The 57,671-nt window shown below is 71.4% G+C and carries 40 protein-coding genes, 1 tRNA gene and 1 pseudogene; 19 read left to right on the top strand and 23 right to left on the bottom strand.

What is annotated here, in order from left to right; all coding sequences use genetic code 11:
- Positions 1-300: 300 nt before the first annotated feature.
- Positions 301-2,070, bottom strand: coding sequence for a ThuA domain-containing protein (locus tag ACIP79_RS34475; protein WP_401229811.1), 1,770 nt, complete (start codon positions 2,068-2,070; stop codon positions 301-303).
- Positions 2,071-2,087: 17 nt separating this feature from the next.
- Complete coding sequence (locus ACIP79_RS34470) at positions 2,088-4,937, bottom strand: PQQ-dependent sugar dehydrogenase (protein WP_401229808.1); 2,850 nt, start codon at positions 4,935-4,937, stop codon at positions 2,088-2,090.
- A gap of 518 nt (positions 4,938-5,455) precedes the next feature.
- On the opposite strand from ACIP79_RS34470, the gene ACIP79_RS34465 reads away from it, so the two are divergent.
- Positions 5,456-8,728: a LamG-like jellyroll fold domain-containing protein gene (locus ACIP79_RS34465; RefSeq protein WP_401229805.1), complete on the top strand. Its 3,273-nt coding sequence runs from the start codon at positions 5,456-5,458 to the stop codon at positions 8,726-8,728.
- Positions 8,729-9,199: 471 nt separating this feature from the next.
- Here ACIP79_RS34465 and ACIP79_RS34460 read toward each other — a convergent pair whose 3' ends face one another.
- The 6 genes from ACIP79_RS34460 to ACIP79_RS34435 form a co-directional block, all read right to left on the bottom strand.
- Positions 9,200-10,213: an ABC transporter permease gene (locus tag ACIP79_RS34460; protein ID WP_401230073.1), complete on the bottom strand. Its 1,014-nt coding sequence runs from the start codon at positions 10,211-10,213 to the stop codon at positions 9,200-9,202.
- Between the two features lie 17 nt (positions 10,214-10,230).
- A complete protein-coding gene (locus tag ACIP79_RS34455; RefSeq protein ID WP_383688612.1) occupies positions 10,231-11,193 on the bottom strand; it encodes an ABC transporter permease in 963 nt (320 codons plus the stop codon).
- On the bottom strand, positions 11,186-12,745 hold the full coding sequence (locus ACIP79_RS34450; protein ID WP_401229802.1) for a sugar ABC transporter ATP-binding protein: 1,560 nt from the start codon (positions 12,743-12,745) through the stop codon (positions 11,186-11,188). The genes ACIP79_RS34455 and ACIP79_RS34450 overlap by 8 nt, the downstream gene beginning before the upstream one ends.
- Before the next feature lie 140 nt (positions 12,746-12,885).
- Positions 12,886-13,977 (bottom strand): ABC transporter substrate-binding protein, encoded by a 1,092-nt coding sequence (locus ACIP79_RS34445; protein WP_401229800.1) that lies wholly within the window; start codon positions 13,975-13,977, stop codon positions 12,886-12,888.
- A 518-nt stretch (positions 13,978-14,495) separates the two neighbouring features.
- Positions 14,496-15,527, bottom strand: a complete 1,032-nt coding sequence (locus ACIP79_RS34440) for a LacI family DNA-binding transcriptional regulator (protein WP_387179767.1) — start codon at positions 15,525-15,527, stop codon at positions 14,496-14,498.
- A 498-nt stretch (positions 15,528-16,025) separates the two neighbouring features.
- Positions 16,026-17,828 (bottom strand): coagulation factor 5/8 type domain-containing protein, encoded by a 1,803-nt coding sequence (locus ACIP79_RS34435; protein ID WP_401229797.1) that lies wholly within the window; start codon positions 17,826-17,828, stop codon positions 16,026-16,028.
- A 396-nt stretch (positions 17,829-18,224) separates the two neighbouring features.
- Here ACIP79_RS34435 and ACIP79_RS34430 point away from each other — a divergent pair, with 396 nt between their 5' ends.
- The 5 genes from ACIP79_RS34430 to ACIP79_RS34410 all read left to right on the top strand — a co-directional run bounded on the left by ACIP79_RS34430 (position 18,225) and on the right by ACIP79_RS34410 (position 25,970).
- Complete coding sequence (locus tag ACIP79_RS34430) at positions 18,225-19,316, top strand: DUF1996 domain-containing protein (protein WP_401229794.1); 1,092 nt, start codon at positions 18,225-18,227, stop codon at positions 19,314-19,316.
- A gap of 73 nt (positions 19,317-19,389) precedes the next feature.
- The gene (locus tag ACIP79_RS34425; protein WP_401229792.1) at positions 19,390-21,138 is read left to right on the top strand and encodes a discoidin domain-containing protein; all 1,749 of its coding nucleotides are present in this window, start codon (positions 19,390-19,392) and stop codon (positions 21,136-21,138) included.
- Positions 21,139-21,206: 68 nt separating this feature from the next.
- Positions 21,207-23,771 carry a glycoside hydrolase family 3 C-terminal domain-containing protein gene (locus ACIP79_RS34420; protein ID WP_401229789.1) on the top strand — a complete coding sequence of 855 codons (2,565 nt, stop codon included), beginning with the start codon at positions 21,207-21,209 and terminating at the stop codon, positions 23,769-23,771.
- A gap of 59 nt (positions 23,772-23,830) precedes the next feature.
- A complete protein-coding gene (locus tag ACIP79_RS34415) occupies positions 23,831-24,874 on the top strand; it encodes a LacI family DNA-binding transcriptional regulator (RefSeq protein ID WP_401229786.1) in 1,044 nt (347 codons plus the stop codon).
- A 187-nt stretch (positions 24,875-25,061) separates the two neighbouring features.
- On the top strand, positions 25,062-25,970 hold the full coding sequence (locus ACIP79_RS34410; protein WP_401229783.1) for a glycoside hydrolase family 16 protein: 909 nt from the start codon (positions 25,062-25,064) through the stop codon (positions 25,968-25,970).
- An 83-nt stretch (positions 25,971-26,053) separates the two neighbouring features.
- Here the strand turns inward: ACIP79_RS34410 and ACIP79_RS34405 are convergent, their stop codons facing one another.
- The 3 genes from ACIP79_RS34405 to ACIP79_RS34395 all read right to left on the bottom strand — a co-directional run bounded on the left by ACIP79_RS34405 (position 26,054) and on the right by ACIP79_RS34395 (position 31,580).
- Positions 26,054-27,058, bottom strand: a complete 1,005-nt coding sequence (locus ACIP79_RS34405) for a helix-turn-helix domain-containing protein (RefSeq protein WP_401229781.1) — start codon at positions 27,056-27,058, stop codon at positions 26,054-26,056.
- Positions 27,059-27,179: 121 nt separating this feature from the next.
- Positions 27,180-30,989, bottom strand: a complete 3,810-nt coding sequence (locus tag ACIP79_RS34400) for a S8 family peptidase (RefSeq protein ID WP_401230070.1) — start codon at positions 30,987-30,989, stop codon at positions 27,180-27,182.
- A 213-nt stretch (positions 30,990-31,202) separates the two neighbouring features.
- Positions 31,203-31,580: a MerR family DNA-binding transcriptional regulator gene (locus ACIP79_RS34395; protein WP_401229778.1), complete on the bottom strand. Its 378-nt coding sequence runs from the start codon at positions 31,578-31,580 to the stop codon at positions 31,203-31,205.
- A 76-nt stretch (positions 31,581-31,656) separates the two neighbouring features.
- On the opposite strand from ACIP79_RS34395, the gene ACIP79_RS34390 reads away from it, so the two are divergent.
- The 3 genes from ACIP79_RS34390 to ACIP79_RS34380 all read left to right on the top strand — a co-directional run bounded on the left by ACIP79_RS34390 (position 31,657) and on the right by ACIP79_RS34380 (position 34,475).
- Complete coding sequence (locus tag ACIP79_RS34390) at positions 31,657-32,385, top strand: SDR family oxidoreductase (protein WP_401229776.1); 729 nt, start codon at positions 31,657-31,659, stop codon at positions 32,383-32,385.
- 208 nt (positions 32,386-32,593) lie between these two features.
- The gene (locus tag ACIP79_RS34385; RefSeq protein ID WP_401229774.1) at positions 32,594-33,391 is read left to right on the top strand and encodes a VOC family protein; all 798 of its coding nucleotides are present in this window, start codon (positions 32,594-32,596) and stop codon (positions 33,389-33,391) included.
- 88 nt (positions 33,392-33,479) lie between these two features.
- The gene (locus ACIP79_RS34380) at positions 33,480-34,475 is read left to right on the top strand and encodes an NAD-dependent epimerase/dehydratase family protein (RefSeq protein WP_401229771.1); all 996 of its coding nucleotides are present in this window, start codon (positions 33,480-33,482) and stop codon (positions 34,473-34,475) included.
- 306 nt (positions 34,476-34,781) lie between these two features.
- Here ACIP79_RS34380 and ACIP79_RS34375 read toward each other — a convergent pair whose 3' ends face one another.
- Both ACIP79_RS34375 and ACIP79_RS34370 read right to left on the bottom strand, forming a co-directional pair.
- Positions 34,782-35,894 (bottom strand): sensor histidine kinase, encoded by a 1,113-nt coding sequence (locus tag ACIP79_RS34375; RefSeq protein ID WP_401229768.1) that lies wholly within the window; start codon positions 35,892-35,894, stop codon positions 34,782-34,784.
- A gap of 2 nt (positions 35,895-35,896) precedes the next feature.
- A complete protein-coding gene (locus tag ACIP79_RS34370) occupies positions 35,897-36,670 on the bottom strand; it encodes a response regulator transcription factor (protein WP_401229765.1) in 774 nt (257 codons plus the stop codon).
- A gap of 103 nt (positions 36,671-36,773) precedes the next feature.
- Here ACIP79_RS34370 and ACIP79_RS34365 point away from each other — a divergent pair, with 103 nt between their 5' ends.
- The 3 genes and pseudogenes from ACIP79_RS34365 to ACIP79_RS34355 all read left to right on the top strand — a co-directional run.
- Positions 36,774-37,523 (top strand): glycosyltransferase family 2 protein, encoded by a 750-nt coding sequence (locus ACIP79_RS34365; protein WP_383687210.1) that lies wholly within the window; start codon positions 36,774-36,776, stop codon positions 37,521-37,523.
- Positions 37,520-38,137 carry a DUF2064 domain-containing protein gene (locus ACIP79_RS34360; protein WP_401229762.1) on the top strand — a complete coding sequence of 206 codons (618 nt, stop codon included), beginning with the start codon at positions 37,520-37,522 and terminating at the stop codon, positions 38,135-38,137. The genes ACIP79_RS34365 and ACIP79_RS34360 overlap by 4 nt, the downstream gene beginning before the upstream one ends.
- Positions 38,134-39,321: pseudogene (locus ACIP79_RS34355) on the top strand (hypothetical protein); the annotation flags it as partial. The gene ACIP79_RS34360 and the pseudogene ACIP79_RS34355, both read left to right, overlap by 4 nt.
- A 194-nt stretch (positions 39,322-39,515) precedes the next feature.
- Here ACIP79_RS34355 and ACIP79_RS34350 read toward each other — a convergent pair.
- Together ACIP79_RS34350 and ACIP79_RS34345 are read right to left on the bottom strand one after the other, a co-directional pair.
- Positions 39,516-39,983: a hypothetical protein gene (locus ACIP79_RS34350; protein WP_387179802.1), complete on the bottom strand. Its 468-nt coding sequence runs from the start codon at positions 39,981-39,983 to the stop codon at positions 39,516-39,518.
- A gap of 29 nt (positions 39,984-40,012) precedes the next feature.
- Positions 40,013-41,245 carry a molybdopterin-dependent oxidoreductase gene (locus ACIP79_RS34345; protein WP_401229759.1) on the bottom strand — a complete coding sequence of 411 codons (1,233 nt, stop codon included), beginning with the start codon at positions 41,243-41,245 and terminating at the stop codon, positions 40,013-40,015.
- A 113-nt stretch (positions 41,246-41,358) separates the two neighbouring features.
- Between ACIP79_RS34345 and ACIP79_RS34340 the strand changes: the two genes are divergently transcribed.
- Both ACIP79_RS34340 and ACIP79_RS34335 read left to right on the top strand, forming a co-directional pair.
- Positions 41,359-42,696 (top strand): hypothetical protein, encoded by a 1,338-nt coding sequence (locus tag ACIP79_RS34340; RefSeq protein WP_401229756.1) that lies wholly within the window; start codon positions 41,359-41,361, stop codon positions 42,694-42,696.
- Positions 42,697-42,860: 164 nt separating this feature from the next.
- Positions 42,861-44,675: an ABC transporter ATP-binding protein gene (locus ACIP79_RS34335; protein ID WP_401229754.1), complete on the top strand. Its 1,815-nt coding sequence runs from the start codon at positions 42,861-42,863 to the stop codon at positions 44,673-44,675.
- Between the two features lie 33 nt (positions 44,676-44,708).
- On the opposite strand, the gene ACIP79_RS34330 is transcribed toward ACIP79_RS34335, so the two are convergent.
- Positions 44,709-45,245, bottom strand: a complete 537-nt coding sequence (locus ACIP79_RS34330; RefSeq protein WP_383688100.1) for an NUDIX hydrolase family protein — start codon at positions 45,243-45,245, stop codon at positions 44,709-44,711.
- A 116-nt stretch (positions 45,246-45,361) separates the two neighbouring features.
- Positions 45,362-45,913, bottom strand: coding sequence for a YceI family protein (locus tag ACIP79_RS34325; RefSeq protein ID WP_401229751.1), 552 nt, complete (start codon positions 45,911-45,913; stop codon positions 45,362-45,364).
- 144 nt (positions 45,914-46,057) lie between these two features.
- Here ACIP79_RS34325 and ACIP79_RS34320 point away from each other — a divergent pair, with 144 nt between their 5' ends.
- The 4 genes from ACIP79_RS34320 to ACIP79_RS34305 all read left to right on the top strand — a co-directional run bounded on the left by ACIP79_RS34320 (position 46,058) and on the right by ACIP79_RS34305 (position 48,535).
- Positions 46,058-46,642: a MarR family winged helix-turn-helix transcriptional regulator gene (locus ACIP79_RS34320; RefSeq protein ID WP_401229748.1), complete on the top strand. Its 585-nt coding sequence runs from the start codon at positions 46,058-46,060 to the stop codon at positions 46,640-46,642.
- A gap of 93 nt (positions 46,643-46,735) precedes the next feature.
- Positions 46,736-47,509 carry a sulfite exporter TauE/SafE family protein gene (locus ACIP79_RS34315; protein ID WP_387179819.1) on the top strand — a complete coding sequence of 258 codons (774 nt, stop codon included), beginning with the start codon at positions 46,736-46,738 and terminating at the stop codon, positions 47,507-47,509.
- Between the two features lie 44 nt (positions 47,510-47,553).
- Positions 47,554-48,297, top strand: a complete 744-nt coding sequence (locus tag ACIP79_RS34310; protein WP_401229745.1) for a cobalt-precorrin-6A reductase — start codon at positions 47,554-47,556, stop codon at positions 48,295-48,297.
- A 61-nt stretch (positions 48,298-48,358) separates the two neighbouring features.
- The gene (locus tag ACIP79_RS34305) at positions 48,359-48,535 is read left to right on the top strand and encodes a hypothetical protein (protein ID WP_401229743.1); all 177 of its coding nucleotides are present in this window, start codon (positions 48,359-48,361) and stop codon (positions 48,533-48,535) included.
- An 81-nt stretch (positions 48,536-48,616) separates the two neighbouring features.
- On the opposite strand, the gene ACIP79_RS34300 is transcribed toward ACIP79_RS34305, so the two are convergent.
- The 3 genes from ACIP79_RS34300 to ACIP79_RS34290 all read right to left on the bottom strand — a co-directional run bounded on the left by ACIP79_RS34300 (position 48,617) and on the right by ACIP79_RS34290 (position 52,175).
- Positions 48,617-50,734, bottom strand: coding sequence for an MDR family MFS transporter (locus tag ACIP79_RS34300; RefSeq protein ID WP_401230068.1), 2,118 nt, complete (start codon positions 50,732-50,734; stop codon positions 48,617-48,619).
- A 52-nt stretch (positions 50,735-50,786) separates the two neighbouring features.
- Positions 50,787-51,557 carry a precorrin-6A synthase (deacetylating) gene (gene cobF, locus ACIP79_RS34295; RefSeq protein WP_401229740.1) on the bottom strand — a complete coding sequence of 257 codons (771 nt, stop codon included), beginning with the start codon at positions 51,555-51,557 and terminating at the stop codon, positions 50,787-50,789.
- A gap of 93 nt (positions 51,558-51,650) precedes the next feature.
- The gene (locus ACIP79_RS34290; protein WP_401229737.1) at positions 51,651-52,175 is read right to left on the bottom strand and encodes a DUF309 domain-containing protein; all 525 of its coding nucleotides are present in this window, start codon (positions 52,173-52,175) and stop codon (positions 51,651-51,653) included.
- A 100-nt stretch (positions 52,176-52,275) separates the two neighbouring features.
- Here ACIP79_RS34290 and ACIP79_RS34285 point away from each other — a divergent pair.
- Positions 52,276-52,349: transfer RNA gene (locus tag ACIP79_RS34285), tRNA-Pro, on the top strand.
- A gap of 114 nt (positions 52,350-52,463) precedes the next feature.
- Here ACIP79_RS34285 and ACIP79_RS34280 read toward each other — a convergent pair.
- The 3 genes from ACIP79_RS34280 to ACIP79_RS34270 all read right to left on the bottom strand — a co-directional run.
- Positions 52,464-52,775, bottom strand: coding sequence for a hypothetical protein (locus ACIP79_RS34280; protein WP_401229735.1), 312 nt, complete (start codon positions 52,773-52,775; stop codon positions 52,464-52,466).
- 256 nt (positions 52,776-53,031) lie between these two features.
- On the bottom strand, positions 53,032-54,591 hold the full coding sequence (locus ACIP79_RS34275; RefSeq protein WP_401229732.1) for an FAD-dependent oxidoreductase: 1,560 nt from the start codon (positions 54,589-54,591) through the stop codon (positions 53,032-53,034).
- On the bottom strand, positions 54,584-57,671 hold a 3,088-nt coding region (locus ACIP79_RS34270; RefSeq protein WP_401229729.1), incomplete at its 5' end, for a KR domain-containing protein. The genes ACIP79_RS34275 and ACIP79_RS34270, both read right to left, overlap by 8 nt.

The following is a 57,671-nucleotide window of genomic DNA, read 5'->3' as shown; positions in this document are numbered from 1 at the left end:
GATCCAGCCGCCCGTCATCACCCTCCAGCGGGTGGGAAGCGATTTCTGTGAGGCTGCCACGACGCCGCGCGGCCGGACCAGTGACGCGGCCGGAACACCCCTGCCCGCGCGCCGCGGCGCACAGGACTGGCCGGTTTCCGCGAGGCCCGCGCGGGAACCGGTGCGGGCCACGGGCAGCGGTTCGCCCGTGGCCCGTGGCCCGCGGTGGAGCAGGTGGGTCGGCAGGAGGGTATGCGTCGGCCCGCGGGGACCCCCTCAGCTCCTCAGTTGCTCAGGAGAGGGTCCCCGCCCGGCCTCAGCTCACGGCAGGGTCCATTTCTGGTTGGCCCCCGTGTGGCAGGTCCACAGGTGGACGGCCGTACCGTCGTTCCACGTACCGCCGGACGCGTCCAGGCACTTGCCCGACTGCGGGTTGCGAACGGTGCCGTCGGCCTGGGCGGTCCAGGCCTGGGCGCCGGTGCCGTTGCAGGTCCAGAGCTGGATCTTCGTGCCGTCGGCGGTGGCTCCGCCCGACACGTCCAGGCACTTGCCCAGCGCCCGCAGCGTGCCGTCGCCGGGAAGCGTCCACTTCTGGGCGGCGGACTGGTTGCAGGTCCAGATCTGCACCTTGGTGCCGTCGGCGGTCTGGGCGTTGTCGATGTCCAGGCACTTGCCGTTGACGCCCTTCACCTCACCCGAGCGGGTCCCCGGGTTCTGCCCCCCGCCGCCCTTGACGCGGATGTTGCGGAAGGAGACGTCGTCCCCGTCCCCGTGGTTCTGGAGCCCGACGTATCCCTGCCGGAGACTCCGTACGGGATCGGTGTTGGTGAAGTCGTTGATCTTCCGCCCGTTGAGGAAGATCTCCAACCGCTCTCCGGTGACCCGGAGTTCGTACGTGTTCCACTCACCCGGCGGGTTCAGCGCGGCATCCCGCGCGGCCAGGTCGGCGGACTTGAAGCCGTACACGGCGCCCGTGGTGCGGTCGACGGCGTCCGTGGAGTCGATCTGGATCTCGTAGCCGTTGTTCACCGCCGACCACGGGTCGTCGGAGGACGGGAAGCCGATGAAGACACCGGAGTTGTCGTCCCCGGCCATCCGCCAGTCCAGCTTGAGGGAGTAGTCACCGGTGAACTCCCGGGCGTTGTACCAGAACAGCCCCATCCCGCCCACGGAGGTGAGCGTGCCGTCCGCGAGGCTGAACTGCCCCGGACCCGCCTGCTTCCAGCCGTTGGTGGACGAGCCGTCGAACAGCGGTGTGTAACCGGTCTCCGGGCGGCAGTCCGCGTCGGTCATCCCGGCCGCCCAGCGGATACCGCCGAGAAGGTGCCGCCGGAAAGCGGGATCGGTGTACGACTCGTCGGTGTGCCCGCCGCCGGTGTAGAAGGCCCGGCCGCCCTGGTAGTCCTTGCACCAGGCGATCGGGTGGTCGCCGGACATGTTCCCGCCCGAATAGCTCGACTCGTCGAGCGAGGCCAGGACATGGGCGGTGGTGCGCGGGTTGGTGCGGTAGTTGTACCACTCGTCGGTGCGCTGCCAGGCGGAACCCAGGTGCGCGGTGGCGTCGTGCGCCCGGTCCTCCACCTTGACGGTGGCGGACTGGATGGCCGGGTGCGAGTGGAACAGCGCACCGGCCAGGCCCTCGTAGAAGGGCCAGTCGTACTCGGTGTCGGCGGCGGCGTGGATGCCGACGTACCCGCCGCCGCCCGTGACGTACTGCTCGAAGGCCGTCTGCTGGGCGGCGTTGAGCACGTCGCCCGTCGTCGACAGGAAGACGACGCTCTTGTACTGGGCGAGGTTGCCCGTCGTGAAGGCCGCCGAGTCCTCGGTCGCGTCCACGGTGAAGTTGTTCGCGGTGCCCAGGGCGCGCAGGGCGGCGATACCGTCGTCGATCGAGTCGTGGCGGAAGCCCGCCGTCTTGGAGAAGACGAGGATCCGGTACGCCGGGTCGGCCGCCGCGAGCGGCCGTGCCTCAGCGGTCACGGAACCGGTGGCCGCCTGGCTCACCGCGCCCGGGAGCGCGGTGGCCTGCGGGGACAGACAGAGCGTGGCACCGACGAACAGGCCGAGGGCCGCTTTCAGATAAGTACGCATGGTCGGTCTCCTCCCTCCTACGGCAGGGTCCATTTCTGGTTGGCGTTGGTGTGGCAGGTCCACAGGTGGACCGCGGTTCCGTCGTTCCAGGTGCCGCCGGACGCGTCGAGGCACTTGCCCGACTGCGGGTTGCGGACGGTGCCGTCGGCCTGGGCGGTCCAGGTCTGGGCGCCGGTGCCGTTGCAGGTCCACAGCTGGATCTTCGTGCCGTCGGCGGTGGCTCCGCCGGAGATGTCGAGGCACTTGCCCAGCGCCCGCAGCGTGCCGTCGCCGGGAAGCGTCCACTTCTGGGCGGTGGACTGGTTGCAGGTCCAGATCTGCGCCTTGGTGCCGTCGGCGGTCTGGGCGTTGTCGATGTCCAGGCACTTGCCGTTGACGCCCTTCACCTCACCCGAGCGGGTGACGCCGCCCGAGGTGGTGAAGGAGAACTCGTCCACGTCGAAGAGCGCGCCGCTGCCGCCCTTGAAGACGAGGTGGAGGGAGGTGGAGGCGGTGGGCTGGTTGCTCAGGGCCGCCGTCACGTCCTGGAAGGTCTCCCACCCGCCGGTCACCGGCACGGTCGCCGTGCCGAGCAGGGTGCCGGTCGTGGATCCGGCCCGGACCTCGATGGTGCCGCCCGCGCCCGCCGAGGAGACCCTGGCGGTGAACCGCGTCGCGTTGCCGAGGGCGTACGGCTGGAAGGAGATCCAGTCGCCGTTCTCGATGTTGCCGACGGTCTTCCCGCCGTGTGCGGGAGCGTGGGAGACGACCTCGACGCCGGCGGAGGCGCCGTAGTGCTCGCCCTGCCGGTGGCTGGGCTGGATGACGTTCTGGTCGTGCGCGGTCAGCGCGGGCTGACCGGCGGCACCCTTGTCGGTGTACTCGGCGTCGAGCACGCCGAAGATGTTGGCGTTCGGGTCGTGTTCGCCGTCCGCCAGGGTCTGGAGCGTGCCGCTGCATCCGGTGGTCGAGGTCTGCGGATGGCCGTGGCTGTCATGTCCGACGATGAAGGTGACCTTCACCTTCGAGCAGTCGATCGTGCCGTCCTCTGGGTCGGTCACCGTCACCCTGAACGGGATGGCGGCGCCGAAGTCGTAGATGCTTCCGTCCAGGGGCAGTTCCAGCCTCACCGTGGGCGCGGTGTTGCCCACCGTGATCTGCACGGAGGCCGTGGCGGACTTGCCGGTGGTGTCCGTGACCTTCAGCGTGGCCGTGTACTGGCCGTTGGTCGTGTAGGTGTGCGGGGGGTTGGCGGCGGTGGAGGTGGCGCCGTCGCCGAAGTTCCAGGCGTAGGTGAGGGCGTCGCCGTCCGGGTCGGTGCTGCCGGCCGAGGAGAACGCGACGGTCAGGGGTGTCTTGCCCGAGGTCACGTCGGCCTTGGCCTGCGCGGTCGGGGCGAGCCCGTCGACGACGTGCTCGATGCGGTACAGGGCGGAGTTCTCGTCGCCGCTGAAGTAGCCGGTGCCGTAGTCGAGGACGTACAGGGCGCCGTCGGGGCCGAAGGTCATGTCCATCACCTGGGTGCCGGTCCAGGGGAAGGAGTTGATGGACTGCACGGTGCCGTCGCCGCCCGACTCGATGCGCTTGATCCAGCGGCGGCCGAACTCCCCGGCGAAGAAGTCGCCGTCGAACTCCTGCGGGAACTTCACCTGGGAGGCCGACCCGGCGTCGTAACGGTAGACCGGGCCGCCCATCGGGGACTCCGAGCCGTTGCCGAACTCCGGGACGGACCCGCCGTCGTAGGGGATCCACGCGGGCTGGACGGGAGGCAGGGCGGTGAGGCCGGTGTTGCGCGGCGAATTGTTCGTGGGCGCGGCGCAGTTGAAGGCGGATCCGGAGGCGCCGGTGGCGAAGTTGTAGTCCACGTAGGCGTCGTTGTCACCGGTGCAGTACGGCCAGCCGAAGTTGCCGGCCTTGGTGATCCGGTTGAACTCCACCTGACCGCCGGGTCCGCGGGTGGGGCTGGCGGTGCCGGCGTCGGGGCCGTAGTCGCCGAGGTAGACGATGCCGGTGGGTTTGTCGACGCTCATACGGAAGGGGTTGCGGAAGCCCATCGCGTAGATCTCGGGGCGGGTCTTCGCCGTACCGGGCGCGAAGAGGTTGCCGCTCGGGATCGCATACGATCCGTCGGCGTTCACCTTGATCCGCAGGACCTTGCCCCGCAGGTCGTTGGTGTTGCCCGCCGAACGCTGCGCGTCGAAGGCGGGGTTGCGGGAGGCGCGCTCGTCGATCGGGGTGTAGCTGTCCGAGGCGAACGGATTGGTGTCGTCGCCCGTGGACAGGTACAGGTTTCCGGCCGCGTCGAAGTCGATGTCGCCGCCGACGTGGCAGCAGATGCCGCGGGAGGCCGGGACGTCGAGGATCGTCTTCTCGGTGGCGAGGTCCAGGGTGCCGTCGGTCCGCAGGGCGAACCGTGACAGGCGGTTGACCCCGTCGAAGTGGGCGAAGTCGGCGGCCGTGCCGTCCGCCGGGGCGTCACCGGCCGGGGTGCTGAGCTTGGGCGCGTAGTAGAGGTAGACGAACCGGTTGGACGCGAAACCGGGGTCCACGGCGACGCCCTGCAGACCTTCCTCGTCATGGCTGTAGACGTCCAGCCTGCCCGCGACGGAGGTGGTCCCCGCTGCGTTCGTCAGCCGGACCGTGCCGTCCCGGGCGGTGTGCAGGACCGAGCGGTCCGGCAGTACCGCGAGGGTCATCGGCTCGCCCGTCTCGGCCACGCCCTTGGCCAGCGTGACCTGTTGGTACTCGACGGCGGCGGCGTTCGGCCCGTCGGCCGGACCCGCCTGCCGCGCGGCGGCCGGGCCCATCGGCAGCAGACAGCCGAGGGCGCAGGCCACGGCGGTCAGCAGGTGACGGACACGTCTGTGTCCGAGCGGTTTCGTGCGCACAGAGGTCTCCCGAAGGGGGGTGGGATGACGGCAGCCCTCATCGGACTGCCAAGCGGTGCACAGGCGCGCGCCGTCGCGCCGTCATACCGGCCCCAGCAGCGCTGTGACCGGTTCATTTCAAGGAAGTTAGCGACCTTTGTAAATCTCCGTAACCCATTGAGCACAACTTCCCAAGACTTTTTCCCCACTGAAGACAAAGTGGCGTTCCCGCTGGCCAACTCGCGTCCTGGCGAACCGACTTGACGGGCGCAACGAGCCCGCTACACCACTTTCGTCGCATCCGGCAGATTTTGGGGCTTGCCGACACCGTCAGGAAACAAAGTGCTGCGCGAGATCTGGACACCCTCCTGAGGGCGTGCTGTCATACCGCTGGCAGAGGGTTTCCAACGTTGAAAAGGCCGCTAGTCGAACGAGTCCCAGCCGGTGCGCAGCTTCTCCCTACGGCCTTCCTCACCGAAGCCCGTAACCCTGCCCCGGCGGTCGGACGCGGTCACGGCCTCTGGACGAGGAAAGGTTCAATGACAGGACACAACACCCGCCCCAGAGCCAGAGTGCTGGCGCTGCTCGCCACGGCGGCGCTGGTACTTCCCCCGAGCGGGCTGCTGCCCGTCGCGGCGGCCGCCGAGTCCACGAGCAGCGCGTCGGCCGACGCCGCCGGACAGGCAGCCGTCAAGACGCACGGCCTCAAGGGCGAGTACTTCAGCATGTCGGCACCCGGCGCCCGGGACTTCGCCGAACTCGGTGGTACGACGCTCGACCCGCAGATCAACTTCTCCGGACTGACCGACACCTTCAAGGAGTTGACCGGGAAGACGGAGCACACCACCGCCCGCTGGACGGGCCTGATCGAGGCGCCGGCGACGGGTGACTACACCTTCTACGCCATCGGCGACAACGGCTTCCGGCTCTACATCGACGACCAGCCCGTCATCGACCACTGGGAAGGCGACTGGGACCGGGAGCAGACCAGCCAGGCCGTCAGGCTGACCGCGGGCGAGCAGCACACGTTCCGGCTGGAGCTGTTCCAGGACACCGGCGGCGCCAACATGTTCCTGCGCTGGTCGACGCCGACGCTGGCCAAGCAGATCGTGCCGATGTCGGCGTTCACCCCGCCCGCCGACTTCGAGGTCTTCCCGGTGGAGCACACCGTCGCCGCGAGCGGGACGCGGCTGCGCACCCGCTTCGAGGGCAGGGTGGGCGGCCTCCAGGCCGTCAAGGACCATCTGAAGATCGAGGCCGACACGACCGCGATGCCGATCAGGTCGGTCACGTCCGTCCCCGGCGACTCCTCCTCCCTCTACGTCAACCTCTCGGAGCCGATCCAGAAGAACCAGCTGGTCCGGGTCTCCTACGACGGCGCGGGCGGTCTGACGGCCGGCGGCAAGGCCGTGCCGAAGGTCATCCGATACGCGGAGAACGCCTCCACCCATCGCCTCACCACCAAGTGGGGCGACGAGGTCGACACCAAGCACCCGCTGCCCGAGTACCCGCGTCCGCAGCAGAAGCGGTCCAAGTGGGAGAACCTCAACGGGCCTTGGCAGTTCAGCGGCGCCGACGCGGGGGAGCAGCCGGTCTTCGGCAAGAACCTCGACGAGAAGATCATCGTGCCGTACCCGGTCGAGTCGCAGCTGTCAGGGCTCGAACGGCACGAGGACCACATGTTCTACCGCCGGACCATCGACGTGCCCAAGAGCTGGAAGGTGGGCAAGGACAACCGCTCGAACCGGCTCAAGCTCAACTTCGGCGCCGTCGACTACCAGTCCCGCGTCTACGTCAACGGCACGCAGGTCGCCGAACACACCGGCGGATACAACGCGTTCAGCGCCGACATCACCGACGCGCTGAAGGGGACGGGCAAGCAGGAGATCGTGGTGGCCGTCACCGACACCGGCGGCGCGGACCAGCCCATGGGCAAGCAGTCCACGAACCCGGGCGGCATCTTCTACACGCAGTCCTCCGGTATCTGGCAGACCGTGTGGATGGAGCCCGTCGCTCCCGCCTCGGTCGAGAACATCGTCACCACGCCCGACATCGACACCGGCACCCTCGCGGTGACGGTCGACGCCGTGGGCGCCTCCTCCGCCGCCCGGGTCGAGGCGGTCGCCCGCGACTCCAGGGGCAAGGTCGTCGGCAAGGTCAGCGGAGCGGCCGGCCGGCAACTCACCCTGCCCGTGGCGAAGCAGCATCTGTGGAGCCCCGACGACCCCTACCTCTACGACCTCGACGTCACCCTGACCGACGGCAGGTCGAGCGACAAGGTCCGCAGCTACTTCGGCATGCGGAAAATAGGCGTCGAGAAGGTGGGCGGCTTCAACAAGCTGGTCCTCAACGGCAAGCCGATCTTCTCCCTCGCCACCCTCGACCAGGGCTTCTGGCCCGACGGTCTCTACACCGCGCCCAGCGACGACGCCCTCGCCTTCGACCTGGAGGCGCACAAGAAGCTCGGTTTCAACGCGGTGCGCAAGCACATCAAGGTGGAGCCGGCGCGGTGGTTCTACCACGCCGACAGGCTCGGCCTGCTCGTCTGGCAGGACTTCGTCTCGGGGAACCTCACCAACGAGACGGGTCAGAAGGCGTTCGTAGACCAGGGCCGGGAGACGATGCGCCAGCATCACAACTCCCCGTCCGTGATCGGCTGGATCGTCTTCAACGAGGGCTGGGGCGAGTGGAACCGCGAGGAGACCGGCCGTATCACCGAGGCAGTCCAGGCCGCCGACCCGTCCCGTGTCGTCAACGCCCACAGCGGTGTCAACTGCTGCAACTCCAAGGGTGATTCGGGCAAGGGCGACATCATCGACCACCACGACTACAACAACGACGACCCGCCCTTCCCCGACGACAACCGCGCCGCCATGGACGGCGAGCACGGCGGGTTCACCCTGCGCTCCCCGGGCCACATGTGGCCGGGCGCCCCGACGGTGATCTACAGCGGCGTCACCACCAAGGCGGAGCTGACCCGCAAGTACGTCGAGAACACCGAGAAGTTCTACGTCGAGCAGGCGGGCGCCGAGCTGTCCGGCTCGGTGTACACACAGATCACCGACCTGGAGAACGAGCTCAACGGCCTTTACACGTACGACCGTCGGGACATCAAGATGGACCCGGCCGAGGTACGGAAGGTCAACCTCAAGGTGATCGCGGCCGGCGCGGCGGCGGGCGGCAAGGAGCTGAAGGGCGGCGGGCACTGGACCCTCGATGAGGGCACCGGGACCACCGCTGAGGACACCGGCCCCAACAAGGCGCCCCTGACGCTGCGTGAGGGCGCCACCTGGACCGACGGTGTCAGCGGCAGCGCCCTCAAGTTCGACGGGCAGAAGCAGTACGCGGAGACCTCCGGGCCGGTGCTCGACACCAGCGGCAGCTACTCGGTGTCGGCCTGGGTCCGGCTCGACGCGATCCCCGGAAACTACGGCACGGCCGTCAGCCAGGACACCCGCGCCACCGCCAACTCGTTCTACCTCCAGTACGGACACGGCAACTTCGCCTTCAGCACCCCGGGTGAACGCCGTGCCCAGGTCGCGGTCGCCGCGGAGACGGGCCGCTGGTACCACCTGGTCGGTGTCCGTGACGCCGCCACCGACGAGATCAGGCTGTACCTCGACGGAAAGCTCGCGGCGACGACCACCGGCGGCCCCGCCTACGGAAGCACCGGCCCGCTGACCGTCGGCCGCGCCCACTGGGACGGCTCGAACGTCGACTTCTGGAACGGCGCGGTCGACGAGGTCCGAGCCGTCGACCGGGCGCTCACCGCCGAGGAGGTGAGCGGCCTCTACAGCGAGGAGAAGCCGTAGCCGGCAGCGCCCTTGAACGACGTGGTCCCGGTGGCAGGAGGAAGCCCTCCCGCCACCGGGACCACTGCTGTGCGGGGCCCTCGTACGCCCTCGTACGCCCCCGTACGGAACCGCGCTGTCCGTGCCGTCACGCCGGTCGTACGCGGCCACTTCGGCGCCGTACGGAGGGACCTCGGCGGTCGTAGACGGTGACTTCGGCGGTCGTGCGCGGCGACTTCGGCGGTCGTACGCCAGGCCCTCGGTGGGCACGCGGGCACGGTGGTACCGGCTCGGCCCGGCCCTGGTTCGGGTGCCGGAGTCCGGTTCGACCCCGGTCCTCGCTCGGGTGCGGGGCTCGGTCCGACCCCGGTCCGCGTTCCGGCACCCCTCACCGGACGGGTGGTGAGCCGCGGCGCCGGTCGGTGGATGGGCGTACGCATGCAGAAGCGGCCGGGCTCCCATGGGAGCCCGGCCACCGTGATCAGGGGCTTGTCACATCAGTTGTCGGCGGCGGCCCAGCCAGGTCTGGGCGATGACGACCACCGCGAGGAAGGCGCCGCTGACGACCTGCTGATAGGAGGAGTCGAGCGAACCGATCTGGTTGATGACGTTCTGGATCACCTTGAGGAGCAGCACGCCGACGAGTGAGCCGCTCACGTAGCCGAGCCCGCCGGTCAGCAGGGTGCCGCCGATGACGACGGCGGAGATGGCGTCCAGTTCCATACCGCTGCCGAGGATGGTGATCCCGGAGGCGAGCCACGCGGCGTTGAGGGCGCCGGCCAGTCCGGCGAGCAGCCCGGACAGGGCGTAGACGAGGATCTTGGTACGGGCCACGGGGGCGCCCATCAGCGCGGCGGCGTCCTCGCTGCCGCCGACGGCGTAGACGTGCTGTCCGAAGCGGGTCCGGCGCAGCACCAGCGCTCCGCCCGCGAACAGGGCGAGCGCGATCCACACCGGGTTGCCGAGCCCCAGGGTCGTGCCCTGGCCGAGTTCGGCGAGGAAGGAGCCCTTGCCGATGAGGTAGGTGTCGGCGCCCTCGTCGGTGATCGCCAGCATCAGTCCGCGCGCGCCCAGCATGGCCGCGAGCGTGACGATGAAGGGCGCGAGGCGGGAGCGTGCCACCAGCAGGCCGTTGACGACGCCGATCAGCCCGCACACGGCGAGTGGCAGCAGCAGGGCCACCAGGGTGCCGTGTCGCGATCCCCAGGCCGCCAGGACGCCGCCGAGGGCGAACAGTGACCCGACGGACAGGTCGATCCCGCCGGTGATGATCACGAAGGTCATGCCGAGGGCGACGATCGCCAGGAAGGCCGAACTGGTCGCCATGTTGCTGACGTTGTCGCCGGTGGCGAAGGAGTCGAAGGACAGCGACGCCACCAGGGAGACGATCAGCAGGACGGCCAGGGCTCCGTGCTGCTGGACGAGGGCGCTCAGCCGTTCGGAGCGGGCGGAGCCCACCGGGTGGGCGTCCTGCGGCGGTTCCGTGCTCGCGGTGGTCACGGGCACGTCCGTTCTCGTGGTGCTCAACGCTTCCCCCGTCCTCGTGCCGCGTAGACGGCGGCGACGATCACGATGGCCTGGGCGATCTGGGTCCAGGAGGGCGGCAGATCGTGCTTGATGAGGGTGGCGGTGAGGAGCTGGATGAGGACGGCTCCGGCCACGGTGCCGGCGATGTTGACCCGGCCGCCGGTCAGCGGGGTGCCGCCGACCACGACCGCGGTGATCGCGGAGAGTTCCATCAGGTTGCCCAGCGAGGTGGGGTCGCTGGCCTGGAGTCGGGCGGTGGCGAGCACGCCCGCGACGGCGGCGAGGAGCGCGCTGATGACGTAGACGATGATCAGTACCCGGCGGACCGGCAGACCCGCGAGCTGCGCGGCGGGGCGGCTGTCGCCGATCGCCAGGAGCTGCCGTCCGAAGGTGGTGCGGCGCATCACGAAGGCCAGCAGCAGGGCAAGCGCCGCCGCGATGAGGATCAGGTAGGGGAAACCGAGGAGGTCGCCCGAGCCCAGGGAGGCGAGCGCGGGGTTCTGCAGATCCTTGAGCTGCGGCAGGAGTACCAGGGCGAGTCCTCGGCCGCCGACCATGAGGGCGAGGGTGGCGACGATCGGCTGCACTCCGACGATCGCGACCAGGGCTCCGTTGGCCACCCCCACGGCGGCGGCGAACAGGGCGACCGCCAGCAGCGCGGGCAGCAGTCCGTAGCCGAGGTAGAGGGCGGTCACGGAGGCGCCGAGCGCCATCACCGCGCCGACCGACAGGTCCACGCCCTCGGTGCCGATGACCAGGGCCATGCCGAGGGCGACGATGATGACGGGGGCGACCTGGACGGCCTGGGTGCGGAAGTTCTCCACGGTCAGGAAGTACGGGGTGATGACGGTGTTGACGACGAGCAACGCCGCCACACCCGCGTAGACGCCGTATTTCTGGAGCCAGTTGAGGACGCGGGCCTTGTCCAGCGGGAGGCTGCGGAGGGTGGCTTCAGCCATCGACGGCCGCCTTTTCGGCCGTGCCCGGCGCGGGGCCGTCGCCGGCGATGGTGCGCATGAGCTTCTCTTCCGTGACGTCGTCGCCCGCCAGCTCGCCGACGACGGAACCGTCCTTCAGTACGACCACGCGGTCGGACCCTTCGATGAGTTCCTCCAGGTCGGAGGAGATGAGCAGGACGCCCAGGCCGTCGGCGGCCAGTTCGTCGATGAGCTTCTGCACCTCGGCCTTGGCGCCGACGTCGATTCCCCGGGTGGGCTCGTCGAGCAGCAGCACCTTGGGGTTCATCGCGAGCCACCGGGCGAGCAGCACCTTCTGCTGGTTTCCGCCGGAGAGTTCGCCGACCTTCTGGTGCGGCGAGGAGGCCTTGATGCGCAGTCGTTCGATGAAGGTGTCCACGACGCTGTCGACGCGGGACTCGGAGACCAGTCCGAAGCGGGAGAGCCGGGGCAGCACGGCCAGCGCGATGTTCTCGCGCACCGACAGGCCGGGGATGATGCCCTCGCTCTTGCGGTCCTCGGGCAGCAGGCTGATGCCCGCGCGCAGGGCCGCCGGGGTCGAGCCCGTGCGCAGCGGCACCCCGGCCACCGTGACACGGCCCGAGCGCACGGGCAGGGCTCCGGCGATGGCCTTCGCGGTCTCGGTCCGCCCGGAGCCGAGCAGCCCGCCCAGGCCGACGACCTCGCCGGGGCGCACGGTCAGGGAGACTCCGTGCAGTTTGTGAGACACCGTCAGATCGGTTGCGGTGAGGACGGGTTCGGCGTCGGCCGCGTCGTGGTCGCCGGCGAACTTGGTGAGGCCCTCTTCGCGGACCTCCCCCAGATCCCGGCCGAGCATGGTCGACACCAGGGAGAGCCGGTCGAGGTCGGCGAGGCGGCCGTGGTGCACGCGCCGGCCGTCGCGCAGCACGGTGACCGTGCTGCACACGGCGTACAGCTCGTCCAGCCGGTGGCTGACGTAGACGACGGCGATGCCCGCGTCCCGCAGCCGCCGGATCACCGAGAACAGGGTTTCGACCTCGCGGGGTTCGAGTGAGGAGGTCGGCTCGTCCATGATGACGATCCGCGCGTCGGTGGCGACGGCACGGGCCAGGGCGACCATCTGCTGGGCGCCGACCCCGAGGGTGCGCAGCGGGCGGCGGACGTCCACGCGCACGCCGTAGGTGTTCAGGGTCTCCTCGGCCTCGCGGTTCATGCGGGCCATGTCCAGCACGCCGAACCGGTTGCGTGGCTCGCGGCCCAGGAAGAGGTTGCGGGCCACGCTGAGCAGCGGGATCAGGTTGACCTCTTGGTAGATGGTCGAGATCCCGGCCTTCTGGGCCTCCAGCGGGGTCGCGAAGGAGACCGTACGGCCCTGGAACACGACCTCGCCGGCGTCGGGCCGGTACACGCCGGTGAGGAGCTTGATGAGGGTCGACTTGCCGGCGCCGTTCTCGCCGATCAGGGCATGGACCTCACCCGCGTGCAGGGTCAGGTCCACGTCGTCCAGGGCCCGGACGCCGGGGAAGGTCTTGCTCAGTCCGCGGACGGCGAGCACTTCGGCGGGGGGTGCCACCTGTTCCTCCAGGGTGCGATGCGAGGAGTGGGGAGGACGGAGGGGGCCCGTGGGAACGGGCCCCCGAGGCCCTGTCGCCGCATTCCCGTCGACGCCCGGAGCGCGGCGGGACGGGAATGCGACGACAGGGCCCGAGAGGATCAGTAGGCCTTGCCGATGTCGGTCTTCGCGTTGTCCGGGTCGTAGGCGCCGTCCTCGATGATGATGTCCTGAGCCACTTCCTCGCCCTTGGTGAAGCTGTCCAGCGTCTGGAAGGCCAGCGGGCCGAAGCGGGGGTTGGACTCGATGACGCCGCTGATCCAGCCGTCCACGATTCCCTTGACGGCGTTGCGGGTGCCGTCCACCGTGACGATCTTGACGTCGCCCGGCTTCTTCCCGGCGCCCTTCAGAGCGGCGACCGCGCCCAGGCCCATCTCGTCGTTCTCGGCGTAGATCCCCTTGATGCCGGGCTTCGACTGGATGAGCTGCTCGGTGACCTGCTGGCCCTTCTCGCGGGCGAAGTCACCGGTCTGCTCGAAGACCACCTTCAGGCCGGGCGCCTTCTTGGCGATCTGGTCCTTGAAGCCCTTGGTGCGCTCGGTGGTGACGTTGTTGCCCGCAGAGCCGAGCAGGATCGCGACCTCGCCCTCGCCACCGGTCTGCGCGATCATCTGGTCGGCGGCGCGGGCGCCCTGCTCGACGAAGTCGGAGGCGATGAAGGAGACGTAGTCCTTGCAGGGCGCGGCGTTGATCTTGCGGTCGATCGTGACGATGGGAACCTTCTTGGCCGCGGCGGCCTTGAACACCGGTTCCCAGCCGTCGGAGTTGAGCGGGGCTATGACCAACAGGTCGGCGCCCTTGGCCAGGAGGTCCTGTACGTCGCTGATCTGCTTGGAGAACTGCGACTGGGCGTTGGCCGTCAGCAGCTTGACGCCCCGGCTCTTCGCCTCGTCCTCGATGGACTGCGTCTCGGCGATACGGAAGGGGTTGGCTTCCTTCTCCGACTGGGAGAAGCCCACGGTGGCGTTCTTGAGGTCCAGCTTCTTCCCGCCGAACGTGTCGATGGTGCAGGTCTTGCTGCCCGGCTTGGGCTCGGCGACCTTCTGCCCGGAGTCGGCGGAGGTGGAGGAAGAGGTGTCGTTCGCCGCGTCGTCTTCCGACTTTGCGCAGGAGGTGGCGGTCAACGCCACGGCCGCTGCCAGGGAGACGACCACGGGACGGGCGAGGAAACGACGGTGTGTAGTGCGCTGCATGGTGACCCCGATCCGGGTGGCGCTGGAAGGACACAAGGAGACGGTGAGTAGGCAGAGGTCGAGCATGGTGGCTGAGCGGTGCTTCTCCCTTGGCGGGAAAGGACGTTCGGCCCGCCGTACAGAGTTTTTACATCGTTGAAAGGACGCTGTAAACCCCCTGTGTGCGCAGCGTGCGAGGCATGCCGTGAACTGCCCTGTCCCCCCAGTGCGACTGACGGAACGGTGATCGGCGCGAGCCGGGCAATGGAACGCGCGTCGGCAAACGTGGCCAGGACCCGGCGATCGCGCGGACGGGGCGCACCTGGTGCGCGGGCCGGGGCCAGGGGCGTACCGGGCCTTAACTCTGCTGTTCAGAAAGGAATGTGATTGGCCGTCATGTTTGACGGGCCACGATTATGTGCCGCACTGACGGGCCAGGTGGGGTCGGAAATGGCCGGACATGCGTGCGTGTCGGGGCTACCGGGGAGGCTTGAACGGCCCTACGGATTGCACTCACGGGGTCCGCGGAGCCCGCGGGATCAGCGGGGGCCGGATCCGGCCGCTGCGCGCCCCAGGGTGCTTTCGCGCTCCACGAGGCGGTAGTCCGCCCAGACGCGGCGCGGTTCGGACATCTCGTTGCCGCCCAGCCGGGCCAGTACGGACTCGACGGCGAGCCGGCCGATGGCGTCCTTGTCCGGCGACACGGAGGTGAGCGTCACCGCGCCGAAACGGCCCTCGACCACGTCGTCGAAACCGACGACCGCGATGTCCTCGGGAACGCGGAGTCCCTGTTCGAAGAGCACCCGCATCGCGCCGATGGCCATGGGGTCGTTGTAGGCGAAGACGGCGTCGGGACGCCGTCCGGAATCCAGGATGCGGCGCATGGCGTCGGCGCCGTCCGCGTGGCCCCACCCGTCGGTGGCCGCGACCAGCCCGTCGTCTGCCGGGAATCCGGCGGCCGTCAACTCCTCGCGCCAGCCGCGGACACGGAGTTGAGCGGGCTCGCTGCGACCGCGCCGAGCGCCGATGAACGCCACCTCCCGGCGCCCGAGTCCGATCAGATGCCGGACGGCGGCACGGGCGGCGGCGACGTTGTCGATGGCGATGTGGTCGTACGCCAGGTCGTAGTCGCGTTCGCCGAGCAGCACCAGCGGCACGTTCTCCGGCCGGTCGCGCAGGTCCTCGGCCTCCAGCTCGATGGGGCTGAGAATGAGACCGTCGATGACCCGGGCGCGGAAACCCTGGCTGACCAGGACCTCCTGCTCGCGATGCCCTCCGGTGTGGTCCAGCAGCACGATGTACTCGTGCGCGGCGGCGGCGTCGATGACGGCGGCCGCGAGCTCGGCGAAGTAGGGGTTGCCGAGTTCGGGCAGTGCGAGCGCGATGATCCCCGTACGGCCCTTGCGCAGATGCCGGGCGGCCAGGTTGGGGCGGTATCCGAGCACGTCGATGGATCGCTGGACACGCTCGCGCATGGCGGGCGTGACGTGCTGGTACTTGTTCACCACGTTGGAGACGGTCTTGATGGAGACCCCCGCGTGCGCGGCGACGTCCTTGAGGCTGACCCGCACGGCATTCCCCTTTTCGGCGTCCCGACCGGTCCGGTCGGGTGCGGGTACGGGGTCGTACGTCATTGTGGTGGACTGTGCCGCGACTCCCCATACGTGATCTTTCCAACGTTATACAGCCGCCCACGCTGCACTGACAAGGTGAGCGAACGGCGGTGCTTGCGAGGAGATCGATCGGCGGCGGTTCGGCTGCCGGCCGGCGGCTGTCCGGCGATCGTTCGGCCGCTGTCCGGCGGTCGTTCGGCCTGCCGTCCGGGCGCGGGAGGCGTATCCGGACCGGCGAGCGGGCGCGGTTTTGGGGGTCCGCCCAGGTTGCCGGCGTATTCCGTGCCGCCGCGACGGGACCGGCAGACGGGCGGGTACGCCGACGTGTGACCGTCCCTGCTCTCCTGCACGCCTCAGTCCGTGCCTCGGTCCCCGCCTCCGTGCACGCCTCGGTCCCCGCCGACCGAGGACGGGGACCGAGGCGTTGTGGCGCGTGAGCGAGGGGCGGATTCCCGTTCAGGGATACGAGACCACGGTGGACGGAACCGTGGACGTGCCCGAGGTGGGTGCCCCGATGTCGTTGATGACGTGGGCGTACTGGCCCGCGCCGCCGAGCGAGACGACGAGGAGGCCGTGGAACTTCACGCCGGGTGTGTTCGGTGCGGCGAAGCCGTGGTGCTGGACGATCGTCGGATCGACGTTGTAGTAGCAGTAACTGCCCAGGCCCCAGCCCTCGTGGGAGGTGACGGAGTCGGCCACCTTGTACGCGGCGTAGCCCCGCAGGGAGCCGTTCTGGATGGCGGCCTGGTTCGGGGCGTCGTAGGCCTTCTCGTTCTGGAAGAAGATGGTGCGGCCCCGCTGGCCGGACCACTGCACGTCGTACTTGTTGAAGTGCTCCACGAACAGCCCGGTGGCGAGGACGTCGTCGCCGTTCACGACGACGCCGTAGTCGGCCCGGTTGGTCTCCCAGCCGACGCCGGTTCCGTGGTCGGCGCGCCACACCCAGGTGTGGTCGACGATGGTGTGCCGACTGTTGATCACCATGCTGGTGGTGGCCTTGCCCGCGCCCGCTCCGCCGATGCGGATGAAGACGTCCTGCACGGTGGTCGGGTTGGCGGAGTGGTCCTGCGCCGCGCCCTGGGGGCCGACTTCGAGCAGCGTGGCGGAGTTGACCGGGCCGGCGTCGATGAGGAAGCCCGCCAGGCGCACCCCGTCGACGTCGGCGACCTTGAGCGCGGTGACTCCGTTGTCCGGGATCAGCGTGGCGTAACCGAGCCCGAGGACGACCGTGTTGGCCCGGTCGACCTGGACGGGCTGGTCCACGTGGTAGATGCCGGGCGTGAAGAGGAGGTGGAGTCCCTCGGTGAGGGCCTGGTTGAGGGTGGCCGCGGACACGCCGGGCCTGGCGACGTAGAACTGCGACAGCGGCAGGGACGTACCCCTCGGGGTGCCGTTGCCCCAGGTGACACCGCGTGCGTCGGTGCGCTTCTCCGGGAGGAAGACGCGGTACTCGCTGCCGTCCAGGTACAGGAAGGGCTTCTCGCGGGACACGGGGGTCGTGGCCAGCGTCGTGTAGGGCGGGTCGGGGAAGCTCTGCGCGGGCGCGCCCTCGACTCCGGAGAACACCATGTTCCACACCGCGTTGGTCCAGCCGCCGACGGAACTGTCGCGCGTGTACCACTGCTGCTGCGAGTACGGTCCGACCTGGCCGTCGATACGGCTGTCGGCGATGTAGCCGCCGCTGGCCCACCCGTAGCCGTCCGGGGCGAGGTTGAGGCCCCCGCGGATGTGCATACGGCGGAAGGGGGCCGCCTGTGAAACGGCCCATCGGTTGGTGCCGCTGACCGGGACCAGCGCCAGGTTCTCCGCCGAACGCCAGAAGTTCTGGGTGGCGTTGCCGTTGAACCAGCCCGCGTCGACGGTGACGTCGCCGTTGATGGTCGTGTCGTCGGGCGACAGACCGAGGCCCGCGATGGAGGTGTAGAAGCCGAGTTGGGCGTTGAGGCCGCTGTACGTGCCGGGTTTGAAGAACAGCGCGTAGCGGCCCTCGCCGAACTGCGCCGACTCCTGCTGCCGGAACACCTCGTCCAGCCTGGCCTGGATCCCGGCGGTGGACGGGTCGAAGACGATGACGTTCGGGCCGAGGTCGCCGCCGCCGGGAAGGGCGTTCGCGGCCTCAGGTGTGGCGGGGGCGGCCGACGCGGGGGAGGACAGGCCGGACAGGGCCGAACCCGCCGCAACCGCGGCAGCGGCACCGAGAACGGTCCGACGGCCGACGGCGGGGCGGGAGTTGGGGGATTTCATGGGGGAAGAGGGCATGGGGGCGACTCTCCTGTTCAGGAAACGAACGGTGGGGGGATGGGGGAGCGCTCTCTCGCCGTTGCATGCTTCATCCGTGTGAACCGCGCGTCAAGAGTTGCGACCGGAGTCACGACGGTCACCGCTCACCAACCGGTAAGTCGTGCTGGTGCGTGCGCATTTGACGGCCTTTCACCCGCTTGACAGCCGATCTTCCGATCGAGGGCGTGTTCAAGAGGTATTCGGGAGCAACCGGTCGCTCCTTCAGTCAGATCCCTTGACACCCTTGCGCCGCCGCCTCAACACTCCGTCATGGGAGAGCGCTCTCCCATAGATCTCCCGCTTCCGCGGTCCGTCTCCCGGGCCGCCCCCACCACACCCAGTCAGTTCCCCCCTCGACGTCTTCAGGAGGTCTCCATGCCACGGAGATCGCGGATCGTCTCAGGAACCCTGATCGCAGGCGCCCTACTGCTGACCTCGCTCGGTCTCGGCGGTGTCGCGGCCACCGCCGGCACTTCCCAGCCGCCGAGCGACGCGGCGGCGTCCACCGCCCAGCACGCGGGCCACACCATGGCGGTGTCGACCGCCGCCTCCCCGGACGACCCCGACGGTGACGGCTACATCCCCGCGAACCCGCCGGTGACCGGCGTCCAGCCGTCCACGCAGGAACCGCCCCACCGCTACTTCCACGAGTTCCAGGCCAACTGTTCGGTGAGCCACACCAAACCGGACGACCCGATCGTCTACCCGCAGCAGCCGGGCAAGTCCCACGACCACACCTTCATGGGCAACCGGTCGACGGACGCGAACAGCACGACGGACTCGCTCGGCGGGTCCACCACCACCTGCAACGCACCCGGTGACAGGTCGGGCTACTGGATGCCCACCCTCTTCAAGGGCGACCAGCCCGTACGGCCCGTCGGTCCGCAGGTCATCTACTACAAGGCGGGCGTCACCGACTACACGAGCGTGCGCCCCTTCCCCAAGGGTCTGCGCTTCCTCGTGGGCAGCCCGACCCAGACCCGGGAGGAGTTCCGCGCGCACCGCGGCTTCGTCGAGGGCTGGGAGTGCGGCGACAGCTTCTTCAACGTCGACTTCCCGGCGAACTGCCCCAGCCGGCCGGACGTCCAGCTCAACATCCGTTTCCAGGCGCCCAGTTGCTGGGACGGCAGGTACCTGGACACACCGGACCACAAGAGCCACATGGCCTATCCCGTGGTCAATCCCGGAACGAACAACAACATCTGCCCCACGAGCCACCCGGTCGCCCTGCCGATGGTCGAGTTCAAGATGGCCTTCCCGGTCAACGGCGATCTCTCCCAGGTGAGGCTGGCCAGCGGACCGAGCTGGTCGTTCCACTACGACTTCTTCAACGCCTGGGACGCGCCCACCCTCAACGCGCTGGTCGGCCACTGCCTCGTCGGCGGCCTGCAGTGCGACGCGCGCGGCTACGACCAGACACACCCCGAAGCCGGGGCGGCGCTCGACGAGAACTACGAGCTTCCCTGAACCGGGGCGGCCGGACCGGAACAACCCCGCCACGGTCCGGCCGCCTCCTCCACCCCCACAACGGAGAACCCGCATGCGCCAACCACTCACCCGCACGCGCCGTATCGCGGCGCCTCTCACCGCAGGACTGCTGGCCGCCGGCGCCCTCACGCTGCCTGCGCAGCAGGCGCACGCCGCCGGCAGCGTCGTCAGGGTCACCGGCTCCCAGGGCAACTGGCAACTGACCGTGGACGGCAGCCCGTACCAGGTCAAGGGCCTGACCTGGGGCCCGGCCGTGGCCGACGCCGGCCGGTACATGCCCGATGTCAGATCCATGGGGGTCAACACCATCCGCACCTGGGGGACCGACGCCTCCAGCAGGGCCCTCTTCGACTCCGCGGCCGCCAACGGCATCAAGGTCGTCGCCGGGTTCTGGCTCCAGCCCGGCGGTGGTCCGGGCAGCGGCGGCTGTGTGAACTACCTGACGGACACCACGTACAAGAACCAGATGCTCGACGAGTTCCCCAGGTGGGTCCAGGAGTACAAGGACCATCCCGGCGTGCTGATGTGGAACGTCGGCAACGAGTCGGTGCTCGGCCTCCAGAACTGCTACGGCGGCGACGAACTCGAACGGCAGCGCGACGCCTACACCACCTTCGTCAACGACGTCACGAAGAGGATCCACGCGGTCGACACCAACCATCCGGTCACCTCGACCGACGCGTGGGTCGGCGCCTGGCCCTACTACAAGAGGAACGCACCCGACCTCGACCTCTACGCGGTCAACGCCTACAACGCCGTGTGCGACATCAAGTCGGCCTGGGAGCAGGGCGGTTACACCAAGCCGTACATCGTCACCGAGAGCGGTCCCGCGGGTGAGTGGGAGGTGCCCGACGACGCCAACGGCGTCCCCCAGGAGCCCACCGACCAGGCCAAGGCCGAGGGATACACCAGGGCATGGGGCTGTGTCACCGGACACCGGGGGGTCGCGCTCGGCGCCACGATGTTCCACTACGGCACCGAGTACGACTTCGGCGGCATCTGGTTCAACCTGCTGCCGGCCGGAGAGAAGCGGCTGTCGTACTACGCGGTGAAGCGGGCGTACGGCGCGGACACCTCACGTGACAACACTCCGCCGGTCGTCTCCGACCTGTCCGTCGAGGGCGACGCGGGCAAGGTGCAGGCGGGGCGCGACCTGACGCTGTCGGTCCGGGCGAGCGACCCCGACGGGGACGCGATCTCCTACCAGGTCCTGGAGAACAGCAACTACGTCGACCAGGGCAAGCAGCTGACCCCGCGTCCGCACACCGACCTTGGCGGCGGCCGGCTGAGGATCACCGCCCCCGACCGGCCCGGTGTCTGGAAGATCTACGTCAAGGCCACGGACGGCCGGGGCAACGTCGGCGTCGAGACGCGCTCCGTCCGGGTGGTGCCGCCGATCGTCGACGGGACCAACCTCGCACTGGGCAAGCCGGCGACGGCCTCCTCGTACCAGACGGGCGGAGGCGACTGCCCCTGCACCGCAGCGGGGGCCGTGGACGGGAGGAACGAGACCCGCTGGGCCAGTGACTGGAGCGACCCGCAGTGGCTGAGGGTCGATCTCGGCACCGGCAGCACCTTCAGGCATGTGCAACTGGTCTGGGAGGCCTCGTACGCCAGGGCGTACACGATCCAGACGTCCGACGACGGTCAGAACTGGCGGACCGTGCGCGAGGTGACCGACGGCAATGGCGGGGTCGACGACTTCGACGTCTCGGGCACCGGACGCTACGTCCGCGTCAACGGCACCGCCCGCGGCACCGGATGGGGCTACTCCCTCTACGAGTTCGGCGTCTACAACTGACCCGCGGGGCGGCCGGCGCAGGCAGCCGGCCGCCGCCGTGGGCCCCGAGAAAGGACGAACGGGCGAGGATGACCGAGGACGAACTCGACCGGCTGCTCGACAAACTGACACTACGGGCCAGGGTACGGCTGCTCAGCGGCGCGACGACCTGGCGCACCCCGGCCGAACCGGCTATCGGGCTGCGGGAGTTGGTGATGTCGGACGGCCCGGCGGGCGTACGCGGCGAGTCGTGGGACGAGCGGCGGACCGCACTGCTGCTGCCGTCGGCATCGGCGCTGGCCGCCACGTGGGACGACGAACTGGTCGAGCGGCTCGGGACACTCCTCGCCGCCGAGGCGCGGCGCAAGGGCGTGGACGTGGTTCTCGCGCCGAACCTCAATCTGCACCGCAGCCCCCTCGGCGGCCGGCACTTCGAGTGCTTCTCCGAGGATCCCGAGCTCACCGGCCGTGTCGGCGCCGCGCTGATCCGCGGTGTCCAGGCGCGGGGTGTCGCCGCCGTGGCCAAGCACTACGTGGCCAACGACTCCGAGACCGAGCGGCTCACCGTCGACGTGCGGGTCGGCGAGCGGGCCCTGCGGGAGGTGTATCTCGCCCCCTTCGAACACGCCGTCGCCGCCGGGGTGATGGCCGTCATGGCCGGCTACAACGCGGTCAACGGCCGCACGATGACGGCGAGTCCGCTGCTGTCGGACCCGCTCAGGAGCGAGTGGGGCTTCGACGGGGTGGTGATCTCCGACTGGGGCGCCGTGCGCGGCACTCTCGACACCGCGCGCGCCGGTCTCGACCTCGCGATGCCGGGGCCCGAGAGTCTCTGGGGCGAGGCCCTCGTACGGGCCGTCGAGGACGGCGAGGTGCCGGAATCGGCTGTCGACGACAAGGTGCGGCACCTGCTTCGGTTCGCGGCGCGGGTTGGGGCACTTGGGGAGTTGGGTGACGGGGGACCGGCTGCCCGTGATCCGGGGGACCGTGGTTCGGCTGCCCGCGATTCGGGTGTCCGTGATCCGGCTGCCCGCGCTCTGGACGACCGTGGTCCGGATCACCGGGGTCCGGGTGAACGGTGGCGTCGCCACGCGCCGACGGGGGTGCGCTCTCGCGAGGCGCGGGCTCAACTGCGTGGCGCAGCCGCCGCGGGGGCGGTTCTGCTCGCCAACCGGGGCACCCTCCCCCTGGGGCGGGAGGTGCGGAGACTGGCTGTCATCGGGCCGCACGCCGCACGCACGCGCTCGCAGGGCGGGGGGAGTGCCGGTGTCTTCCCGCAGCACGAGGTGTCCGTCCTGGAGGGCCTGCGGGCTCTGTTGCGCGGGCGGGCCGAGGTGGTCCACGTGCCCGGTCCGGCACCCGGCGAGTCCGGCCGGGCGCTGGGCGTCGACCTGTGCACGGATCCGCGGTCGGGCCTGCCCGGGGTGCTGCTGCGGGTGCTCGACCCGTCGGGATCCGAGCTGTACGCCGAACGGCGCGCCGGCGCACGCCAGTTGGAGCCGACCCTTGTCCCCGGCGCGCACACCGTCGAGATCAGTGCCCGGCTGCGCCCGCGCGTCACGGGCCGCTGGACACTGGGCATCGCGGGCTTCGGGCGCATGCGGCTGAGCCTGGACGAACAGGTCCTGCTGGACGGCGAGTTCGCCAGGCGGACGGACGACCCCGCGCTCGTGCACGTGACTCCACCGGTGCACCACGCCGTCGCGCAACTGACCGCGGGACAGGACGTGTTGGTCGTGGCCCGGCGTCAACTCGCGCCCGGCACCGGCAGAGCGACGATCGTGAGCGCGGCCCCGCCGCCTCCCGACGTGCCGCGGTCGATCGCCGAAGCGGCCCGTGCCGCCGGTTCGGCGGACGCGGCCGTCGTGGTGGTGGGGACCACGGAGCACAGCGAGTCGGAAGGGTACGACCGCTCCGGCCTCGCGTTGGGGGACGCGCAGAACGCCCTGGTCCGTGCGGTGGCCGCCGCCAACCCTCGTACGGTCGCCGTCGTCAACAGCGGCGGCCCGGTCGAACTCCCTTGGCGCGACGAGGTCGGCGCCGTCCTGCTGGCCTGGTTCCCGGGGCAGGAGGGCGGCGGCGGCCTGGCCGACGTGCTCCTGGGACGGGCCGAGCCGGGCGGACGCCTGCCCACCACCTGGCCGGTCGCACTCTCCGACGCCCCGGTCAGCCGTACGCGGCCGGTCGGAGGCCGGCTCGACTACGACGAGGGCCTCCACACCGGCTACCGCGCCTGGCTGCGCCACCATCGCACCCCCGCCTACTGGTTCGGCCACGGACTCGGGTACACGACCTGGGTGTACGAGGAGCTGACCGGGCCGCGCGAGGTCGCCGCCGGGGAGCCGTTCACCGTGCACGTCCGGGTGCGCAACACGGGTCCGCGGACAGGGCGTGAGGTCGTTCAGGTGTACCTGGCGCGGGCCGGGGGCGAGGTGGAGTACCCACACCGGTGGCTCGCGGGATACACCGCCGTACACGCGGGGCCCGGTGAGACGGTGACCGCGGCGGTGCGCGTACCGGCCAGGGCGTTGCGTCACTGGTCCACCGGAGACAAGGCGTGGCGTACGGAACCGGGGCCGTGCGAGGTGCTCGCGGGGTGCTCGGCGGGGAACCTTCCGCTGGCACTGGACGTGGAGGTACGGGGGAACGGGTGATCCGGCGCTCCGGGAGAGCGCTCTATGCCGTCGCCGACCCGTGCCGTTAGGGTGCGGGGATGAGCAGCAGACTGGCCCCGACCCTGGAGGATGTGGCCCGGGAGGCGGGTGTCTCTCGCGCCACCGTCTCCCGTGTCATCAACGGCGTCCGCAACGTCGATCCCGCCATCCAGGAAGCAGTGCGCCAGGCGATCAGCAGGACGGGTTACACGCCCAACCAGGCCGCCAGATCGCTGGTGACCCGGCGCACCGAGACGGTGGCACTCGTGGTGTCCGGTGCCGGTGACGTCTCGGACGAGGAGCAGAACGCCTTCGCCGCAAGGGCGTTGGGCGACCCGTTCTTCGGCCGGGTGGTGAGCGGGGTCGTCGGCCATCTGCGTCCGCGCTCGATGCATCCGGTGCTCATGTTCGCCGAGACCCCCGAGGCGCGGCAGGAGGTCGTGACGTATCTGCGGCAGGGCAGCGCGGACGGAGCCCTGGTGGTCTCGACGCACGCGGACGATCCGCTGCCCGCGCTGCTGGCCGGCGCGGGACTGCCCGCCGTGCTGTTCGCCCGGCCCTCCCGGCCGGTCGCGCTGAGCTATGTCGACCTCGCGCACCGGGACGGCGGGCGACTGGCGGCCGAGCACCTGCTGGGCCGGGGCTGCCGACGGATCGTCACCGTGTCCGGGCCGCTGGCCGTGTCCGCGAGCCAGGAGCGACTGGCCGGGTTCCGCGACACGATGGCCCGGCACGGGCACGCGTACGTTCCGCTCGTCCAGGGCGGTTTCACCGTCGACAGCGGTATGGCGGCGATGACGGAACTGCTCGCCGAACACCCGGACGTGGACGGGGTGTTCGCCGCCAATGACCTGATGGCGCAGGGCATCTGCCAGGTGCTGCGGGAGCGGGGGCGCCGGGTGCCCCACGACGTCGCCGTCGTCGGGTTCGACGATTCGAGCGTGGCGCTCACCTGCAGGCCCCCGCTGACCACCGTCCGCCAGCCGGTCGAGGACATGGCGGCGGCGATGGCCCGGCTGCTCGCCGAGCACATCAGGGGCGTGCGCACCGAGCCGACCTCGATCATCTTCGATCCCGAGCTGGTGGTCCGGGAGTCGGCGTAGTGCCGTTCCCGTCGCCGTTCCGCGGGCTCGGCCGCCCGGCCGCGGTACCGGGGATGGCGCCGGCCGATCCCAGCGGCGAGGATGTCCTCACGTGACGCGGCGTCCTCCCGGGCGGTTCCAGGCGTTCGGCGCCCTGGTTCTCCGAGCGGGCGGACGACTCCGGCAGTCGAGAGCCGAGGAGTCTGTGATGGGTTCGCACGCGGCGCCGCACCACGTACGGCGCGTATTCCCGCTGGTGTCCACGGCGGTCGTGCTCGTGGCCACGCTCCTGTGGCTCCCCCGAGCCGACGGCGCGCCCGTATCGGCCGACCCGTGCGGCTCAACGGCCGTGAGTATGCCCCGCGGTGACTGCGGCCCCTTCTGGCAGGTTCTCGCGGAGGACTTCAACGGCGACCGCGTGCCGGTCGGTTCGTTCAGCGACTGCGATCACCACGTCGACACCTCCGGCGCCTACTGCGGCGGGCTGCGCGGCACGTACCGCGACAACTGGTGGGCGTATCCCACCGGTTGGCCCGACACGGCGGAAAGCCGGGGCCGGGAGGTGGTGGGTGTCTACCACCCGGAGGACACCGTGAGCGTGGGGCCCGCGCCGAACGGCGACGGACGGATGTTCATCCGCATGTGGCGCCCCGCCGACGGCGGGCCCGTGCACTCCGCGGCGGTGGTGCCTCGCGCGGTCATGGACATGGCCTACGGCAAGTACTCGGCACGCATCAGGGTGACGAAAGCGGCTCCCGGGTACAAGTCCGCCTGGCTGCACTACGGCGGGGGCTGCGAGATGGACCACCCCGAGGGCGAGTGGACCGGCGCGCTCTCGTCCTTCCACCATCCGTGCGGGGGCGGTGAGCAGGGCTACTTCCCCGGCGCCGACGACTGGACCGACTGGCACACCGTGTCCACGGAGTGGACGCCCGGCCATGTGCGGTTCTTCGTCGACGGCCGCGAGACGGGCCACGACACCCGCGGTGTGCCGGACAGCCCCCTCTCCTGGGTGATGCAGAACGAGACTGCGCTGGAAGGCCCGGGGGCGGCGCCCGGCAGCAGCGCGCAGATCGACGTCACGTGGGTGGCGGCGTACGCGTACGGGTGGAAGTGACCCGGGAGGGCATCAGGACGCACCGCGAGGGGCCGACAGGTTGACCCGCGAAGGGCGAGTGGCCGTCAGTGGGCGAGTTGTCGTCACAGCCATCCCCGGCGTGCGGCCTGCCAGGCCAGTTGCATACGGGTCGTCGCGCCGGCCAGTTCCATCATGCGCTGGATGTGACGCTGCACCGTGCGGCGGCTCAGGCCGAGTTGGGTGGCCACCGCCTTGTCGGTGACCCCCGCCACCAGCAGTGCCAGCAGCCGCCGGTCGACCGCGGACAACGGGTCGGGACCGCCCACCCCCTCCGTCCCCGCGACCGCGCCCGAGTCGTCGACGTCCAGCGGGACTGCGTCCTCCCAGTAGCGCTCGAACAGGGCGACGAGAGCGGCGAGGAGGTTGCTGTCCCGTACGAGGGCGGCTGTGGGTTCGTCCGGGTTGCCCTGGGGGCCGCCCGGCACGAGCGGGCAGACCGCGATGGCACGGTCCGCCACCGCCAGCCGCAGCGGCAGATGCGGCACGGCGCGGGCGATCTCCCCCGCACGCACCCCCGCAACAACGTTGTCAACGGCTCCCTCGTCGTCGAAGAAGTCCTTCTCGTACAGCACCCGGTAGCGCACCCCGCGCGCCAGCGCCTCGAACTCCGAGCTGTTGCTGCCCGACGGCATCGCCACGTACTGGGCCTTGCAGAACCACAGCATCTCGTCCTGGGCGCCCGACTGGATCTGCCGCAGATGCTGACGCAGCGCCTCGGCGCCCGTGATGACCTCGATCAGCTCGCCGGCGTCCCGTCGGCGCATCGTGTCGCGGTACACCTGCAACAGGCCGGTGGCCTCGGCACGGGCGAGGTCGAGCGCGTCGGTGTTCCGCTTCAGCCGGGGCAGCAGCGCCACGTCCGGGGGAGTGGCCCGGAAGTGCCGGGGCAGTACGTCGGTGTGGCTCGCCATCCCCTTGACGGCCAGCGCGTCGAGCACCCGCTCGGCCTCCGCCAGGCTCAAGCCGGTGCGCTCGGCGACATCGCGGGCAGAGGCCTGTCCCGCCGTCACCAGATGCCGGTAGACGGTTTCCTCGGCCCCCGACACGCCTGCAGCCTCCAGCGTCAAAGCGCCCTCCCCGAGACCGACCGGTTTCAATGATCGGACACCGTACTCCACCGGTGTTACGGGCGGTGAGGGGCAGTGGGCCGTCCTACGCCCACCACCCCTCCCGATATGCGCGAGGTACCTATCCGCGGTGCAGGTAGGCCCGTTGCACGGTCTGCCGTACCGAGTCGCCCGCCGCGTCGCGCGCCGTCACTCTCAGTGTCACGTACGCCTCACCGTGTACCCGCGACGGCCTCTTGACGGCCGCCTCGAACACGTTGTGCCCGCGGTTCCTGACCTCGGCCCGGCTCCAGTTCCGGCCGTCGTCGTAGGAGGCCTCGACCTGGACGCTCACCCCGCGCGGTGCGGCCAGGCCGTCCTGAGCGCGGACCGAGAGGCCGACGGAGTGCGTGCGGCCGGAGCGAACGGCGTTGTACGCGTCGACCGGTACGTCGTAGTCGAGTTGGAGCAGCGGCAGGGCGGTCGCCGAGCCGGTGCTGCCCGAGCGGAACGACCAGGACGTCTCGGTGCCGGTGCCGTACGCCCACTCCTGCGACACGCGCGAAGTGGTGAGATCCAGCCGGTAGTCGGCCGCACCGGCCGGGACCTCGAAGTCCGTCCAGGCACCGTCGGCCTCCGCCGTCCTGCGGCCGTTGCGGTACAGCACCGCGGAAGCCGAGTCGCCCTCCGCCGCCTCCGCCGCTCCCGAGGTGCCGATGCCTCCACCGCCCTCGATCAACCGTGACCAGTGACCTGCCTGCGAGTCGGTGAACTCCGGTATACGCAGGCTCAGTACGTCACCCGTGCGCACGGACGGCGTGGTGGTGCCGCGCGGAATCGACGGCCTGACCACGGCTCCCTGCCACGTTTCGCTCGTGTGCTCGCCCGCCCGGTACGTGCGCGGGGCGTCCGCCATGCCGACGACCAGCGGCGTGTCCACGTCGAACGTCGTGGCGTGGTGCACGAAGTGCCGCCAGGCGGTGTCACCGGAACTCACGTACTCCGTCCGCTCGAAGCCCGTCGGCACGTAACGCGTGTACTGCAGCCAGGCGGTGTCCTGGTACGGGCGCCGGGCGAAACGCTGCTCACTGGCCCACGGAGCGCCGCCGTTCTCGGCGTAACTGGTCTTTACGACCGCGCTGTTGCGCTCGGACACCGTGTGCACGACCTTGTCCGGGACGCGCTGCGACGACACCTGCATGACGTCGTAGAGGTACGGGCTGCGGGCGGTGCCGGTGAACCGCACCGTCGTGTTCCCTCTGTCGATCCGCTTCAGCAGAGCCGCCCCCGCGCTCGCGCCGATCCTGACGGTCGGCACGCCCCAGCGGTCGCCGTCCGGGTGCCAGCGGGTCCAGGCGATGTCGCTGAAGTGGACCAGCACGATGCCGCGTGCACCGGCGGCAGCCGCCTGCTCGGCCACGTCCTGTTCATAGACGTTCTGTTCGTTGGTGAGGACCGCGAGCTTCCCGCGGGCGCGCCTGAAGTCGGGTGCGGCGGCGTCCCCCGCGGAGACGGCGGTCAGGCGTACGCCCTCGTCGTCGAAGAGGGGCGAGGAGGGCATGTAGTAGGGGTCGAACGTGTCCTTGCTGCCCGGCACCGTCATGTCGAGGAGCGGCGCGACGAACTGCCAGCGGGAGGCGAACTCGAAGGTGCCGTCGGTGACGGCGGAGGTGGGACTCACGTACAGACGTCTGCCGACGTCGAAGTACATTGTCCCCTGGGTCAGGCTGTGCCCGTCGATCTGCCGGTACGTCTGGTAGCTGAGGATGCCGCGCTGCTCGGCCGGGCGGGGCGTGCGGATGTCGACGAGGGTGGTCCTGCGGGCGTCGAGCGTGATGGACATGTCCTTGGTGACCTTCACCTCCGGCACGACCACATGCCGCAACTCCTGCCCGTCGTCGGCCCTGTCCAGGGACGAGTAGTCCAACTGGTAGGTGCCCTCCTCGACTTCGGCGACCGCGGGGACGGTGGCGGAGCCGGTGTCGGTGTAGCCGACGAAGCCGTCGGCGCCCCAGATCGTCGGCAGCGCCTCGATCCGCTTGCCCTGGTGGTCGATGGTCTTCACGGTGAGCCGGTGCGTGGGACCCTGCACGGCCAGGCTCAGCGTGGTGTGCACGGTGACCTTTCCGTCCGCGGAGGCGGCAGTGACGTACCCGTAGTAGTCGCCCCGCTGGGCACGGGCCGGATCGACGGTCAGCGGCACCTCGGCGGTGGCGCCGGCGGGCACGCGCACCGAACTCGAGCCGAGCCGTACCGCTCCTTCCCCGGGCGTACGGCCACCCGATGTGGCCAGCCGGACGCCGAGCGCCAGCGTGACGTCGGCGCCGGAGGTGTTCGTGTACGTCACCTGTGTCGTACGGGTCTCACCGCCGCCGGTCTGGAACGGGCCCAGGGCGACGGTGCCGGTGGCGGTGACCGGGCCGAGCGCGGCCGCGGCCACGTCGATGAGGCCTCCGCCCTGCTCGGTGACCTCCTGGCCGGCTGCCGTACGGGCCGTGCTGACGAGCGCGTCCTTCAACTGCCGCGCGCTCCAGTCGGGGTGACGCTGGGCGAGCAGCGCGGCGGCGCCCGCCACGTGCGGGGTGGCCATCGACGTACCGGAGGCCGCCACGTGCTGTGCGTCCACCGGGTCGCCCATCGTCGTCCCGGCTGCGCGGGCCGCCACGATGGCGACGCCCGGCGCCGTCACGTCGGGCTTGACCGCGTCGTCACCGGACCGCGGGCCTCGGCTGGAGAACGGCGCGAGGGAACCGTCACGGTCGACCGCGCCGACGGTCAGCGCCGCGTCCGCGGCGCCGGGGGATCCGATGGTGCTCATGCCCTGTTCACCGCTGTTGCCCGCCGCGACGACGAACAACGTGCCGGTGCGCTCGGTGAGTTCGTTCAGCGCGAGGCTCATCGGATCGGTGCCGTCGCTCGGACTGTCCGAGCCCAGGCTCATGTTGACGACCTTGGCGCCCGAGGACGCCGCCCACTCCATGCCGGCGATCACCTGGGACTCGCTGCCGAAGCCGTCGTCCCCGAGGACCTTGCCGACGAGCAGGTCGGCGGCCGGCGCCACTCCCTTGCCCCCCTTGCCCCCGCCGACGGACGCGGCTCCGCTGCCGCCGACGATGGACGCGACGTGCGTGCCGTGCCCGAAGGCGTCCCCGGTCCCGGAGCTGCCGGAGAAGTCCTTGGCCTGCGAGATCCGTCCGACCAGATCCGGATGGGACTGGTCGGCGCCGGTGTCCAGGACGGCGACCTTGACGGACTCGCCCCGCTGGCCGGCCTCCCACACGGCGGGTGCGCCGATCTGCGGGACGCTCCGGTCCAGCGACGCGTTCACCCGGCCGTCGAGCCACACCCGGGGCGCGTCGGCGGCCCGTGCGGTACCCACCGGGTCGTCTTCCGCCGCCAGTTGCTTCCAGAACCGGCCGAGATCCGCCTCGGGAACCCGCACCGAACGCGCCCCGATGCTGTCCAGCCGACGGACCGGCGAGCCGTCCTCGGCGAGAGCGGTCAGCCGCTGCACGGCGGACTTCGCCGTGCCGTCGGCGCCCGCCACGATCAGCGGAAGCGAGTCGCTGTGCGCCTCGTCGTACCGCTGGGCCAGGAGCGCCCCCACGTCGAACAGCCCTCGGTCCAGGCGCCCCGCCGACACCAACTCCCCGGCGTCGGAGGGCAGTACCGTCAGCCGTCCGTCCTGCTCGTAGGTCCTGAAGAGGATCTGCCGCCGCCCGGGGCCCGGGGTGACCGACGCGGTCCGCCGCCCGTCGGAGTCGGTGCCCACGGTCACCCGGTCGCCCGTGATCAGGCGAACGGTGCCGAGGCTCTTCGCTGCGGGAATGTCGGCCGCCGACGTCGCCGTCGCGGTGGTCCCCGTACCGGTGCGAGCGGCAACCGGCGCGACCGCGCCGGCCGCCAGGGCGAGTCCTGTCGATATCGCCGCCACCAGGCGGATCCGTCTCATCAGTGCCATGCCTTCCGTCGTACGCACAGAGAAGTTCATGCGCTGGACAGAATCCGGCGGCACCGAATGCCATGTCACTCGATTCGGCTGGCACAGGTGGGACATGTCGCAACCACGCCACCCGGGCCCCGACCCTGACGGCCTCTCACCAGGTCCAGGTCCTCGGCCGACGAGGAGGGCACGTGGGGCTCACGCCCCGACCTCTCCTCACGCCTACGGGTGCGTGTCCGTGATCGCGATGACCTTGTCGAGGTGGTCCAGGGCGGCCTGGAGGTCGTCGATCTTGGTCTGGATGCGTTCGCGCTCGGCTCGCAGCATGGTTCGCTGGTCGGCGTCGGTGTGTCCGGCGTCCCAGCACGGCAGGAGTTCGGCGATCCTTCGGCTGGTGAGGCCGGCGGCGAACATCTGCTGGAAGAAGCGGACCAGGGGGATGGCGTCCTGCCGGTACAGGCGCTGGCCGGAGGGGCTGCGCTCCGCGATGAGCAGCCCCTGTTGCTCGTAGTAGCGCACGGCGCGCACGGACACGCCGGCACCTCGTGCCACCTCGCCGATGCGGATCAACCGCTCGGCTGCGGCCACTGCGACAGTCATGGTGATTCCTCTCACCCCTGGCCTCGACGATCAGCACTTGCCTCTGACGCTAGCGTCAGGTTTTAGCGTACCGGCCATGGACATCAACAACTCAGTCGCCCTTGTCACCGGAGCCAACCGCGGCCTGGGCCGCGCCTTCGCCCAGCGCCTGCTCGAACGGGGCGCCCGCAAGGTCTACGCCACGGCCCGCCGACCGGAGACCGTGGACCTGCCCGGGGTCGAGGTGCTGCCCCTCGACATCGCCGATCCCGCATCCGTGCGGGCCGCCGCCGAGGCCGCCCGGGACGTCTCGCTACTCATCAACAACGCCGGAATCAACACGGGGACCGACCTGGTGACCGGCTCGCTGGACGCGGTGCGGCACGAACTGGAGACCAACATGTTCGGCCACCTGGGAATGATCCGGGAGTTCGCGCCGACGCTCGCCAGGAACGGCGGGGGCGCCGTCGTCAACGTCCTCTCCGCCATGTCGTGGTTCGGCGGCGCGGGCGCCAATGCCTACCACCTGACCAAGGCCGCCGCCTGGGCCATGACCAACGGCGTCCGCCTGGAGCTCGCCGAGCAGGGCACCCTCGTCACAGCGGTACACCTCGGCCTGGCCGACACCGACATGGCGGCGGGCTGGCCCGTGGAGAAGATCGCTCCGTCGGACCTGGCCGACGCGGTGCTCGACGGTGTCCAGGCGGGCTCCGCCGAGGTCCTCGCCGACCAGTGGAGCCGGGACGTCAAGTCCCGCCTGCCGCTGACACCGGAAGAGTTCAACGCCGCGATGGACCGCGCCCTGGCGGCGCTGATCGCGGCCTGAGCAGCCCGGGGGTTCGCGTTGCGGGACGCTCACCCGCCGGTCCTCGACGCGCCGGTTCGTAGGTCTGAAAACCCGGTGCGAGCGCCCGTAGCGCCTGGCCGCCGGAAATCGGTGAGAAGGGGTGCCGCCCGGACGGGCCTTGTCCGACGGCGGTTGTCAGTGCCGGGTGTCACGCTGTGGTCCTGGAGAACCTGCGAAGGGAATCGCTGTGATCACCACTGACTTCGAACCCGGCACCCCCTGTTGGCTCGACCTCGGGGTACCCGACGTCCCGGCCGCCGCCGCGTTCTACGGCGCGGTGCTCGGCTGGGACTACGAGTCCATGGGCGAGGCCGAGGAGGGAGAGGGCGGGATGTTCCGGAAGGACGGCAAGATCGTCGCCGGACTCGGCAAGCTCACCGAGGAAGGAGCCCGCCCGGCCTGGATGATCTACTACAGCGTCGCCGACGCGGCCGCCACGACGCAGGCCGTGGAGCGCGCGGGCGGCACGGTGCGGGTGGCGCCGATGGACCTCGACGGCTGGGGCCAGATGGCGCAGTACACCGACCCGTCCGGCGGCCAGTTCGCCGTCTGGCAGCCGGGCAAGACCAAGGGCGTCGAGCTGGTGGAGCAGCCGGGCTCACTGACCTGGACCGAGCTCTACACGAGCGACGCCGCGGCCGCCAAGGAGTTCTACGGCGGCGTCCTCGGCTGGCAGTTCAGCGACACGCAGATGCCGGGCGACGGCGGGACGTACACCCTCGTCACTCCCGCCGGGCTGCCCGAGGAGCGCATGCACGGCGGCATCGTGGAGCTCAGCACCGAGGACCTCGCCCTGGCGGGCGGGCGGCCGTACTGGCACCCGGTCTTCGCCGTCACCGACTGCGACGCCGCGGTCGCCAAGGTCTCCGAGAACGGCGGCAGCGTGCAGATGGGACCGGCGGACGTCGAGGGCGTCGGCCGGCTTGCCGTCTGCCTCGACCCGTCCAACGCGGACTTCGTGGTCCTCGCCCCCTCGGAGAGCTGACCGCCGCGTCCGCCGAGGTCTTACGGACCGGTGACGTGACGGGCGCCGTGCCGCCGCACGGTGCCCGCGCGGGTCTAGCGTTCCCACCATGCGAGTACTGGTCACCGGCGCAGCCGGGTTCATCGGATCCCATGTCGTCGAGGCACTCACCGCGAGGGGGCACGAGACCGTCGGGTTCGACCTGCGCGACGGCTCGGACGTGCGCCGCGCCGAGGCGGTCGCCGCCGTCCTGCCGGGCGTCGACGCGGTGTGCCACCAGGCCGCGATGGTCGGACTGGGGACGAGTTTCGGCGACGCGCCCGACTACGTCTCCCACAACGACCTCGGTACGGCGGTGCTGCTCGCCGCGATGGCCGACGCGGGGGTACGGCGACTGGTGCTCGCCGGGTCGATGGTCGTGTACGGCGAGGGTTCGTACGCGTGTGACCGGCATGGAGTGGTGCGGCCCGGACCCAGGAGCGTCAAGGACCTGGAAGGCGGTCGCTTCGAGCCCACGTGCCCCGGGTGCGGACGGGAGTTGAGGCCGGGCCTGGTCGGTGAGGACGCCCCGGTCGACCCGCGGAACGTGTACGCGACGACCAAGCTCACCCAGGAGCACCTGTCGGCGGCATGGGCCCGGTCCACGGGCGGTTCGGCGGTCTCGCTGCGCTACCACAACGTGTACGGGCCAGGGATGCCGCGCGACACCCCGTACGCGGGCGTCGCCTCCTTCTTCCGGTCCGCGCTGGCCCGCGGCGAGGCCCCGCGCGTCTTCGAGGACGGCCGTCAGCGACGGGACTTCGTGCACGTACGGGATGTGGCCGCCGCCAACGTCGCCGCGCTGGAGGCCGAGCCCGAGGAGGGAGCGCTGACCACGTACAACACCGGGAGCGGGCAGCCGCACACGGTCGGCGGGATGGCCTCGGCGCTGGCCTCCGCCCACGGGGGCCCCGAGCCCGTCGTGACCGGCGAGTACCGCCTCGGCGACGTACGCCACATCACGGCCGACTCGTCCCGGCTGCGGGCGGAGCTGGACTGGAAGGCCGAGGTCGGGTTCGCGGAGGGCATGCGGGAGTTCGCGACGGCGAAGCTACGAGGGGAGTAGCGCACCGCGCGCCTCGGGCTCGCCGGGGAGCCGGTGGATCCCGGGAAGCCGGTGCACACCGGGCGTGTGGTGCACCGAGCGCGTGGGCTGCGTCCGCGTTATGTGGTGCACCCAGCGCGTGGGCTGCACCCGCGTTATGCGGTGTACCCAGCGCGTGGGCTGCGCCCGTGTTACGTGGTGTACCCAGCGCGTGGCTGCGCCCGCGTTATCTGGTGCACCCGCGCATCTCACGCACCAGGCCCACGTCGGGGGTCGATACGTCGGTCCTCGCACCCCGCGCCTCCGTGCCCGCCCCCAACCCCCCGTTCACGCCTCGGCCGTAGGCAGTGTGACCTCGAATCGGCAGCCGCCGGGGACGTTGTGCACGGCGGCCTGCCCCCGGTGGGCCTCCACGATGCCCCGGACGATCGCGAGGCCGAGCCCCGCGCCGGCGGGAGGCGTCCGCGCGTGCGTGCCCCGCCAGCCGGTGTCGAAGACGCGCGGGAGATCCTCCTCGGGAATGCCCCCGCAGCCGTCGGTGACGGACAGCACGACACCCGTCTCCGACCGTTCGGCGGCGATCGCGACCGTGCCGTCGGCCGGTGTCCGCCGGATCGCGTTGACCAGCAGATTGCCCAGGACGCGGCTCATCTCCTTGCCGTCCACCTCGACGGGCACCGGCTCGATGCGGTCGCCGACCAGCCGTACGCCGTGCTCGCGGGCGAGCGGGTCCGCCCCCGCGAGTGCGTCGCCGACGAGGTCGTACAGCGAGATCCTGGAGGGGGAGAGCGCGAGCGCCCCGGCGTGTATGCGGGACAGCTCGAACAGGTCGCCGACCATGTCGTTGAGGCGCTCGACCTCGGTGCGGATCTGGCGGAGGTAGCGGTCCGGGTCGGCCGCGACGCCGTCCTCCAGGGCCTCCGACATCGCGCGCAGTCCGGCGAGCGGCGTGCGCAGGTCGTGCGAGATCCACGCGACGAGCTCGCGCCGCGAGGTCTCCAGAGCGCGCTCACGGTCCCTGGACTCGGCGAGCTTGGTACTGGTGGAAGCCAACTCCCGGCTCAACGCGGTGAGTTCGGCGATCGCCGGGCCGTCGGGGGCCGCGAAGTCGCCGTCGTCGCCGAAGGACCGGGCCGCGAGGGTGAGCGCCCGGCTGCGGGTGACGACCCAGTGGCCGAGGAGAAGCGCGGTCGCCAGGGACACCACGGCCGCCATCGCGACGACCGTGGTCACCACGGACAGGTCGTGCGAGGACAGGAACATCGCCCAGGCCACGGCCAGCGTCCCGGCGAGCATCGCGGTCACGGCGACGGCGGCCACGACGGCGAGGGAGGCGGTCAGCGACCGCCGCCGGATCAGCCAGAGCACACCGGCCCCCAGCAGCCCCGCGGCGGCGGCCCCGAGAAAGGCGTAGAGAGCGATGAGGAGCATGTCCCGCATGGTCAGACCGCCTCTTCGCGGGGCGTGGCGTCGAAGCGGTAGCCGACGCCCCACACCGTCTGGATCAGCCGCGGTCTCCCCGGATCGTCCTCGACCTTCCCCCGTAGCCGGCGCACATGGACCGTGACCGTCGAGAGGTCCCCGAAGTCCCAGCCCCACACCTCACGCATCAGGTCCTCCCTGCTGGCCGCCCGCCCGGGATGGCGGAGGAAGAACGCGAGGAGGTCGAACTCCCGGATGGTGAGGGCGAGTTCGGTACCGTCCTTGGTCGCGCGCCGGGCCGCCGGGTCGACGGTGAGACCCGCCGCGTGGAGCGTGCGGACATCGGTCGCGGGCCGCGTGCGGCGCAGCACCGACTCCACCCGGAGCACCAGTTCCCGGGGGCTGAACGGCTTCGTGACGTAGTCGTCGGCGCCGACCTCGAGACCGAGGATCCGGTCGTCCTCGTCGCCGCGGGCGGTGAGCATGATGACGGGCACGGGCCCACGCGCCCGCAACCGTCGGCACACCTCCAGACCGTCCATTCCCGGCAGCATCAGGTCGAGCACCACCATGTCCGGCCAGTGCGCGGCGGCCCGCGCGAGCGCGGCGGGTCCGTCGGCGGCCCGGTCCACGGCGTACCCGGCGCGGTCGAGATAGCCGGAGACGACCTCGGCGACCGTCGGATCGTCGTCGACGACGAGGACGCGCGTCGTCGCTCCGGACCCGCCCGGGTTCATGTCCCCATGGCCGCCCGGAGTACGTCCGGCACCTGGGGGTTCGTACGGCTGCTGCATGCCTCCAGCCTCCCACCGGCTCAGCCCCGGTGCCGCCGGCGTGGCTCGACGTCCGTGTTTCGTAAGGACGCCAAGCCCGATATGTGCCCTTCGCGTTCGTAAGGTGAAAGCCGTGACTGCAAACCCAGCCCTTCCCCTTCCCCCGGCGGACCCGGAAGTCGACGTGGTCCTCCCCTGTCTGAACGAGGCCGAGGCGCTGCCCTGGGTGCTGGCCCGTATCCCTCCGGGCTGGCGCGCGCTGGTCGTGGACAACGGATCCACGGACGGCTCGGCGGAACTGGCCCGCGGCCTCGGTGCCACCGTCGTGCGCGAGGCGCGCCGGGGGTTCGGCGCCGCCTGCCACGCCGGGCTGACGGCCGCCACCGCGGAGTTCGTGTGCTTCTGCGACTGCGACGCCTCGCTCGACCCGTCGCTCCTCGTCCCGTTCGTGAGCGAGGTCAGGGACGGGAGGGCGGATCTCGTGCTCGGGCGGCGCCGTCCCCAGGGGAGGGGTGCCTGGCCCGTGCACGCCAGGGCCGGCAACCTCGCCCTGGCGCGGATGCTGCGCCGCCGCACCGGGCTGCGCCTCCACGATCTCGGTCCGCTCCGTGCGGCCCGCCGCGAGGATCTGCTCGCCCTCGACCTCACCGACCGCCGCAGCGGCTACCCGCTCCAGATGGTCGTGCGCGCCGCCGACGCAGGCCGGCGCGTCACCGAGCACGACGTGCCGTACCTCCCGCGCAGCGGCGCGTCCAAGGTCACCGGTACCTGGCGCGGCACCTGGCAGGCGGTACGGGACATGCGCCGGGTCCTGGCCGAAGCGCCGGCGCCGGTCCTGGCGGACGCCCCCTCCCAGGGAGGAGCCGCCCTGTGAACACCCTGCTCGTCATCGCCAAGGAGCCGGTGCCCGGTCGGGTGAAGACCCGGCTGACGCCGCCATTCACGCCCCGGGAAGCGGCACTGCTCGCCGAGGCGTCCCTCGTGGACACCCTGCGCACGGTGGCGGCGACGCCCGCGGCACGGCACGTCCTGGTGCTCGACGGAACTCCGGGCTCCTGGCTGCCGCCCGGCTTCGACGTCGTACCGCAGTGCGCGGGAGGTCTGGACGAGCGGCTCGCCGCCGCCTTCGCGGGCTGCGAAGGGCCCGCGCTGCTCATCGGCATGGACACACCCCAGGTGACGCCCGAGCTTCTCACCGTGGACTTCGCGGACTGCGACGCGTACTTCGGACCTGCCGAGGACGGCGGGTTCTGGGCGCTGGGGCTCGCCACTCCCGACCCCGAACTCCTGCGCGGCGTACCGATGTCGACGCCGCACACGGGCGCCGTGCAGCGAGCCCGCCTCACGGCGGCGGGCCTGCGTGTCCGCGATCTGCCCACCCTCCGGGACGTCGACACGGCCGCCGACGCGCAGGCGGTCGCCACGGCCGCGCCCCACAGCCGGTTCGCCACCGAACTGACCCGCCTGCGGGCGGTGAGCCACCGATGAGCACCGACACCGGGGCTCATGCCGGGTCCGTCGACGCCGGGGCTCATGCCGTCTCGGTTGGGCCCGGGGCTCATGCGGCGTCGGCCGGGTCCGGGACTCACGCCGGGTGCGCCACCCCCGCCGCCGCTCACGTCGCGTCCGCCGCCCTCGGGTCTCACGTCGCGTCCGTCGACACCGGCGCTGACGCCGCGCCCGTCGCCGCCGCTCATGCCGCGTCCGCCGCCCCCGGGTCTCACGTCGCGCCCGCTGGCACCGGCGCTTACGTCGCGCCCGCTACCCCCGGGTCTCACGTTGCGTCCGTCGGCACCGGCGTTTACGCCGCGCCCGCTGGCACCGTGGCTCATGCCGCCCCCGCCACCCCCGAGTTTCACGCCGCGCCCGTCGGCACCGCCGCTCACGCCGCGTCCGCCACCCCCGGGTCTCACGTCGCGCCCGCTGGCACCGGCGCTTACGCCGCGCCCGTCGGCACCCTGGCTCATGCCGCCACCGCCACCCCCGGGTCTCACGTCGCGCCCGCTGGCACCGGCGCTTACGCCGCGCCCGCCGGCACCGTGGCTCATGCAGCCCCCGCCACCCCCGGGTCTCACGCCGCGCCCGCCGACACCGTGGCTCACGCCGCCCCCGCCGCCCCAGGCGCTCACCCCGCCCCCACCCGGCGGGTTCCCTCACCGCCATCGCCCCAGCCCGCCCCGGTCCCCGTCCCCGTCCCCGGCGGGCCCCGCTCCCGGTCCCAACAGCCTCGACGCCGTACGCCGGACACGTCTGAGGAGGACTCCTCCGGGCCCTGGTCCGCGGACCCGTATTCCGACGCGCTTCGCACCGGGCGGGGACCCCTCTATCTCCGCCGTCCCGACGGCTGGTTGCTTCCCCTCGACGTCGAGCGGTGGTGCGCGCGGGCGGACGCGGCGGACCTGGAGGCCCTGCGGCGGTGCGAGGGTGCCGTGCTCGACGTGGGGTGCGGGCCGGGGCGGCTCGTCGCCGCGCTCGCTGCGCTCGGCCGGCCCGCGCTGGGGGTCGACGTGAGCGAGGCTGCCGTCGCCCACACGGTGCGGCTCGGCGGACAGGCCCTGCACCGGTCGGTCTTCGAGCCGCTCCCCGGCGAAGGCCGCTGGGACACCGCTCTCCTCGTCGACGGCAATGTCGGCATCGGCGGCGACCCGGCCGCCCTGCTCCGGCGGATCTCCCAACTCCTGTGTCCCGGAGGCCTGTTGATCGTCGAGGCCGTTCCGGACGTGGACGTCGACGAACGCGTCCACGTCCACGTGGTGCGCGTCATCGACGCCCATGCCGGCGCCGCGGGCCCGGGTTTTCCCTGGGCCCGCCTCGGCGCCCCGGCCCTGCTGAGGCACGCGGCGCGCACGGGCTGGCGCCCGGACGGTCAGTGGGAGGCGGGCGGCCGGTCCTTCGTCGCCCTGCGCAACCGCAGCACCAGCAGTACCGCCGAGCCCCCGAACAGCGCCGCCGTGATCAGCAGCCAGCGGGACAGGAACCCGTCGCCCGACAGGGTGGTCGCCGACCGGTAGTGGTCCGCGACCTGCCCGCTGATCAGCGGAAACCACACCAGCAGCAGGAGGCCGGAGAGCGCCGCCGGTACCCGGACGAAGACCGTCCATCCCCGGCGGCCGACCACTCCGAGCGCCCGTGAGAGCGCACGGTCCGCCCCCGCGTACAGCGGCACCAGCACCAGGTCGTGCAGCACCGCCGCGCCCACGAACCACAGCGCCACCCCGAACCAGTCGTCCGCGAGCAGCCGCACCCCCGCGTATCCGGCGAGCGCGAACGAGCAGGCCAGCAGCAGGAGTTGCAGCGGGCTGCCGATGACATCCGCTCCGAAGCGTCGGCGCATCTCAGCTCTCCTCACAGGTTTCACGGTTCTCACAGGTCCCCGAACGTCATCCGGGCCACCCACTTGGTGTTGAGCACGCCGGGCGCCGCCGGGACGATGAGCCGCGCCGGGTACCCGTGGTCGGGGGAGAGCGGCGCGCCGTTGACGAACAGGGCGAGCAGCGAGTCCGGATCCCCCACCTGGTTGTCACGCAGGGCCGCGCGCCGGAAGGCCCCGTGCCGCTGGAGCGACTCCACCAGCACGTCGGGTGCCCGCTCATGGCCCACGAGCCGGGCCAGATCCCGCAGCCGCACCCCTCGCCAGAGCTGGTCGGAGGTCGACCACCCCTCCACGCACGCGATGGGCAACTCGGCGCTGTGCAAGGGTAGTCGAAGCAGTTCCTCGCGGCTCAGACGGACGGTGCGCCCGCGCCCCTCGACGACCAGCCGCCAGGCGTCCGCACTCGTCTCCGTCGCGCTGATCCCGCGCGACCTCGCCGTCTTGTTGATCTGGAACGCGCCGGGCCCGGACCCCGGTTCGGGACCGCCGTGCGGCGCCAGCAGGGCCGTCTCCCGCACCGGCCCGTCGAAGCCGCGGCCCGCCGTAGTGGCGAACAGCAGCAGCGATCCACCGCCGACGAACGCGAGGGCACCACGCCGCGAGACGGTGGGCTCGGCGGGGTCGGGGGACACCAACTCGTCGTCCACCGGTGGTTGTTCGTCCCGCAGGTGGCGAAGGTTGCGCAGAGCGGTCGGCACCCGCAGCACCGCGTGTGTCACGAACGCGGCGAAGAACACCCAGGCCCCGTAGAAGTGCAGCGGGTAGAAGGAACCGGGGAAGAGGTAGTCGAGCTGGACGTTCAGCACGCCCGTCGTGAACTCGAAGAGGGCGCCGCCCACCAGCAGAAGCAGGGAGACCCGCTCCAGCGCGTGCGCGAGGGACCGCGCAGGCGGCAGCGCGAACAGCTTCGGCACCACCGACCACAGTTTGGCCAGCAGCACGGGGATCAGCGTGATGCCGAGCGTGACGTGGACGCCCTGCGTGAGGCGGTACAGCCAGCGCGGATCGGTCGGCCACGAGAAGAGATAGAAGCCGAGCAGACCCTTGCCGGGCGTCATGTCGTTCACCGGCGACAGCCCCGGGTTGTAGGCGGCGTACGACAGCAGACCGGTCAGGAACAGCACCGTGATCCCGCCGAGCAGCACGATGCCGAGTACGGAGGTGAACCAGGTGCCGCGCAGCGGGCTGCGCCAGAAGGCGGGGGAGGAAGGGGACCGTGGCATGCCCCGACCGTAGGCGCGGGACAGCCCCCGAACGGCTCCGCGAACCATGACGAAACTCTGACGTCCACCCCGGTGGCGGCCTCGGCGGCCGGACCCCGACCTAACGTGCTGGTGTGAACCGCGATCTCCTCCGTGACCTGTCCGCGGCCCTGGCCGCCGCGCTGCTGGTGCTGGCCGCCGCGCTGGTCGGCACCGCCATCCAGCACTCCGACGGAACGCTCCACGTCGGCTGGCCGCCGCTGTACTCCACCTGGGATCCGCACGTCGGCCCCGGCACCCCGGCCGCCGTCGTGGTGGCCGTCGCGGTCATCGCCTACGGCCCGCTCGTCGCCGCCCGGCTGCCCTGGCGCGCACTGCTGCCGAGCGTCTGGGGCACCGGCACGGTCTGGACGTTCTCCCTCGCCCTCGTCGACGGCTGGCACCGCGGAGTCGCCCGGCGGCTGACGACCAGGTACGAATACCTCCAGGTCATCGACCGCTTCCAGGACATCCCGTACACCCTGCGCGACTTCACCCGGCACATCCTGATCGGATCCCCCGACCACTGGCCCGCGCACGTCGCCGGACACCCCCCGGCCGCCACCCTCACCTTCGTCCTCCTCGACCGCGTCGGTCTCGGCGGCGGGGCCTGGGCGGGCGTCTGGTGCGTCACCGTAGGCGCGACGGCGGCGGTCGCCGTGCTCGTCACCGTACGAGCGCTGTCCTCCGAGGCCCTCGCCCGCCGCGCCGCGCCCTTCCTCGTGCTTGCTCCGGCCGCCGTCTGGATGGGGACCTCGGCGGACGGCTACTTCGCCGCGGTCGCCGCCTGGGCCGTCGCGTTCCTCGCCCTGGCGGTCACCGGACACCGGCCGCGGACCACGGGCCTGGCCTCCGGACTCCTCTTCGGCCTCACCGTGTATCTCTCGTACGGGCTGACCCTGTTCGTGGTGATCGCGGCGGCGGCCCTGCTGCTGGGTACGCGCAGACTGGCCCCGCTCCCGTACGTGTTCGCCGGGGCCCTCGTCGTCCCGCTCGCGTTCACCCTCGCCGGCTTCGACTGGTGGGAGGCGTACCGGCTGCTGGTGACGCGCTACTACCAGGGCGCGGGCGGCATCCGGCCGTACAGCTACTGGCTGTGGGCGAACCTCGCGTGCAGCGTGCTGATCGCGGGCCCGGCGACGGTGGCGGGACTCCGGCGGGCCGGCGCAGCCACCCTGCACAAGGACCTCCGCGCCCGCCTCCGCGCGCCCGGTCCCGAACTCCGCCTCGCCCTGCTCGTACTCGCCGCCCTGCTCGCCCTCCTCGTCGCCGACCTCTCGGGCATGAGCAAGGCCGAGACGGAACGCATCTGGCTGCCGTTCGTGATGTGGCTGCTCGCCTCCTGCGCCTTCCTCACCCGCCCCCGAGCCTGGCTCGCGGCCCAGGCGACCCTCGCGCTGCTCATCAACCACCTTCTCCTGACCGGCTGGTGACGGTGCGTCGGATCCAGGCACGGGCGGCCGACCGATGGCCGAGAAAAACGCTTGGACCGCGCACGCCGCGCCACGGGACACTTCGACTCCTGGCCTGCTCGTACCCGCACGTCCGCGTCGCCGCCCGCCCGCGGACTGCCGTACTACGGACACACGGGGTGGGGATGGAATCGTCAGAACCACGCGAGGCGCCGCCGGGCAAAGGCCCGGTGCTCCTCGCACTTCGTTACTACTTACGGGAGTTGACCCGGCTTCGACGGCTGGCGCTCCCCGCGCTACTGCTGCCGGCGCTGGGCAACATCGGCCTCAACTACGTCGCGCCGCTCGTCGTCGCCAAACTGGTCGGCCGCATCGCGGACGACTCCGGCATCGGTGTCGGCTCGATGCTGCCCTACGTACTCGCCTTCGCGGGCATCCTGTTGTTCGCGGAGACGCTGTGGCGCATCGGCCTGCACTGCCTGAACCGGGTCGACGCCCTCGGCATCGAGCACCTGTACGTGATCGGCATGGACGAACTCTTCGCCAAGGACGCGGCGTTCTTCCACGACAACTTCGCCGGATCGCTCACCAAGCGGGTACTGAGCTTCGCCTCCCGCTTCGAGGAGTTCGTCGACACCATGACGTTCCAGGTCGTGGGCAGCTTCGTACCGCTGGCGTTCGGCTCCGTGGTGCTGTGGCTCTACGAACCGCTGCTGGTGGTCGGGCTGTTGGTGATGATCGCGCTGACGGCGGTGTGCGTGGTGCCCCTCATCCGGCGCCGTCAGGCGCTCGTCGACCAGCGCGAGGAGGCGATCGCCCGGGTGTCGGGGCATGTCGCCGACAGCCTGATGAACATGGACACCGTCCGCGCGTTCGCCGCGGAGGAGAGCGAGGCCGCCGAACACCGGTCCCGCGTCGCGGTGTCACGCCGCCTGACGCTCAGGTCGTGGGACTACGGCAACCTGCGCATCGACACCCTGGTCGCCCCGATGTCCGTTCTGACCAACGCACTCGGCCTGCTGCTCGCGGTCGCGCTGGGCGGCGGCGGCAACGGCGTCGAGTCGGTCGTCGTCGCCTTCATGTACTACTCCAACGCGACGCGGATCATGTTCGAGTTCAACCAGATCTACCGGCGTCTGGAGAGCTCGATGACGGAGGCCGCGCAGTTCACCGAACTGCTGCTGACCCCGCCGACCGTGCTCGACCCGCCGACGCCGGAGCCGCTGCGGTCCCGGGCCGCCGACGTCCGGTTCGAGGCGGTGACCTTCGCCCACGCGGGCGCGCGACCGCTCTTCGAGGGGCTCGACCTCGCCGTCGCCAGCGGGGCGAAGATCGGACTGGTCGGCCGGTCGGGCGGCGGCAAGACCACCCTCACCAGGCTGCTGCTGCGGATGACGGACATCGACACCGGCCGGATCCTGATCGGGGGACAGGACATCAGCAGAATGCGCCAGGCCGACCTGCGCGGTCTGACCGCCTACGTGCCGCAGGACCCGGCGATGTTCCACCGCACCCTGCGGGACAACATCGCCTTCGCCCGGCCCGGCGCCACCGACGCCGAGATCCGCCGCGCGGCCGACGCGGCACACGTCACGGAGTTCGCCGACGCCCTGCCGGAGGGCTTCGACACCATGGTCGGCGAGCGCGGTGTGAAGCTGTCCGGCGGACAGCGCCAGCGGGTCGCACTCGCCAGGGCGATCCTGCGCGACGCGCCGATCCTGCTGCTCGACGAGGCGACCAGCGCCCTCGACTCCGAGAGCGAGGTCCTCGTCCAGGCGGCGCTGTGGCGGCTCATGGAGGGCCGCACAGCGCTCGTGGTGGCCCACCGCCTGAGCACGGTCGCCAACATGGACCAACTCGTCGTCCTGGACCGCGGCCGGATCGTCGAGCAGGGCACCCACCGGGAACTGCTCGCCTCGGAAGGCGCCTACGCGAAGCTGTGGCAGCACCAGTCGGGAGGCTTCCTCGACGACAGCCCCGCACCCGCCGACCTGCACTGATGCCACCACAACGAGCTCGCCGGGCGACCCCGGTCAGGACAGGCAGCCCACATGCGCCAGGGCCTGCTTGAGCAGAACTCCCTGGCCGCCCGGCATCTCGTTCTGCACCACCGGGGAGGAGGCCTCCTGCGGGCTGAACCAGACCAGGTCGAGAGCGTCCTGCCGGGGACGGCAGTCGCCGGCCACCGGGACGATGTAGGCGAGCGACACCGCGTGCTGGCGGGGGTCGTGGAAGGGAGTCGTCCCCTGCGTCGGGAAGTACTCGGCGACGGTGAAGGGCTGCGGGGAGGCCGGGATCCGGGGCAGTGCCACCGGGCCGAGGTCCTTCTCCAGGTGACGCATGAGGGCGTCCCTGACCCGCTCGTGGTGCAGCACCCGGCCGGAGACGAGGGCACGGCTGACCGTCCCGTCGGATCCGATGCGCAGCAGCAGTCCGATGCTGGTCACCTCGCCGTTGTCGTCGACGCGCACCGGCACGGCCTCGACGTAGAGGATCGGCATACGTGCGCGCGTCAGCTCGAGATCATCGGAACTCAGCCAGCCGGGCGTGGTTTCGGTCGTGTCAGCCATTGGTTGATCGTACTTTCCATGACTGCCCCTTGGTGCGCGCCGCTCCAGGTCAGACCCGCCAAGTCGACCGTGACCCGCACCACTTCCGGGCCCACGGGGGCGTGGCCGGTTCCGGCTCAGGAGGCCTGGCGGGTGAAGCGCGCGACGATCGTGACCGAGGTCAGGGGCTTGAGCATGTTGGCCTGGTTCCACGTCATGCCGAAGTCCTTGCGGTCCACCGGGATTTCCGCGGTGAGGGTGACCGCGTCCGCCGAGGCCTCGGAGGCCGCCGCGACGAAGGAGAGCGCGCGGTTGACGCCGCGCACGGTCAGCTCGCCGGTGACCTGGGCGGTGCCCTCCGCCGTCGGGGTGGCGCCGGTCGCGGTGAAGACGAGCGTGGGGTGCGTCTCGACGTCGAAGAAGTCCGCGGAGCGCAGGTGCTTGTCGCGCTTGGCGTTCTTGGTGTCCAGGGAAGCGGCGTCGATCGTGACGCTGCCGTGCGCGCCGCCCGCGGCGAGCACCTCGCCCTCGCCGCTGACCTTGGTGAAGACGCCCTTGACGTTGACGAGGCCCCACATCGTCCGGTTCTCGAAGCGGACCGTCGTACGTGCCGGGTCGAGTACCCAGCGGCCCGGTCCCACGTCCGAGAGCGGGACGGCGGAGGTGGAGTTCGAGGTGGTGTCGGACATGGCGTGCCTTTCCTGAGCGGTTCGGGGAATTAGTTTGGGGGACAAATATATTGCGAGCTATTAGGTAGCTCGCGAGATAATAGCTGGCCGGGGTACCCTCGGCAAGCAGGTCGGAACAGGGATCGGGAAGACGGGAGCCGGCACATGGGGGAGTCCCAGCAGGCGGCGGGACGAGTCGAGTGGCCGTCCCCGGGGCAGTGCCCCGGCACCGGGACGAGCGGGTGCCCCAGCGCCGAGGAGACCGAGCTGCTCCAGCGCTGGAACTCACTGGCGACCGGTTTCCGGGATCTCACGGACCAGCTCCTCGCGGACGCGCAGCGCGAGATCGGTCTGCCGCCGTCGCTGCTGGAGGTGCTCTGCTTCCTCGCCACCGCTCCTGAGCAGGCGGCCCCCATGCGGCTGGTCGCCCAGTCACTCGGGTTCTCCACCGCGGGGACGACCGGAGTGGTCGACAGGCTGGCCGACGCCGGACTGGTCGAGCGCCGGCCGTCGAGCTCGGACCGCCGGGTGACGTACGCCGCGCTGACCCCGCTGGGCCGCGAGAGGGCCACGGCCACGGCCAGGGTCTTCGCCGACTCGGTGCGCCGCCGTGTCGTGGAACCGCTGGGCGACGAGGGTTTCGCGTCACTCGCCGGCGCCTTCGCGAGCCTGGAGCTCGCGGGGGACCCTCTCACCGGCGGCGGTGTGTCGACGCGCTCAGCCGGAGAGGCCACCCCCGAGAGCGGGTGACGACAAGGGCCGTGCCCCACCAGATCCTCAGGGGCCAGTGGGCGAGACGGTCCTTACGCGAACGAGATGCGTGGGCATAGCATCGGTCCCCGCATGAACACGATGACGCTCTGGCACATATCCGTCTGGGAGTTCGCCGCTCTCGCCGCCGCGGCGCTGCTCGTCGGTTTCTCGAAGACCGCCGTGAGCGGGGCCAACACGGTCAGCCTCGCGATCTTCGCCGCCGTGCTGCCCGCCCGCGCCTCCACGGGGGTGCTGCTGCCCATCCTCATCGTCGGCGACGTACTCGCCGTGCTCACCTACCGGCGCCACGCCCACTGGCCCACGCTCTGGCGGCTGTTCCCGGCGGTCGCCGCCGGAGTCGTCCTTGGCACCCTGTTCCTGGTGTGGGCCGACGACCAGGTCGTACGGACCTCCATCGGCGCGATCCTGCTGCTGATGGCCGCGGTCACCCTCTGGCGCAGACGGTCGGCCGGCAAGGACGACGAACCCGACTCGGTGGCGACGCGCACGGGCCGGATCAAGGCCCGCTCCTACGGCGTGCTCGGCGGCTTCACCACGATGGTCGCCAACGCTGGCGGCCCCGTGATGTCCATGTACCTCCTGTCGGCGGGCTTCCGGAAACTCGGCTTCCTCGGCACCTCCGCCTTCTTCTTCCTGATCGTCAACGTGTCGAAGGTGCCGTTCAGCGTGGGCCTCGGCCTGATCGACGGCAACTCGCTGCTCCTGGACGCGGCGCTGGCCGCCTTCGTGCTGCCCGGAGCCGTCCTCGGCAAGTGGGCCGTGAACCGCATCAACCAGCGGCTCTTCGAACGGCTGGTGATCGCCGCGACGATCGTGGGCGGGGCCCAGCTGCTGCTGCGCTGACCGCCGTCGGCGCCGAGGAACGGCATGCCCGTACGCTCGACGCCATGCCCCACGTCCTGGTCCTCGGCGGCACCACCGAGGCACGAGAACTCGCCGCCCGGCTGACCGCGTCCCCCGGAGTGCGGGTCACCACCTCGCTCGCGGGCCGGGTCTCCCGGCCCGGTGAGCTCGACGGGGAGGTACGGATCGGGGGATTCGGCGGCGCCGACGGCCTGGCCCGCTGGCTGCGCGAGCATCGCGTGGACGCGGTGGCCGACGCGACGCACCCGTTCGCGACGGGCATCACCGCGAACGCGGCCCTCGCCGCGGCGGCGACAGGCGTCGCCGCCGTGGTGCTGCGCCGCCCCGGCTGGCACCCCGGCCCCGGCGACCGATGGCACTCGGCGGCCTCCCTCACCGAAGCCGCCGCGCTGCTCCCGGAGTTGGGCCGACGCGTCTTCCTCACCACGGGCCGCTTGGGCCTCGCGGCCTTCGCGGACCTGCCCCGACTCCACTTCCTCGTACGGTCGGTGGAGGCGCCCGAACCCCCACTGCCCCCGGACGTCGAGGTGTTGCTGGCGCGCGGCCCGTACACGGTGGAAGGCGAGACGACCCTGCTGCGCGAGCATCGCATCGACGTGCTCGTGACCAAGGACAGCGGGGGAGCGGCGACCGCGGCAAAACTCACGGCCGCGCGTGACCTCGGGCTCCCGGTCGTCGTCGTACGCCGCCCGCCCCTCCCGGACGGCGTCAGCGCGGTCCCGGACGTCGCGTCGGCGCTGGCCCGGCTGGACCTCGGGGCGCGTTGACGGGGGGGTCGTCGTGCGCACGCGCGCTGCCGGGCGGGTCGTCCGGCCAGCGTGTGCTGACGTGCGGGTGTGCCCGGTCCGTCAGGCCGAGGTGCTGGACGTCAGCTCCGGCTGCCGGGTGGACGGGAGGCCGCTGCTCAGGTCCGCGCGTGACCTCGGGCTCCCCGTCGTCGTACGCCGCCCGCCCCTCCCGGACGTCGCGTCGGCGCTGGCCCGGCTGGACCTCGGGGCGCGCTGACGGGCGGGTCGCCGTGCGCACGCGAGCTGACGGGCTGGGCGTCCGGCCAACGTGCGCTGACGGGCGGGTGGGCCCGGCCCGTCAGGCCGGGGTGCTGGACGTCAGCTGCGGCTGCCGGGTGGACGGGAGGCCGCTGCTCAGGTCCTCGACCAGCAGTCGCTTGGCGATCGAGTCGACGGCGGCGCGCAGGTCGTCGCCCGACGGGCGGCCGAGATCCCGCTCCACACGTCCGGCGAGCCAGGTTCCCCACGCCTCGCCCAGAACCCGCGCCTCCCGCTCACCCGCGGCGGTGTGCGAGAAGAGCGAGCCGTCGCGGGTGAGGTAGCCCTCGTCGACCATGCGGTCGAAGACCGGTACCAGGACCTCGGGGGGCAGTCGGCGCCGGGCGGCGATCAGCCCGAGACTGGCGTGACCGACCATCCGGGTGAACAGCTCCACCTGCATCACCGCCCACGCCCCGGCGACATCGAGCCGGGTGTCGGACTCCGTGACGATCCGGCGCGCGGTGTCCATCTCCGTACCGCCGATGATCTTGCCGACGGTGGCCTCCAGGACCCGCCGAGAATCGGCGCTCGACGGGGACGCGAAACCCTCGCCCATGTCGGTCGAACCCATCCGCGCGCTGTCGCGAAGCTGCACCTGCTTGAGGAAGAGCGCCACGAGGAAGCCGAGGCACGCGACCGGCACCGTCCAGAGGAAGACGGTCTGCAGGGTGTCCGCGTACGCCCCGACGATGGGCTCGGCCGCCTGCGCGGGCAGCCTGTGCAGCCCTTCCGGGCTCTGCGAGGCCTGCGCGACCGCGGCCGGATCCGCCGCACCGGTCCGGGTGGCCTCGGCGACCCCGTCGGAGAGGTTCGGCTTCAGCGAGTTGGTGTAGATCGTGCCGAAGACGGCCGTCCCGAAGGAACTGCCCAGCGTACGGAAGAAGGTGACGCCGGAAGTCGCGGTGCCGAGATCGCCGTAGACCACGGTGTTCTGCACGGCGATTGTCAGCACCTGCATGCACAGACCGATCCCGGCGCCGAGCACGAACATGTACAGCGACGCCAGCCACGCGCTGGTGCCCGGACCCATCAGTGAGAGCAGATAGAGACCCAACGCCATCACCAGCGAGCCGATGATGGGAAAGACGCGGTACTGGCCGGTCTTGCTGACCACGTTGCCGCTGAAGACGGAGGCGATGAGCAGGCCGATCACCATGGGCAGCGTGCGGACACCGGAGACCGTGGCCGAGTCGCCGTCGACGTACTGGAGGTAGGTGGGCAGGAACGTCATCGCGCCGAGCATCGCGAAGCCCACGATGAAACTGAGGATCGAGCAGACCGTGAAGACGGGGTTGGCGAACAGGCGCATCGGCAGGGTCGGCTGGGCCGCGCGCGTCTCGACCCAGCAGAAGAGGCCGAGCGAGACGACACCGGCCACGAACAGGCCGATGATCATGCCCGAGTCCCAGGCGTACTGGTTGCCGCCCCAACTCGTCGCCAGAATGAGCGCGCTGGCCCCGATCGCGACGAACGCGATACCCAGATAGTCGATCACGGGGCGGACCGCCGACTTCACGACGGGGATGGTGCGGGCCGCGGCGATGACGACGACGACCGCGATCGGCACGTTGACGTAGAAGGCCCAGCGCCAGGTCAGATGGTCCGTGAACAGGCCGCCCAGCAGCGGTCCGATGACGGTGGCCACACCGAAGACGGCACCGATCGCGCCCTGGTACTTGCCGCGCTCCCGCAGCGGGATGACATCCGCGATCAGGGCCATCGCGGTGACCATCAGACCACCCGCGCCGACGCCCTGGACGGCCCGCCAGATGATCAGCATCGTCATGTTCGCCGAGAGACCGCACAGGAACGAACCGGTGATGAAGATGATCGCGGAGGCCTGGAAGACCACCTTGCGGCCGAACAGGTCACCGAACTTGCCCACCAGCACCGTGGCCACGGTCTCCGCCAGCAGGTACGCCGTCACCACCCACGACATGTGCGCCGCGCCACCCAGGTCCGACACGATCGTCGGCAGTGCCGTGCCCACGATCGTCTGGTCGAGGGCCGCGAGGAGCATGCCCAGCATGATCGTCACGAAGACGACATTGCGGCGCCGCTTGTCCAGTACCGGCGGCGCGGATGCCTCCGCGGGGGGCAGCACGGATTCCTCGGTGGTCGTCACATTCGTCACTTTCACACCGGAGGGCGCCATGTGCATGCGGGACGACCCACCTGGCGTAGAGGCTCCGCCCTCCCCGGACGGACTACCCCTTCGGCCGCCTGCGCAGCAGGTACGTGTCCATGATCCACCCCTTGCGCTCCCTGGCCTCGGCGCGCAGCCGCTCGATGCGGGGCGCCGCCTCGGCCAGCGGACCGGAGACGAGGATCTCGTCCGGGGTGCCTATGTAGGCGCCCCAGTAAATGTCGATGTCCTCGTCCGCGTACCGCCGGAAGGACTGGTGGGCGTCGAGCATGACCACCACGTCGTCGACGCCCTCCGGGAAACCCTCGGCCAGGCGCCGTCCCGTGGTGATCTGGACGGGCCGCGCGACTCGGTTCAGCCCCGTACGGTGCCTGGCGACGAGCGCCGACACACTGCTGATCCCGGGCACCACGTCGTACGTGAACGACACGGCGCCCCGCTCCAGGATCTCCTCCAGGATCCCCAGTGTGCTGTCGTACAGCGAGGGATCCCCCCACACCAGGAACGCGCCGCTCTCGTCCTCGCCCAGTTCCTCGGAGATCAGCCGCTGGTAGATCTCGGCGCGGGCGCTGCGCCAGTCACCGACCGCGGGCGAGTACGCCGCGCCCCCTGCGGACCGGTCGCGGGCCGGGTCACGCGCCTCGACCAGCCGGTACGTCCCCTCCGGTATGTGCGCGTCGAGAATGTCGTGGCGCAATTGGACGAGGTCGGCCTTCACCTCGCCCTTGTCCAGGAAGAAGAACACGTCGGTGTCCCTCAGCGCCTTGACCGCCTGAAGCGTGAGCTGGTCGGGGTCGCCCGCCCCGATCCCGATGACATGAATCTTTCGCACACCCGGAGTCTGCCGCACGGCACTGACAGTGCGTCCACCGCACCCGGGCGCCCGCCGCGACGAAGCCGCCCCGGCGGGTGACCGGTAACCTCGTCAGGCTCCGCCGCCGCGCAGTCGCGGCGCCCACGCCGCCGCGCCGACCGCCGCACCGTCCCTCTCCACGACTCCCGCCAACTCCCGTGCCCAGGAGCTCAGTTCCGCGAGTGGCATGTCGTACGGGCGTGCCCGGCCGGAGTCCGAAACCCACTCCTCCAGTGCTCCTGCGCCGCGCCGCAGGAGCCGCGCGCCGCCCGTCACATTGCCTCTGGCGGCGTGCGTGAGCCCCACGGCGAGCTGGGCCAGCCCCCGCCACAGAGCACGCTCCTCGTCGGGGCCCGCCTTCCACGCGTCCTCGAAGACCTCGTGCGCGTGGAAGGGTTTCCCCTCGTCCAGCAGCGTCTGGGCCTCGGCGACGGTCTCCTCGGGGCTGCGCACCAGGCCCTCCGGCTGCCGTTCCACACCGTCCGTGCCGTACGGCATAGGGCGCCCCAGGCCATCACGCGGCCGGGCGTTGCGCGCCCGCCCGTCCGGATCCCGGTCCCGCCCGTCGTCCTGCCGAACCTCAGCTGTCCCGCTCATACCCCGATTGTCGCGCGAACGGCGTCCTTACGGAGCAGGCCCCCACGTGGGGTAAAGTTCTGCTTGCACGATCACGCGGGTCACCGCGGGTGAAGCGCATCGGGACGTGGCGCAGCTTGGTAGCGCACTTGACTGGGGGTCAAGGGGTCGCAGGTTCAAATCCTGTCGTCCCGACGGTGCGAAGGGTCTTCGCGGGCGAGAGCCTGTGGGGGCCCTTTTCGTGTGCGGGGGCCGGCGGCGACACCGGCGATCTGATGCCGAGGGAACCCCACCCACCTCACTCACGGCTCAGTTGTGGGGGCCGCGTCGGTCGCGAGGCAGGATCTCGTCGGTCATCCGGGCCACCTGTGCCCAGAACGCCTGGCTCGCCGGGGTGGAGTCGTTCGCCGACGGCACGCGCTCGGGGTGGCCGGGCAGCGTCGCGGGAGGCTCGGTGGGTCCGGCGGGGTGGGGAGGCCTCGACCGCCGGGACCGACCGGACGCCCGGGAACCCTGGTCGAAATCCGTGCCCCGGGGCGGGCGTTCTCCGGCGCTGAGCCGCCCGAACAGGACGAACGACTCCCACACTTGTGCCAGCAGCGCCCGCGCCCCGCGCCTCACGCGGCGCTGCCTTCTTGAGCCGGTCCCAAGGGTTCGCGACTCCGGAGGTGCGCGGGTGGGGCAGGGACGGGTGAACCGCCGTCGACGGCAGCCAGCGCTTCACCAGCAGGGGCGCCCTGGCCACCGCGTCCGGACCGGCCCCGGTGCTGCCCCGGTCCGGCCGCATTCGCTGTTCCCGCGGTGTCACCGGTGGCATCAGCGCCCTCGAACGCGACGAGGTTCGACCGCCTCTTCGTGCCGTGGCTCGACCGCGGCATCAGGCAGTCACCTCGGCGGTGTCCGCCAGGTCGGCCAGGAATCGCTCGGCGCCCTCCAGGGCGGCGGAGGTCGTGCCGCCGGCGGCCACGAACCCGTCGGGGCGTAGCAGCAGGAACCCCGGGCGGTGCCGGCCCACACGCTCGTGCGCCACCAGACCCGGCAGCCGGTCGGCGACGGCGGCCGCCGCCTGGTGCATGCGGTCGGCCCTGGCACCCGTGCTCAGCAGCCGGAACGCGGCCTGGTGCGCCGTGTCCCCGGCCGGCACGGTCACCCAGTGCGGCGCGCGCGAACCGGGGGGCGGCAGCAGGCGGTTCCCTTTCCCGGACCCGCCGGACCTTCCCTCCCCCCGCACCACCAGGCCCTCGGGGTAGCGCACCCGCCAGCCCGCCAGCAGCGGCACCAGTCGCCGCCTCAGCACCCCCGACGCCTCCAGGAAGCGCCAGGCGGCGTTCCGCAGCCGCGCCTGCGCCGGCTTGAGGGTGAACATGCGGGTGAAACGCCGGGTGTTGCGGACGACCAGCTCGGCGGCGTACCGGCGCTCGGCCTCGTAGGTGTCGAGGATCGCGGGGGCGAACCGGCCCTGGATCACGCCCGCCAGCTTCCAGGTGAGGTTGTGCACGTCCTGGAGGCCCAGGTTGAGGCCCTGGCCGCCGATCGGCGAGTGGGTGTGGGCGGCGTCGCCGACGAGGAAGCAGCGGCCCTGGCGCAGCCGCGTCGCGATCCGCTCCTGGCTGCCGAAGGTCTTGATCTCGTGCAGATCCTTCACCCGCGCCCCGGCCGGTCCGCGCTGGTCGAGCAGCGACTGCACGGTCTCGGGCGTCAGCGGCGTGTCCGGCGGCACGGGGGTGCCAATACGTGTGATGCCGCCCGCCAGCGGGGCGTAGACCATGGGTCCTGTGGAGCGCAGGAAGTAGTGGACGGCGCCGATCCCGGCGTCGCCGCCGTCCAGGTGGCCCTCGGCGGCGAGGTAGAGCGTCGGAAGCGTGACGCCGGGGAACTCGATGCCGAGCCGCTCCCGGACGGTGCTGCCGACGCCGTCGGCCGCGATCAGCCAGTCCGCCTCGATCAGCTCGGTGGTGCCGTCGGCCCCGAGAGCCTCCACGGTCACGGAGTCCTCGCCAGGCGACACGTCGGTGACCCGCGTGGCGCGCTCCACCCGGCCGCCCAGCTTCTCCAGTACGCCCTCCAGCAGTGCGCTGGTCTGCTCCTGGGGCAGCAGGAGTGCCTCGTTCTCCTGGCCGATGTCGTTGTGGAGGGTCCGGCCGCCGTCGAGGTGGTAGTGGAGGGAGCGGAGAGTGACGCCGCTCGCCTGGGCCTCGGCCAGTACGTCGAGGCCGCGCAGCACATCGAGTCCCAGCGGCCACAGCAGGATGGCGCGCGAGCCCTTGTTCGGCTCCGGCTCGCTCTCCAGCAGCCGGACGGAGACGCCGAGCCGCAGCAGCTCGCAGGCGGCGGCCAGTCCGCAGGTGCTGCCGCCGACGATCAGCACGGAGGGCCGTCGGGGCACGTCGTTCGTGTACCTCGTGTCACGGTCGTTCGTGTTCCTCGTGTCACTCATGGGCTTCCCCCAGCGTTGCGTCGAGCCAGTCGTGGATGGACCGTGCGGTGGTGCCGGCGTGCGCCTCGATGACGGAGAAGTGGTCGCCGGGGATGTCCACGCCCGCGCGCAGCAGCAGCGTGCGGGCCTTGACGGGCTCCGGTGTGACGTCCGTCAGCAGCCGTAGGTAGCCGCCCATCGCGGTGAGGCGGTCATCGTCCAGGACCAGGCCCGGGTCCACTCCGTCCGCGCCGCTCAGCTTGCCCAGGCGGCCCAGCAGCTCCGGCATCAGCCGGACCAGAAGCCGGCGGCTGAGCGGCGAGGTGTCGATCGCCGCCACCGCCACCGGGCCCTCGCCCGCGTCCTCCAGCCGTGCGGCTGTCGCCTGGGCCAGCAGGCCGCCCGAGGAGTAGCCGACGAGTGCGTACGGGGCGCCGTCGGCGTTGTGGCGTATCGTCGCGGCCGCCGCGTCGAGCAACGCGTCGAGGGTGGCGGGCAGCGGCTCGCCCGGCAGATAGCCGGGCAGCGGCAGGGCCCACACGTCGCGCTCGCCCGCGAAGTGCGCGGCGAAGCGCGCGAACTGGTGGGGGCCTGAGGTCGCCAGCACGGTCGGCAGGCAGAACAGCGCCGGGCCTCCGGAGCCCTCGGCCAGCCGCACCGGCTCCGGCATGGTGCCGGACAACGCCGGCCGGAAACGGGCGGCGTCGCCCAGCAGGTCCGTGAACTCCACCGTCGTTCCGGCGTCGAGCGCCCGGTGGAACAGGGCGGCGAACCCGGAAGAACCGGACCGCGGGCCGGGGGGCGGCGCCGTCACCGCCTCAGCGCCCGTGGGGAGTTGTGTGCCCAGGTGCTGGGCGACCGCCTCAGGGCTGCCGTTGCGGAACACGGCCTCGGGCCGCAGCCGCAGGCCGGTCGCCGCGGCGAGCCGGTTCCGCAGCTCCAGCGTCGTCAGCGAGTCCATGCCGAGTTCCAGCAGCCCTCGCCTCGGATCGACGGCCTCGCCGGAGGCATGCCCGAGTACGGCCGCCACCTCGCCCCGTACGAGGGTCAGCAACGCCTGCTCCCGCTCGGCCTCCGGCAACTCGGCCAGTCGCACCAGAGCCTGCCCGGCGCCGTCCGTCGCCTCGGCCGCACCGCCTCCGGCCGCCGCGCGCCGCCGCAGCCGTGCCACCTCGGGGATCTCCCGCAGCAGCGGGCTGGGCCGGGTCGCGGTGTAGCGGCGCAGGAAGCGTTCCCACTCCACGTCCGCGACGACCAGCGCCGTGTCCCGCCGCTCGACGGCCTCCTGGACGGCCAGCAGGGCAAGGCCAGAGTCGAGCGCCGGAAGCCCACGCTGTACGAGGCGTTCCCTGCGCGACTCCTCGAACTCCGCCTCCTCGGCGTCCCGCCCGGCATGCGCCCACGCGGTCCACCCCAGCGAGGTGGCGGGCAGCCCCAGCGTGCGGCGGTGCGCGGCGAGCGCGTCGAGGTGGGCGTTGGCGGCGGCGAAGGGCCCGAGGCCGACACCACCGCCGAGGGAGCCGGTGAAGGAGGAGAAGAGGACGAACGCCGCGAGATCGCGGTCCTTCGTCAGCTCGTGCAGGTTCCGCGCGGCGGTCGCCTTGGCCGCCAGCACCGCACGCAGGCGCTCGGGTGTGAACCCCTCGATCGGCCCCTCGTCCAGCAGTTCGCCGGCGTGGACGACGGCGGTCAGCGGCGCGTCGGCGGGGATCGCGTCCAGCAGGCGGGCCAACGCCTCCCGATCGGCGGGATCACACTCGGCCACGGTGATGTCGGCGTGCAGACCGGAGAGTTCGGCGGGGGTGGCGAATCCGGTCGCGGAGGCGGTGGTGAGCAGGACGCGTTCCGCGCCGTTCCCGGCCAGCCAGCGGGCGACGGCCAGCGCGGTGGGGCTGGTGCCGCCGGTGACGAGCACGGTGCCGTGGGGCCGGAACACCGCCGCGGCGGGGCGGGCGGGCGGCGGGGCGGGCACGAGGCGGCAGGCGAACGTGCCCGCCCCGCGCACCGCCACCTGGTCCTCATCGCCCTGGCCGCCCAGGATCCGAGGCAGCGCCGCCAGCTCGTCCGGCGTGCTCGGCGTCTCCGGTACGTCGATCAACCCGCCCCAGTTGTCGGGGTGTTCGAGCGCGGCGACCCGGCCCAGGCCCCACAGCTCGGCCCGCTCGGGGTGCCGGATCGGGTCGGAGTCACCGGTGGAGACCGCCCCCCGGGTCAGGAACCAGACCCGCCCACCGAGCCGCGCGTCGGCCAGCGCCTGGAGGAGGACGAGGGAGGACTCGGTGTCGGCGAGCAAGGAGAGCGTCCCGACGGGCTGGGACTCGTCGGTGGACTCGGCGGACTCGGCGGGCTGGGTGGCCTTGGTGGCCTTGACGGCCTCGCGTAGAGCCGCCGCGAGCTCGTCCCGCTTGCCGCGGGCGCGGACGCGCACGACGCGGGCGCCGGCCCGCTCCATCGCGGCCAGTACGGCGTTGTCCGCCTCCCCGCCGCCGTCCGGGGGCAGCACGGCCAGCCACGTCCCGGAGAGCGCGGCCTCGGGCAGGGTGACGGGCCGCCAGTCGAGGCGGTAACGCCAGGACTCCGCGCGTGATCGGGTGCGGCGCTCGCGGCGCCAGGCGGCGAGCGCGGGAACGAGGTCCGTCAGCGTCGCGTCGTCGCGGGTGCCGAGCATCCCGGCCACCTGATCGGGCGCGCCCTCCTCGACCACCTCCCAGAACCGCGCCTCCGTCGTGTCGGCCGGGGCGGCGGACTCGGGGGCGGTGGTGCTGATCCAGTAGGTGTGGTGCTGGAAGGGGTAGGTGGGGAGGTCGGCGGTTGGTCCGTCGTGGGGGGTGGGGGTGACGTGGTGTCCGAGGATCCAGGCGCGGCCCAGCCCGGCGAGGAAGCGGCCGGCGGTGCCGTCGTCGCGGCGCAGGCTCGTGAGGATGTGCACGTCCACGTCGGTGTCGCCGACGTGCGGGGCCAGTACGGGGTGGGCGCTGGTTTCGATGAAGGTGTGGTGGCCGTCGGTGATGAGGTTGTTGATGGTGGGGTGGAAGGCGACGGGTTGGTGGCAGTTGTCGTACCAGTATTGGGGGGTGAGTTTTTCGCCGGGGTGGGGGTGG

Source organism: Streptomyces sp. NPDC088747, from assembly GCF_044751025.1.
In the GTDB taxonomy this organism is placed as follows: Bacteria; Actinomycetota; Actinomycetes; order Streptomycetales; family Streptomycetaceae; genus Streptomyces.
Note: the sequence above shows the minus strand (reverse complement) of the source record. Positions and strands in the feature narration are given on the sequence as shown.

Excerpts from the sequence above, each read along its gene's own strand:
- ACIP79_RS34475 (WP_401229811.1), bottom strand. The coding sequence starts at position 2,070 with ATGCGTACTTATCTGAAAGCGGCCCTCGGCCTGTTCGTCGGTGCCACG.
- ACIP79_RS34465 (WP_401229805.1), top strand. The coding sequence starts at position 5,456 with ATGACAGGACACAACACCCGCCCCAGAGCCAGAGTGCTGGCGCTGCTC.
- ACIP79_RS34455 (WP_383688612.1), bottom strand. The coding sequence starts at position 11,193 with ATGGCTGAAGCCACCCTCCGCAGCCTCCCGCTGGACAAGGCCCGCGTC.
- ACIP79_RS34445 (WP_401229800.1), bottom strand. The coding sequence starts at position 13,977 with ATGCAGCGCACTACACACCGTCGTTTCCTCGCCCGTCCCGTGGTCGTC.
- ACIP79_RS34435 (WP_401229797.1), bottom strand. The coding sequence starts at position 17,828 with ATGCCCTCTTCCCCCATGAAATCCCCCAACTCCCGCCCCGCCGTCGGC.
- ACIP79_RS34430 (WP_401229794.1), top strand. The coding sequence starts at position 18,225 with ATGCCACGGAGATCGCGGATCGTCTCAGGAACCCTGATCGCAGGCGCC.
- ACIP79_RS34425 (WP_401229792.1), top strand. The coding sequence starts at position 19,390 with ATGCGCCAACCACTCACCCGCACGCGCCGTATCGCGGCGCCTCTCACC.
- ACIP79_RS34420 (WP_401229789.1), top strand. The coding sequence starts at position 21,207 with ATGACCGAGGACGAACTCGACCGGCTGCTCGACAAACTGACACTACGG.
- ACIP79_RS34415 (WP_401229786.1), top strand. The coding sequence starts at position 23,831 with ATGAGCAGCAGACTGGCCCCGACCCTGGAGGATGTGGCCCGGGAGGCG.
- ACIP79_RS34410 (WP_401229783.1), top strand. The coding sequence starts at position 25,062 with ATGGGTTCGCACGCGGCGCCGCACCACGTACGGCGCGTATTCCCGCTG.
- ACIP79_RS34400 (WP_401230070.1), bottom strand. The coding sequence starts at position 30,989 with ATGAGACGGATCCGCCTGGTGGCGGCGATATCGACAGGACTCGCCCTG.
- ACIP79_RS34395 (WP_401229778.1), bottom strand. The coding sequence starts at position 31,580 with ATGACTGTCGCAGTGGCCGCAGCCGAGCGGTTGATCCGCATCGGCGAG.
- ACIP79_RS34390 (WP_401229776.1), top strand. The coding sequence starts at position 31,657 with ATGGACATCAACAACTCAGTCGCCCTTGTCACCGGAGCCAACCGCGGC.
- ACIP79_RS34380 (WP_401229771.1), top strand. The coding sequence starts at position 33,480 with ATGCGAGTACTGGTCACCGGCGCAGCCGGGTTCATCGGATCCCATGTC.
- ACIP79_RS34375 (WP_401229768.1), bottom strand. The coding sequence starts at position 35,894 with ATGCGGGACATGCTCCTCATCGCTCTCTACGCCTTTCTCGGGGCCGCC.
- ACIP79_RS34370 (WP_401229765.1), bottom strand. The coding sequence starts at position 36,670 with ATGCAGCAGCCGTACGAACCCCCAGGTGCCGGACGTACTCCGGGCGGC.
- ACIP79_RS34350 (WP_387179802.1), bottom strand. The coding sequence starts at position 39,983 with ATGCGCCGACGCTTCGGAGCGGATGTCATCGGCAGCCCGCTGCAACTC.
- ACIP79_RS34345 (WP_401229759.1), bottom strand. The coding sequence starts at position 41,245 with ATGCCACGGTCCCCTTCCTCCCCCGCCTTCTGGCGCAGCCCGCTGCGC.
- ACIP79_RS34335 (WP_401229754.1), top strand. The coding sequence starts at position 42,861 with ATGGAATCGTCAGAACCACGCGAGGCGCCGCCGGGCAAAGGCCCGGTG.
- ACIP79_RS34330 (WP_383688100.1), bottom strand. The coding sequence starts at position 45,245 with ATGGCTGACACGACCGAAACCACGCCCGGCTGGCTGAGTTCCGATGAT.
- ACIP79_RS34325 (WP_401229751.1), bottom strand. The coding sequence starts at position 45,913 with ATGTCCGACACCACCTCGAACTCCACCTCCGCCGTCCCGCTCTCGGAC.
- ACIP79_RS34320 (WP_401229748.1), top strand. The coding sequence starts at position 46,058 with ATGGGGGAGTCCCAGCAGGCGGCGGGACGAGTCGAGTGGCCGTCCCCG.
- ACIP79_RS34315 (WP_387179819.1), top strand. The coding sequence starts at position 46,736 with ATGAACACGATGACGCTCTGGCACATATCCGTCTGGGAGTTCGCCGCT.
- ACIP79_RS34310 (WP_401229745.1), top strand. The coding sequence starts at position 47,554 with ATGCCCCACGTCCTGGTCCTCGGCGGCACCACCGAGGCACGAGAACTC.
- ACIP79_RS34300 (WP_401230068.1), bottom strand. The coding sequence starts at position 50,734 with ATGGCGCCCTCCGGTGTGAAAGTGACGAATGTGACGACCACCGAGGAA.
- ACIP79_RS34290 (WP_401229737.1), bottom strand. The coding sequence starts at position 52,175 with ATGAGCGGGACAGCTGAGGTTCGGCAGGACGACGGGCGGGACCGGGAT.
- ACIP79_RS34275 (WP_401229732.1), bottom strand. The coding sequence starts at position 54,591 with ATGAGTGACACGAGGAACACGAACGACCGTGACACGAGGTACACGAAC.